Source organism: Klenkia terrae (genome assembly GCF_900491935.1).
Classification (GTDB): domain Bacteria; phylum Actinomycetota; class Actinomycetes; order Mycobacteriales; family Geodermatophilaceae; genus Klenkia; species Klenkia terrae.
This window is the reverse complement of sequence record NZ_UEXK01000004.1, coordinates 1,932,954-1,988,799: the sequence shown is the minus strand read 5'-3', so window position 1 is coordinate 1,988,799 and position 55,846 is coordinate 1,932,954. Positions and strand designations below refer to the sequence as shown.

At 75.1% G+C, this 55,846-nt stretch carries 56 protein-coding genes and 2 riboswitches (2 of these 58 only partly in view); of the genes, 37 read left to right on the top strand and 19 right to left on the bottom strand.

Annotation, left to right across the window (positions count from 1 at the left end):
• Positions 1-886, top strand: partial view of an NAD(P)/FAD-dependent oxidoreductase gene (locus tag LFA75_RS10215; RefSeq protein ID WP_225233532.1) — the 3' portion only. The gene continues 299 nt to the left of window position 1, outside the view; the window shows 886 of its 1,185 coding nt (coding positions 300-1,185); its start codon lies off the left edge, out of view; the stop codon is at positions 884-886.
• Positions 877-2,058, top strand: coding sequence for an amidohydrolase family protein (locus LFA75_RS10210; RefSeq protein WP_225233531.1), 1,182 nt, complete (start codon positions 877-879; stop codon positions 2,056-2,058). Before LFA75_RS10215 ends, LFA75_RS10210 begins: the two co-directional genes overlap by 10 nt.
• A 6-nt stretch (positions 2,059-2,064) precedes the next feature.
• Here LFA75_RS10210 and LFA75_RS10205 read toward each other — a convergent pair whose 3' ends face one another.
• On the bottom strand, positions 2,065-3,075 hold the full coding sequence (locus tag LFA75_RS10205; protein ID WP_225233530.1) for a LacI family DNA-binding transcriptional regulator: 1,011 nt from the start codon (positions 3,073-3,075) through the stop codon (positions 2,065-2,067).
• Positions 3,076-3,130: 55 nt separating this feature from the next.
• Between LFA75_RS10205 and LFA75_RS10200 the strand changes: the two genes are divergently transcribed.
• Positions 3,131-4,321: a GNAT family N-acetyltransferase gene (locus LFA75_RS10200; RefSeq protein WP_225233529.1), complete on the top strand. Its 1,191-nt coding sequence runs from the start codon at positions 3,131-3,133 to the stop codon at positions 4,319-4,321.
• A gap of 58 nt (positions 4,322-4,379) precedes the next feature.
• On the top strand, positions 4,380-5,219 hold the full coding sequence (locus LFA75_RS10195; protein ID WP_225233528.1) for an aldo/keto reductase: 840 nt from the start codon (positions 4,380-4,382) through the stop codon (positions 5,217-5,219).
• Positions 5,220-5,696: 477 nt separating this feature from the next.
• Here the strand turns inward: LFA75_RS10195 and LFA75_RS10190 are convergent, their stop codons facing one another.
• Complete coding sequence (locus LFA75_RS10190; RefSeq protein ID WP_225233527.1) at positions 5,697-6,506, bottom strand: DUF3097 domain-containing protein; 810 nt, start codon at positions 6,504-6,506, stop codon at positions 5,697-5,699.
• 142 nt (positions 6,507-6,648) lie between these two features.
• Between LFA75_RS10190 and LFA75_RS23840 the strand changes: the two genes are divergently transcribed.
• The gene (locus tag LFA75_RS23840) at positions 6,649-6,774 is read left to right on the top strand and encodes a hypothetical protein (RefSeq protein ID WP_263639372.1); all 126 of its coding nucleotides are present in this window, start codon (positions 6,649-6,651) and stop codon (positions 6,772-6,774) included.
• Here LFA75_RS23840 and LFA75_RS10185 read toward each other — a convergent pair.
• Entirely contained in the window at positions 6,771-7,508 is a 738-nt protein-coding gene (locus tag LFA75_RS10185; RefSeq protein WP_225233526.1) for a hypothetical protein, read from the bottom strand. The genes LFA75_RS23840 and LFA75_RS10185 overlap by 4 nt on opposite strands.
• Before the next feature lie 145 nt (positions 7,509-7,653).
• Here LFA75_RS10185 and LFA75_RS10180 point away from each other — a divergent pair, with 145 nt between their 5' ends.
• A complete protein-coding gene (locus tag LFA75_RS10180; protein WP_225233525.1) occupies positions 7,654-8,529 on the top strand; it encodes a DUF2382 domain-containing protein in 876 nt (291 codons plus the stop codon).
• A 130-nt stretch (positions 8,530-8,659) separates the two neighbouring features.
• Positions 8,660-9,856 (top strand): pre-mycofactocin synthase MftD, encoded by a 1,197-nt coding sequence (mftD, locus tag LFA75_RS10175; protein ID WP_225233524.1) that lies wholly within the window; start codon positions 8,660-8,662, stop codon positions 9,854-9,856.
• On the opposite strand, the gene LFA75_RS10170 is transcribed toward mftD, so the two are convergent.
• From LFA75_RS10170 to LFA75_RS10160, 3 genes are read right to left on the bottom strand one after another with little or no spacing between them, the layout of a single operon-like run.
• Entirely contained in the window at positions 9,853-10,392 is a 540-nt protein-coding gene (locus LFA75_RS10170) for a hypothetical protein (protein WP_225233523.1), read from the bottom strand. The two genes, mftD and LFA75_RS10170, sit on opposite strands and share 4 nt — an antisense overlap.
• A 28-nt stretch (positions 10,393-10,420) precedes the next feature.
• Positions 10,421-11,305 (bottom strand): glycoside hydrolase family protein, encoded by an 885-nt coding sequence (locus LFA75_RS10165; RefSeq protein ID WP_225233522.1) that lies wholly within the window; start codon positions 11,303-11,305, stop codon positions 10,421-10,423.
• Positions 11,302-12,288 carry a sulfotransferase family protein gene (locus LFA75_RS10160; RefSeq protein ID WP_225233521.1) on the bottom strand — a complete coding sequence of 329 codons (987 nt, stop codon included), beginning with the start codon at positions 12,286-12,288 and terminating at the stop codon, positions 11,302-11,304. Before LFA75_RS10160 ends, LFA75_RS10165 begins: the two co-directional genes overlap by 4 nt.
• Positions 12,289-12,503: 215 nt before the next feature.
• On the opposite strand from LFA75_RS10160, the gene LFA75_RS10155 reads away from it, so the two are divergent.
• Genes LFA75_RS10155 through LFA75_RS10145 form a run of 3 tightly spaced genes read left to right on the top strand, consistent with a single transcriptional unit; the run spans position 12,504 to position 15,769 of the window.
• Positions 12,504-13,700, top strand: a complete 1,197-nt coding sequence (locus LFA75_RS10155; RefSeq protein ID WP_225233520.1) for an LLM class flavin-dependent oxidoreductase — start codon at positions 12,504-12,506, stop codon at positions 13,698-13,700.
• A gap of 9 nt (positions 13,701-13,709) precedes the next feature.
• A complete protein-coding gene (locus LFA75_RS10150; RefSeq protein ID WP_225233519.1) occupies positions 13,710-15,077 on the top strand; it encodes an NtaA/DmoA family FMN-dependent monooxygenase in 1,368 nt (455 codons plus the stop codon).
• Positions 15,074-15,769, top strand: coding sequence for a GNAT family N-acetyltransferase (locus LFA75_RS10145; protein WP_225233518.1), 696 nt, complete (start codon positions 15,074-15,076; stop codon positions 15,767-15,769). The genes LFA75_RS10150 and LFA75_RS10145 overlap by 4 nt, the downstream gene beginning before the upstream one ends.
• On the opposite strand, the gene LFA75_RS10140 is transcribed toward LFA75_RS10145, so the two are convergent.
• The gene (locus tag LFA75_RS10140; protein WP_225236043.1) at positions 15,752-16,825 is read right to left on the bottom strand and encodes an LLM class flavin-dependent oxidoreductase; all 1,074 of its coding nucleotides are present in this window, start codon (positions 16,823-16,825) and stop codon (positions 15,752-15,754) included. The two genes, LFA75_RS10145 and LFA75_RS10140, sit on opposite strands and share 18 nt — an antisense overlap.
• Positions 16,826-17,188: 363 nt before the next feature.
• Between LFA75_RS10140 and LFA75_RS10135 the strand changes: the two genes are divergently transcribed.
• The 8 genes from LFA75_RS10135 (at position 17,189) to LFA75_RS10100 (ending at position 22,534) form a co-directional block, all read left to right on the top strand.
• Entirely contained in the window at positions 17,189-18,196 is a 1,008-nt protein-coding gene (locus LFA75_RS10135) for a methionine ABC transporter ATP-binding protein (RefSeq protein WP_225233517.1), read from the top strand.
• Positions 18,193-18,852 carry a methionine ABC transporter permease gene (locus LFA75_RS10130; protein WP_225233516.1) on the top strand — a complete coding sequence of 220 codons (660 nt, stop codon included), beginning with the start codon at positions 18,193-18,195 and terminating at the stop codon, positions 18,850-18,852. Before LFA75_RS10135 ends, LFA75_RS10130 begins: the two co-directional genes overlap by 4 nt.
• Positions 18,853-18,887: 35 nt before the next feature.
• Positions 18,888-19,703: a MetQ/NlpA family ABC transporter substrate-binding protein gene (locus LFA75_RS10125; protein WP_225233515.1), complete on the top strand. Its 816-nt coding sequence runs from the start codon at positions 18,888-18,890 to the stop codon at positions 19,701-19,703.
• A gap of 95 nt (positions 19,704-19,798) precedes the next feature.
• A riboswitch (SAM riboswitch) is annotated at positions 19,799-19,911 on the top strand.
• 39 nt (positions 19,912-19,950) lie between these two features.
• On the top strand, positions 19,951-21,318 hold the full coding sequence (locus tag LFA75_RS10120) for an aminotransferase class V-fold PLP-dependent enzyme (RefSeq protein ID WP_225233514.1): 1,368 nt from the start codon (positions 19,951-19,953) through the stop codon (positions 21,316-21,318).
• A 64-nt stretch (positions 21,319-21,382) separates the two neighbouring features.
• Positions 21,383-21,628, top strand: coding sequence for an OsmC family protein (locus LFA75_RS10115; protein WP_225233513.1), 246 nt, complete (start codon positions 21,383-21,385; stop codon positions 21,626-21,628).
• Positions 21,629-21,637: 9 nt separating this feature from the next.
• Positions 21,638-21,853, top strand: coding sequence for an OsmC family protein (locus tag LFA75_RS10110; RefSeq protein ID WP_225233512.1), 216 nt, complete (start codon positions 21,638-21,640; stop codon positions 21,851-21,853).
• A gap of 110 nt (positions 21,854-21,963) precedes the next feature.
• Entirely contained in the window at positions 21,964-22,245 is a 282-nt protein-coding gene (locus LFA75_RS10105; protein ID WP_225233511.1) for a type II toxin-antitoxin system RelE/ParE family toxin, read from the top strand.
• Positions 22,232-22,534 (top strand): HigA family addiction module antitoxin, encoded by a 303-nt coding sequence (locus LFA75_RS10100; RefSeq protein WP_318249975.1) that lies wholly within the window; start codon positions 22,232-22,234, stop codon positions 22,532-22,534. Before LFA75_RS10105 ends, LFA75_RS10100 begins: the two co-directional genes overlap by 14 nt.
• Positions 22,535-22,669: 135 nt before the next feature.
• Here LFA75_RS10100 and LFA75_RS10095 read toward each other — a convergent pair whose 3' ends face one another.
• The 5 genes from LFA75_RS10095 to LFA75_RS10075 all read right to left on the bottom strand — a co-directional run bounded on the left by LFA75_RS10095 (position 22,670) and on the right by LFA75_RS10075 (position 26,991).
• The gene (locus LFA75_RS10095) at positions 22,670-23,635 is read right to left on the bottom strand and encodes an ABC transporter substrate-binding protein (RefSeq protein ID WP_225233510.1); all 966 of its coding nucleotides are present in this window, start codon (positions 23,633-23,635) and stop codon (positions 22,670-22,672) included.
• A gap of 16 nt (positions 23,636-23,651) precedes the next feature.
• On the bottom strand, positions 23,652-24,629 hold the full coding sequence (locus LFA75_RS10090) for an ABC transporter substrate-binding protein (protein ID WP_225233509.1): 978 nt from the start codon (positions 24,627-24,629) through the stop codon (positions 23,652-23,654).
• Between the two features lie 75 nt (positions 24,630-24,704).
• Positions 24,705-25,484 carry an amino acid ABC transporter ATP-binding protein gene (locus tag LFA75_RS10085; RefSeq protein ID WP_318249974.1) on the bottom strand — a complete coding sequence of 260 codons (780 nt, stop codon included), beginning with the start codon at positions 25,482-25,484 and terminating at the stop codon, positions 24,705-24,707.
• On the bottom strand, positions 25,481-26,452 hold the full coding sequence (locus tag LFA75_RS10080; RefSeq protein ID WP_225233508.1) for an amino acid ABC transporter permease: 972 nt from the start codon (positions 26,450-26,452) through the stop codon (positions 25,481-25,483). The genes LFA75_RS10085 and LFA75_RS10080 overlap by 4 nt, the downstream gene beginning before the upstream one ends.
• The gene (locus LFA75_RS10075) at positions 26,449-26,991 is read right to left on the bottom strand and encodes a GNAT family N-acetyltransferase (protein WP_225233507.1); all 543 of its coding nucleotides are present in this window, start codon (positions 26,989-26,991) and stop codon (positions 26,449-26,451) included. The genes LFA75_RS10080 and LFA75_RS10075 overlap by 4 nt, the downstream gene beginning before the upstream one ends.
• A 217-nt stretch (positions 26,992-27,208) precedes the next feature.
• A riboswitch (SAM riboswitch) is annotated at positions 27,209-27,320 on the bottom strand.
• Between the two features lie 96 nt (positions 27,321-27,416).
• On the opposite strand from LFA75_RS10075, the gene LFA75_RS24085 reads away from it, so the two are divergent.
• On the top strand, positions 27,417-27,494 hold the full coding sequence (locus tag LFA75_RS24085) for a putative leader peptide (RefSeq protein WP_380095999.1): 78 nt from the start codon (positions 27,417-27,419) through the stop codon (positions 27,492-27,494).
• 40 nt (positions 27,495-27,534) lie between these two features.
• The gene (locus LFA75_RS10070; RefSeq protein ID WP_225233506.1) at positions 27,535-29,352 is read left to right on the top strand and encodes an FAD/NAD(P)-binding protein; all 1,818 of its coding nucleotides are present in this window, start codon (positions 27,535-27,537) and stop codon (positions 29,350-29,352) included.
• 7 nt (positions 29,353-29,359) lie between these two features.
• Here the strand turns inward: LFA75_RS10070 and LFA75_RS10065 are convergent, their stop codons facing one another.
• Together LFA75_RS10065 and LFA75_RS10060 are read right to left on the bottom strand one after the other, a co-directional pair.
• Positions 29,360-29,650, bottom strand: a complete 291-nt coding sequence (locus tag LFA75_RS10065; RefSeq protein WP_225233505.1) for a YciI family protein — start codon at positions 29,648-29,650, stop codon at positions 29,360-29,362.
• A 48-nt stretch (positions 29,651-29,698) separates the two neighbouring features.
• Positions 29,699-31,123 (bottom strand): GAF domain-containing protein, encoded by a 1,425-nt coding sequence (locus LFA75_RS10060; RefSeq protein ID WP_263639371.1) that lies wholly within the window; start codon positions 31,121-31,123, stop codon positions 29,699-29,701.
• Positions 31,124-31,714: 591 nt separating this feature from the next.
• Here LFA75_RS10060 and LFA75_RS10055 point away from each other — a divergent pair.
• Genes LFA75_RS10055 through LFA75_RS10045 form a run of 3 tightly spaced genes read left to right on the top strand, consistent with a single transcriptional unit; the run spans position 31,715 to position 34,738 of the window.
• Positions 31,715-32,488 carry an AAA family ATPase gene (locus LFA75_RS10055; RefSeq protein WP_225233504.1) on the top strand — a complete coding sequence of 258 codons (774 nt, stop codon included), beginning with the start codon at positions 31,715-31,717 and terminating at the stop codon, positions 32,486-32,488.
• Entirely contained in the window at positions 32,485-33,624 is a 1,140-nt protein-coding gene (locus LFA75_RS10050; RefSeq protein WP_225233503.1) for a vWA domain-containing protein, read from the top strand. Before LFA75_RS10055 ends, LFA75_RS10050 begins: the two co-directional genes overlap by 4 nt.
• On the top strand, positions 33,617-34,738 hold the full coding sequence (locus LFA75_RS10045; protein ID WP_225233502.1) for an XdhC family protein: 1,122 nt from the start codon (positions 33,617-33,619) through the stop codon (positions 34,736-34,738). The genes LFA75_RS10050 and LFA75_RS10045 overlap by 8 nt, the downstream gene beginning before the upstream one ends.
• A 40-nt stretch (positions 34,739-34,778) precedes the next feature.
• On the opposite strand, the gene LFA75_RS10040 is transcribed toward LFA75_RS10045, so the two are convergent.
• The gene (locus tag LFA75_RS10040; protein WP_225233501.1) at positions 34,779-37,292 is read right to left on the bottom strand and encodes a SpoIIE family protein phosphatase; all 2,514 of its coding nucleotides are present in this window, start codon (positions 37,290-37,292) and stop codon (positions 34,779-34,781) included.
• An 85-nt stretch (positions 37,293-37,377) separates the two neighbouring features.
• Here LFA75_RS10040 and LFA75_RS10035 point away from each other — a divergent pair, with 85 nt between their 5' ends.
• Positions 37,378-37,872: an MOSC domain-containing protein gene (locus tag LFA75_RS10035; RefSeq protein ID WP_225233500.1), complete on the top strand. Its 495-nt coding sequence runs from the start codon at positions 37,378-37,380 to the stop codon at positions 37,870-37,872.
• Positions 37,873-37,902: 30 nt separating this feature from the next.
• On the top strand, positions 37,903-39,735 hold the full coding sequence (locus tag LFA75_RS23835; protein WP_263639370.1) for an AAA family ATPase: 1,833 nt from the start codon (positions 37,903-37,905) through the stop codon (positions 39,733-39,735).
• 30 nt (positions 39,736-39,765) lie between these two features.
• On the opposite strand, the gene LFA75_RS10020 is transcribed toward LFA75_RS23835, so the two are convergent.
• Positions 39,766-40,311 (bottom strand): hypothetical protein, encoded by a 546-nt coding sequence (locus tag LFA75_RS10020; protein WP_225233499.1) that lies wholly within the window; start codon positions 40,309-40,311, stop codon positions 39,766-39,768.
• A gap of 142 nt (positions 40,312-40,453) precedes the next feature.
• Here LFA75_RS10020 and LFA75_RS10015 point away from each other — a divergent pair, with 142 nt between their 5' ends.
• Both LFA75_RS10015 and LFA75_RS10010 read left to right on the top strand, forming a co-directional pair.
• The gene (locus LFA75_RS10015) at positions 40,454-41,161 is read left to right on the top strand and encodes a response regulator transcription factor (protein ID WP_225233498.1); all 708 of its coding nucleotides are present in this window, start codon (positions 40,454-40,456) and stop codon (positions 41,159-41,161) included.
• On the top strand, positions 41,161-42,069 hold the full coding sequence (locus LFA75_RS10010; protein WP_225233497.1) for a sensor histidine kinase: 909 nt from the start codon (positions 41,161-41,163) through the stop codon (positions 42,067-42,069). The genes LFA75_RS10015 and LFA75_RS10010 overlap by 1 nt, the downstream gene beginning before the upstream one ends.
• 3 nt (positions 42,070-42,072) lie before the next feature.
• On the opposite strand, the gene LFA75_RS10005 is transcribed toward LFA75_RS10010, so the two are convergent.
• The gene (locus LFA75_RS10005; protein WP_225233496.1) at positions 42,073-42,735 is read right to left on the bottom strand and encodes a DUF4232 domain-containing protein; all 663 of its coding nucleotides are present in this window, start codon (positions 42,733-42,735) and stop codon (positions 42,073-42,075) included.
• Between the two features lie 150 nt (positions 42,736-42,885).
• Positions 42,886-43,146, bottom strand: a complete 261-nt coding sequence (locus LFA75_RS10000) for a GlsB/YeaQ/YmgE family stress response membrane protein (protein ID WP_225233495.1) — start codon at positions 43,144-43,146, stop codon at positions 42,886-42,888.
• A 197-nt stretch (positions 43,147-43,343) separates the two neighbouring features.
• Between LFA75_RS10000 and LFA75_RS09995 the strand changes: the two genes are divergently transcribed.
• From LFA75_RS09995 to LFA75_RS09980, 4 genes are all read left to right on the top strand, one after another.
• Complete coding sequence (locus LFA75_RS09995) at positions 43,344-45,548, top strand: putative bifunctional diguanylate cyclase/phosphodiesterase (RefSeq protein WP_225233494.1); 2,205 nt, start codon at positions 43,344-43,346, stop codon at positions 45,546-45,548.
• Positions 45,549-45,616: 68 nt separating this feature from the next.
• Complete coding sequence (locus tag LFA75_RS09990; protein WP_225233493.1) at positions 45,617-47,434, top strand: SpoIIE family protein phosphatase; 1,818 nt, start codon at positions 45,617-45,619, stop codon at positions 47,432-47,434.
• A complete protein-coding gene (locus LFA75_RS09985; RefSeq protein ID WP_225233492.1) occupies positions 47,431-48,783 on the top strand; it encodes a bifunctional 3-(3-hydroxy-phenyl)propionate/3-hydroxycinnamic acid hydroxylase in 1,353 nt (450 codons plus the stop codon). The genes LFA75_RS09990 and LFA75_RS09985 overlap by 4 nt, the downstream gene beginning before the upstream one ends.
• A gap of 40 nt (positions 48,784-48,823) precedes the next feature.
• A complete protein-coding gene (locus tag LFA75_RS09980; protein ID WP_225233491.1) occupies positions 48,824-50,026 on the top strand; it encodes a cysteine desulfurase-like protein in 1,203 nt (400 codons plus the stop codon).
• A 100-nt stretch (positions 50,027-50,126) separates the two neighbouring features.
• On the opposite strand, the gene mftR is transcribed toward LFA75_RS09980, so the two are convergent.
• The gene (mftR, locus tag LFA75_RS09975) at positions 50,127-50,711 is read right to left on the bottom strand and encodes a mycofactocin system transcriptional regulator (protein WP_225233490.1); all 585 of its coding nucleotides are present in this window, start codon (positions 50,709-50,711) and stop codon (positions 50,127-50,129) included.
• 118 nt (positions 50,712-50,829) lie between these two features.
• Between mftR and mftA the strand changes: the two genes are divergently transcribed.
• The 6 genes from mftA to LFA75_RS09945 form a co-directional block, all read left to right on the top strand.
• The gene (gene mftA / locus LFA75_RS09970) at positions 50,830-50,943 is read left to right on the top strand and encodes a mycofactocin precursor MftA (RefSeq protein ID WP_225233489.1); all 114 of its coding nucleotides are present in this window, start codon (positions 50,830-50,832) and stop codon (positions 50,941-50,943) included.
• A gap of 4 nt (positions 50,944-50,947) precedes the next feature.
• Positions 50,948-51,304 (top strand): mycofactocin biosynthesis chaperone MftB, encoded by a 357-nt coding sequence (gene mftB / locus LFA75_RS09965; protein ID WP_225233488.1) that lies wholly within the window; start codon positions 50,948-50,950, stop codon positions 51,302-51,304.
• Positions 51,301-52,533, top strand: coding sequence for a mycofactocin radical SAM maturase (gene mftC, locus LFA75_RS09960; RefSeq protein ID WP_225233487.1), 1,233 nt, complete (start codon positions 51,301-51,303; stop codon positions 52,531-52,533). Before mftB ends, mftC begins: the two co-directional genes overlap by 4 nt.
• 3 nt (positions 52,534-52,536) lie before the next feature.
• A complete protein-coding gene (locus tag LFA75_RS09955) occupies positions 52,537-54,396 on the top strand; it encodes a mycofactocin system FadH/OYE family oxidoreductase 1 (protein WP_225233486.1) in 1,860 nt (619 codons plus the stop codon).
• A gap of 185 nt (positions 54,397-54,581) precedes the next feature.
• Positions 54,582-55,418, top strand: coding sequence for a mycofactocin-coupled SDR family oxidoreductase (locus tag LFA75_RS09950; protein ID WP_225233485.1), 837 nt, complete (start codon positions 54,582-54,584; stop codon positions 55,416-55,418).
• Positions 55,415-55,846: the 5' portion of a mycofactocin-coupled SDR family oxidoreductase gene (locus LFA75_RS09945; protein ID WP_225233484.1), read on the top strand. Its footprint extends 405 nt past the window's final position; only the first 432 of its 837 coding nucleotides appear in the window; it begins with the start codon at positions 55,415-55,417; the stop codon falls past the right edge of the window. Before LFA75_RS09950 ends, LFA75_RS09945 begins: the two co-directional genes overlap by 4 nt.

The window sequence follows — 55,846 nt, the reverse complement described above, 5'->3', positions numbered from 1 at the left end:
GTTCATGGTGGCCGAGACCGACGAGCAGGTGGCCGACCTGCACCGCAAGCACGGCTGGGAGACAGACGCGGGCGTGGTGACCGAGGTGCTGGACGGCGACACCGCCCGCCGGGCGCTGCCGCTGCTCGGCCCGGGCGTGCGCGCGGCCACCTGGTGCGCCGCCGACGGCTTCGCCGACCCCGCCTTGGTCACCCCGGCGTACCTGGCCGCTGCCACCCGCGCCGGGGCCACCGTCGTGCCGCACCACGCCGTGCAAGGCCTGACCCGGGACGGCGAGACCTGGACGGTGCACGCCGGCGGTTCCACGTGGAACGCACCCCGGGTGCTGAACGCGGCCGGGCCGTGGATGGGCCGGGTGGTCGAGCTCGTCGGGCTGGCGCTGGCCATGACGCCGCTGGCGATCCAGGCGCTCCGGCTCGGCGCCGGGGGTGCCCGGCTCCCCCACCTGGTCCAGCACGTGGGGGAGGGCTTCTCGGTGAAGCAGGACCGGGCCGGGCGGACGATCGTCGGCGGCGGGTGGCCGGCGCTGCCCTGGACGCTGGACGACGAACCGCGCACCGACCCGGCCAGCGTGACCGGCAACCTGGGCCAGCTCGCCCGGGTGCTGCCCGGGCTGGTCGACCGGCCGGTCGAGCACGTCTGGCCGGGTCCGCTGGCCGCCACCCCGGACGAGATGCCGGTGGCGGGGTGGGTGCCCGGTCGCGACGGGCTGCTCGCCGTCGGCGGCACCTACAGCTTCACGTTCGCCCCGCTGTGGGCCGACGTGGTGGGCGCGCTGCTCAGCGGCCACGCCCCGCCGGTCGACCTGACCGGCCTGGACCCCGGGCGCCTGGTGCGCCCCGCCCCTGACACCGAGACCGACCCGCAGGAGGAACCGTGTGGCTGACCGACGCGTCCGTGGTGGACGTGCTGACCGGGCAGGTGGCCCGCGGCCGGGCCGTCGAGCTGGTGGACGGGACGATCGGCGCGATCGCCGACGCCGCCCCGCAGGGGGCGGAGACCCGCTCGCTGGGCGGGCGGTACCTGTCCCCGGGGCTGGTCAGCGTGCACAGCCACCTGTCGGTGGTCTACCCGTTCTCCGCCCTGGACGAGGCCGAGGACCCGGGTGTCACCACGCTGCGGTCCTTCGCCCGGGCCCGGGACGCGCTGCAGGCCGGGGTGACCACGCTCCGGTCGGTGCACGAGGTGAACCGCGCCGACCTGCTGCTGCGCACCGCGTCCCGGGAGGGCTGGGTCGACGTGCCGCGGATCGTCGGCGCCGGCCGGGCGGTCAGCGCGGTCGGCGGGCACGGGGTGGGCGGGGGCTGCGCCTATGCCTCGGGTGAGGACGAGTTCTACGCCGCGGCCCGGGCCGAGCTCGAGGCCGGGGCGGACCACGTCAAGGTCTTCATCACCGGGGGGATCGCGGACCCCGACGAGGGCTTCGGCTCCGAGCAGATGACCCCCGCAGAGATGCGCGCCGTGGTCCGGGCCGCCGCGGAGTTCGAGACCTACGTGGTCGCCCACGCCGGCGCCGGTGCGGCGATCGCGCAGGCCATGGACGCCGGGATGCGGTCCTTCGAGCACGCCTACGAGCTGTCCGCCGAGGTGGCCGCCGAGATGGCCCGCCGCGAGGTGTTCCTGACCCCGACGCTGTGCGTCACCCGCTGCCCGGAGTGGATGGCCGACCACTCCTTCACCCGGGAGCAGATCGACACCGCGATGGAGACCGGGCCGGGCCACCTGGCCAGCATCCGGCGCGCGGTCGAGGCCGGCGTGACGATCGTGGCCGGCACCGACTACCCGCCGGGCGAGCCGATCGAGGACACCGTGGTCGCCGTCCGCGAGATGGAGTTCCTGGTCGAGGCCGGCCTGGACCCGCTGCTGGCCCTCCAGGCGGGGACGTCGACGGCGGCCCGCCTGCTGGGCCTGTCCGGGCAGATCGGCGAGGTGGTGACCGGGGCCGCGGCGGACCTGGTGGTCACCGACGCCGACCCGACCAGCGACGTCTCCGCCCTGCGCGGCATCGCGATGGTGGTCGCCGACGGCCGGGTGGTGCGGGACCAGCTCCCGGCCTGATCCCGGTCAGCGGGGCGGGGGCCCGACCGAGTCCCGGACGACGAGCACCGGCTCGACCAGCCGCTGCGACGGGCCGGGTGCGGCCGTCCCGTCGAGCTGCGCGTGCAGCAGCTCGGCCGCCGTCCGGGCCTGCTCGGCGGCCCGGTTGTCCACCGCGGTGAGGCGGGGCGGCCACCAGCCGAAGAACGGCTCGTCCTCGGTCATCACCACCGACAGCTCGCGGGGCACCACGGTGCCCTGGCCGGTCAGCACCGGCAGCACCCCGCCGGCGGCCTCGTGGTTGGTGACCAGCAGGGCGGTCGGCGGCGTCGGGTGGGCCAGCAGGGCGGTGACCGCCGCGCGCCCGAACTCGGTGGTGAACGGGCCGCGGTGCACCAGGTCGGGCAGCAGCGGGAGGCCCGCGGCGGCCAGCGCGGCGACCACCCCGGCGTGCTGCTCCCGGCCCGACGTGACGGCGTCGGTGGCGGAGACGGTGGCGATCCGGGTGTGCCCGGCGGCCAGCAGGTGCTCGGTGGCCAGCTGGGCGGCGCGCCGGTAGTCCAGCACCACGGACGGGGCACGGGCGCCGGGCACCTCGCGGTTGGTGGTGACCACCGCGGTGCCGGCGTCCAGCAAGGCGTTGACCCGGTCGTGGTTGGCCCCGGACCCGGCCACGACCACGCCGTCGAACCCGTGGTCCAGCGCCGTGTCCAGGAAGGCCGCCTCCCGGTCGGCGTCGCCGCCGGTGGTGCAGACCAGCACCTGCCAGCCGGCCTCCGCGCCCCAGGACTGCAGGGTCTCCGCGACCGTGTTGAAGGTGGCGTTCCAGAGGTTGTTCACCACCAGGCCGACCAGCCCGGACCGGCGGGTGCGCAGCGCGGCCGCCATCCGGTTCGGGCGGTACCGGAGGTTGGCCGCCGCCTCGACGACCCGGGTCCGCGTGGCCGGCTGCACGCTGGGGTGCCCGGTGAGTGCCCGGCTGGCCGTGCTCACCGACACGCCCGCCAGCTGCGCGACCGAGGTGAGCGTCACCGGCATGCGCGAAACCTACCGGCGCGCGCCCCCGGCCCGCGCCTCTGAGAAGGTCGGTGCCGTGCCCCTCACCATCCGCGAGATGACCGCCGACGACCTGGCCGAGGCCTGGACGCTGGGCCGCTGGGCCTTCGGCGGCCCGGCGGAGGCGCCGCCGCGGGCGCTGGCGGTGCTGCCCGAGACGCACCGGTGGGGCGCCTACGACGACGCCACCGGCCGCCTGGTCGGCAAGGTGACCGACCACGAGGAGAACTCCTGGGGGGGCGGCCGGCAGGGGCCCCCGGCCGACATCAGCGGGGTCGCGGTCGCCCCGGAGGTCCGCGGCGGCGGGGTGGCCCGCACCCTGCTCACCGCCGCGCTGACCGCCGCCCGCGATCGCGGCGCCGCCGTCAGCGCGCTGTACCCGACCGTCTCGGCGGCCTACCGGTCGCTGGGCTGGGAGATCACCGGACTGCTCGGCTCCGCGGTGCTTGACACCGCCGCGCTCCCGGTGCTCCGCGCCCCGGAGGGCGTCGTCCTGCGGCCCGGGACGCCGGCCGACCGGGCCGCCGTCGTCGACCTGTACGAGCAGGTCGCCCGCGGGTTCGACGGCCCGCTGAGCCGCCGCGGCGGCCGGTGGGAGCTGCCGGCGAGGGACGAGCAGCCCCTCGGCGACGGCGTGGACCTGCTGACCCTCGCCGAGCAGGACGGCGTGGTCACCGGCGTGCTGGGCTACGAGCGCGGCCGCGGCTACGGCGCCGAGGCCGCCCTGGACGTGAGCGACCTGCTCGCCACCACGCCGGCCGCCGCCCGTGCCCTGGTCGACGTCCTCGCCGGGTGGCGGACCGTCACCCGCACCGTCGACGTCCCGCTGCTGCTCGGGGACGCCGTCTCGGGCGTCCTCCCGCTGGAGCGGGCCACGGCGCGCGGCACCCAGGTCTTCATGCACCGCCTGGTGGACGCCGAGCGGGCCGTCGCCGCGCGGGGGTGGCCGTCGCAGGCGCGGGGCGCGGTGTCCTTCACGGTGGTCGACGAGGTGGCGCCCTGGAACTCCGGCAGCTGGCGGCTGGAGCTCGACGCGGGCGAGGGCCGGCTGACCCGCACGGACGCCGCCGACCGGGTCCTCGGGCCGCGCGGGTTGGCCCTGCTGTGGACCGGCGCCGGCAGCGGGCGCGGGGCCGCGACGGCCGGTCTGGTGACCGGCCCGGGCGACCCGGCGGCGCTGGACCTGCTCGCCTGCGGGCAGGCCCCGCAGCTGCGCGACTACTTCTGAGCGCGCGACCTCGGTCGCACCAGGCATATCCGTTGCGCACGAGGGCATGGCACACGTCATGGCGAACGTCCCGAACATCACCCTGAACAACGGCGTCGAGATCCCCCAGCTGGGCTTCGGCACCTACCAGATCGAGCCCGAGAACACCCGGGAGGCGGTGCGCACCGCCCTCGAGGTCGGCTACCGGCACATCGACACCGCCGAGATGTACGGCAACGAGAAGGAGGTCGGCGAGGGCTTCCGCGACTCCGGCCTGGCCCGCGAGGACGTCTTCATCACCTCCAAGCTGAACAACGGCTTCCACGCCGAGGCCGACGTGGCGAAGGCGATCGACCAGTCCCTGGCCGACCTGCAGGTCGAGCAGCTGGACCTGTTCCTCATCCACTGGCCGCTGCCGGGCATCGACGTCGACTTCGTCGAGACCTGGAAGGGGATGGAGCAGCTGTACCGCGACGGCAAGGCCCGCGCGATCGGCGTCTCCAACTTCCAGACCAATCACCTCAACCGGCTGCGCGACCAGACCGACATCACCCCGGCGGTCAACCAGATCGAGGTGCACCCCTACCTCACCCAGGACGAGCTGCGGGCGTACAACGCCGAGCGCGGCATCCTGACCGAGGCCTGGTCGCCCATCGCCCAGGGCAAGGTCCTCGACGACCCGGCCATCGTGCGCGTGGCCGAGCGCCACGGGAAGTCCCCGGCCCAGGTCACCCTGCGCTGGGCCATCCAGCGCGGCGACATCGTCTTCCCGAAGTCGGTCACCCGCAGCCGGGTGGAGGAGAACTTCGCCCTGTTCGACTTCGAGCTCTCCGAGGACGACATCACCGCGATCAGCACCCTGAACCGCGACGAGCGCACCGGCCCGGACCCGGACACGTTCAACATGATCCCGAGCTGAGCGATCGCATCGCGATCCTCCGGATCGCACCGCGGCCAGGTGCCGTCCCCGGCCTGAGCTGAGCTCCCGCGACGTCGCCGGTCGGGAGGTCTCCGACCGCCGCGACCGGCGACGTCCGGGCTCTGTCGCGTCCCCGGCTGATTCGGCGGTCGTCGGCGGTGGTCGGTGGGCTTCAGACTCACGCCGTCCAGGGGGCTTGTGGCCCTGCAGCGGCACAGGATCCCTGGACGGCGTGAGTCCGTGGGCGATGGTCGCCACGCCCGGGGCATCGGGGCGCGGCGAGGGACAGGCGGTCGGCCGGGAGGGATCCGGTCACCGTGTGCGGTGACCGAACGGCTGCCGGGTGACCGGCTGGTCCTGGGGTGATCGACCGCAGCGCCCGGCGAGCTTGCAGATGGGCAACGGCGGCGCGCCAGGGTGTGGCGAGTGGGCGTTGTCGATCTGCAGGGTCACGGATCCGGCGGACCGCCGGGTGGGTCAGTCGGTCGTGACGAAGTCGATGAGCTCCTCGACGCGGCCGATGAGCTGGGGTTCCAGGTCGGTCCAGGTCTTGACCCGGGCCAGGATGCGCTGGGCCCAGACGTAGCCCGTGTCGTCCTCCCAGCCCAGCCGGCGGCAGACACCGCCCTTCCAGTCCTCACCCTTGGGCACGGTCGGCCAGGCCTTGATGCCCACCACGGAGGGCTTGACCGCCTGCCAGATGTCGATGAACGGGTGCCCGACCACCAGGGCGTGCGAGCCGGTCACCTGGGCGGCGATGCGGGTCTCCTTGGACCCGGTGACCAGGTGGTCGACCAGCACGCCCAGCCGTCGGCCGGACGACGGCCGGAACTCGCGCACGATGCCGGGCAGGTCGTCCACCCCGTGCAGCGGCTCGACGACGACGCCCTCGATGCGCAGGTCGTGGCCCCAGACCTTCTCCACCAGCTCGGCGTCGTGCTTGCCCTCGACGTAGATCCGGCCCTCACGGGCGACCCGCGCCCGGGCGCCGACCACGTACGTCGAGCCCGAGGCGCTGCGCTGCGGGCCGGACAGGGTGTTCTGCTTCGGCCGCACCAGGGTCACCGGCCGGCCCTCGACCCAGAAGCCCGGACCGAGGGGATAGCCGCGGACCCGGCCGAACCGGTCCTCGAGGTGGACGACGTCCTTCTCGCAGCGGACCACCGCCCCGACGAACCCCGAGCTGGGGTCCTCCACGACCAGGTCCTTCTCGGCCTCGACCTGCACCGGGGGCTTCTTGACCGTCCGCGGGTGCACCAGGTTGTCGTACTGCGAGCGAGGAGGCACCGACCGAGTCTGCGCAGCGGGCGGCGCAGCGGCGAGGACCGACACGCGGGAGGCGTACCGTTCCCCCTCCAGCCGCAGGCGCACGCCACCTCGGACCACGCTCCGTGACCGTCCGCCGGCGTGCCGGTGGCCAGGAGTCCTCATGTCCGGCAAGAACAAGGGCGGCCGCGAGGCCAAGAAGCCCAAGGCCGCCAAGGCCAAGAACAACGCCTCGCAGCCCAGCACCAAGGACACCGCCGTCCAGGCGATCAAGCAGAAGGTCCGCTAGAACCGGGCCGCACGCAGGTCGGCGACGCAGGCCGCCCACGGGCTGGCCGGGTCCCTCGGTCGGCGGGTGTGCCCGCGCAGCGCCGTCGGCCGGCCCCAGCGCCCGGGCCGCCCGCGCCACCAGTCGGCGGCCAGCTGGGCCTGCTGCTCCATCCCGTACGCGGCCAGCGGGCGCACCGGCAGGTCGTAGGCGTAGGCGTCCCGGCCCAGTGAGTGCCGCACCTGGGTGACCACGGCGGCGCTGGTGAAGGCCCGCCGGGACGACGCGTGGTGCACCTGGCAGGTGTGCACCAGCTCGTGCAGGAACGTGTGCGGGTCGGCCCGCACCGGGTCCGCGAAGAGCTCCGGCCCGACGTTCACGGTGATCGCGCCGTCCCACCGCGGGAAGACGAACGCCCGCCCGCCCGCACCGAGGGCGTCGGTGAGGACCAGCCGCTCCCGCGGCGGGAGCGCGTCGCCGAGCAGCTCCTCGGCGGCCCACCCGTGCTCGGCGGTGGTCACCGCGCGCTCGCGGGACGTGGCCGCCGCCACCCCGGACGCCGCCAGGGCCAGCAACGAGTTCTCCGGCCCGGCGCCCCAGAGCAGCCCGTCGGCGATCCGGGCGCCCGCCGACGGCGAGCCGGTCGTGAGCACCGAGCCCACCAGGAGACCGGCCGCGGCCACCGCGCCGGCCGGGTGCAGCACCGTCCCCGCCGTCCAGGCCGCGGCGCGGGGCAGTTGCTGGAGGAGGTCCACCGGGCGAGCGTGGCAGGCTCCCGCGCGGATCCATGTTTCCGGATCGAACCGAGCCGGATCCAGGTTTTCAGCTCCCCCATGGGTGGGCAGCAAGACGGTGAGGCACGTCACCTCCCCCCTTCCCGAGCGCAGAGGAGCACCCCACATGATCTCCACCCAGGACATCGACCGGGTCATCGGCAACGACGTCGTCGACAGCGACGGCGACACCATCGGCACCGCGACCGAGGTCTTCCTCGACGACCAGAGCGGCACCCCCGAGTGGGTCACCGTGAAGACCGGGCTCTTCGGCACCAAGTCCACGTTCGTACCGCTGCGCGAGGCCCAGCTGACCGACGGCGGCGTGCGGGTCCCGGTGTCCAAGGCCGCGGTCAAGGACGCCCCGAAGGTGGACGCCGACCAGCACCTGCCCCCGCAGGAGGAGCAGGAGCTCTACCGCCACTACGGGGTCGGTGAGCAGATGGGCACCACCGGCGGGCGCGCCGACGGTCTCGACGACCGCGGCACCCGCACCGACGGTGGCACTCCCCGCCTCGGCGACGACCTCGACGACCGCGGGCAGCACGCGACCCGCTCGACCGAGGACGGCCCCGGCACCACCGCCGGCACCGTCGGCCGCGACACCTCCGGCCCGACCACGGACGACGCCATGACCCGCTCGGAGGAGCGGCTGCAGGTCGGCACCGAGTCCGCCGAGGTCGGCCGGGCCCGGCTGCGCAAGTACGTGGTGACCGAGAACGTCACCCGCACCGTGCCGGTCTCCCACGAGGAGGTCCGGGTCGAGCGCGAGCCGATCACCGAGGCCAACCGCGGTGCCGCCCTCGACGGCCCCGCGCTGTCCGAGGAGGAGCACGAGGTCACGCTGCACGCCGAGCGCCCCGTCGTGGACAAGGAGACCGTGCCGGTCGAGCGCGTCCGGCTGGGCACCGAGACCGTCACCGACCAGCAGACGGTGAACGAGCAGGTCGCGCACGAGGAGATCGAGCAGGTCGAGGACGGCGGTCGCGGCCGCACCCGCTGACGCCCCACCGCACCCACCGACCCGCCCCGGCCTCCGCCGGGGCGGGTCGGCGCCGTCCAGGGGTGGTGGCACTGAGTGCCACTAGGGCATGCTGTGCTCCAGAGCACAGTCCCTTCCGAGGAGGACACGCATGGCCAACCAGTGGTTCGAGACCGTCGCGGAGGCCCAGCGCCGGGCCAAGCGCCGGCTGCCGAAGTCCGTGTACGGCGCGCTGATCGCCGGATCCGAGCGCGGCTGGACGGTGGAGGACAACACCCGCGCCTACGCCGAGCTGGGGTTCGCCCCGCACGTCGCCGGTCTGCAGGGCGAGCGCGACCTGTCCACCACGGTGATGGGCCAGCCGTTGTCGATGCCGGTGATGATCTCCCCGACCGGTGTGCAGGCCGTGCACCCCGACGGCGAGGTCGCCGTCGCCCGCGCTGCCGCCGCCCGCGGCATCACGATGGGACTGAGCTCGTTCGCCTCCAAGAGCGTGGAGGAGGTCGCCGCGGCCAGCCCGCAGACGTTCTTCCAGATGTACTGGGTCGGCTCGCGCGAGGTGCTCGTGCAGCGCATGGAGCGTGCCCGCGCCGCCGGCGCCGTCGGGCTGATCATGACCCTGGACTGGTCGTTCTCCAACGGCCGCGACTGGGGTTCCCCGGCCATCCCGGAGAAGGTCAACCTCAAGGCCGCGCTGCAGTTCGGCCCCGAGGTCGCGCTGCGCCCGCAGTGGCTCTACACCTGGCTGAAGACCGGGGCCATCCCCGACCTCACCACCCCCAACCTCGCCCCGGCCGGCGGCGGCCCCGCGCCGACGTTCTTCGGCGCGTACGGGGAGTGGATGGGCACCCCGCTGCCGACCTGGGAGGACGTCGCCTGGCTGCGCGAGCAGTGGGGCGGGCCGTTCATGCTCAAGGGCGTCATGCGCGTGGACGACGCCCACCGCGCCGTGGACGCCGGGGTCACCGCCATCTCCGTCTCCAACCACGGCGGCAACAACCTGGACGGCACCCCGGCCCCCATCCGGGCGCTGCCGGCGATCGCCAAGGCCGTGGGCCACGAGGTCGAGGTGGTCACCGACGGCGGCATCCGCCGCGGCTCCGACGTCGTCAAGGCCCTCGCCCTGGGCGCCAAGGCCGCGATGATCGGCCGCGCCTACCTGTGGGGCCTGGCCGCCAACGGCCAGGCCGGCGTGGAGAACGTGCTGGACATCCTGCGCAGCGGCATCGACTCCGCCGTCCTGGGCCTGGGCCACCGCGACGTCAAGGACCTGCGACCGGAGGACGTCGTCGTCCCGGCGAACTGGCCCCGCGTGCTCGGCACCCCGGACCAGGAGCACGTGGTCTAGGCGCGCAGGAGGTCGACCCGCCAGTCGGCCTCGGGGTGCCGGCCGGCCAGCCCCCAGGGGCGGACCAGCTCCAGCCGGCTGAGCACCCCGTCGCGGTCGGCCCACAGCAGGGCGAGGTGGTTGCCGGCCGCGGGGGTGCCGTCCAGCGCCAGCTGGGTGGTGGGCGTCTGGGCGTAGAACGCGCGCAGCGCCGCCGTGTCGGCCGGCGGCAGCTCGCCGTCCTCGGAGTACCAGACCCGGACGACGTCGTGGTCGGTGGTGATGATCAGCCCGCTCATCGGCAGCCCGAGGTTCTCGCCCCCGCCGTCGCCGACGTCGAAGGTCAGCTGCTCGCCGATCGACGCCGACCAGGGCCGCAGCTGCTCCACGGCGTGCCGGCGGACCAGCTGGCGGTCCAGGTGCGGGTCGGCGGCGGTCTGCCAGCCGTGCTCCCGGTGGATCCGGCGACTGACCGCCACCCCGGCCTCCAGCGCCTCGCGGACCGCGCGGAGCAGGGGGCGCAGGCGGGCCGTCGTCGCCTCCCGGGATCCGTCCACCCGGTGATCATGCCCGGCGGCACCGACATCAGCCGGGCAGCAGCACCGTGCGCAGCTCGTGCGCGCCGTCCGGGCGGGTGATCTCGAAGAACCAGCGGACGTCGCCGCCGGGCAGCGGGACGGCGTCGGCGTACCGCAGGCCGCCGTCCGGGCCCTGCAGGTGCGGGCCACCGGGCAGCGCCGTCCAGGTGTCGCCGTCGCGGACGGCGATGCCGGTGCGCTCCTCCCAGTTCTCCTCGGCGGTCGCCCGGCCGTCGTAGAGCGCCCAGTCGCCGAGCACCGCGGCGAAGCGGACCCCGCGGGCGTCCCACTCGCCCGGGGTGCCGGTCAGCGCGGTGTCCACCCAGGTCCAGGCCACGCCGTCGGCGCTGACCGCGTGCTCGGTGGTCATCCGGTCGGTGGCGTCGGGGTCGTCGAGCGGGTGGACCGAGGCCCACAGGTGCCAGCGCGACCCGTCGTGCCGGATCACCGGGTCCTTCACCGCGGAACCCGGCACCGGGCCCGAGGTCAGCACGGTGCGGGCGGCGGCGGTGGGCAGTGCCTCGACGGTGTCGGCCTCCAGCAGGTCGACCCGCCAGTGCTTGGTGCCCGGGGTGGCGCAGCTGACGTAGAGCCGCCACCGGCCCTCGGGGGTGTGCACCAGGGCCGGGCGCTCGAGGGAGTCGCAGGCGAAGGACTCCCGCAGCACGGTGGCGACCGGGGTCAGGTGCACGCCGTCGGTCGACCGGGCGACCACGTTGGCGAAGCCGCGGCCCTCGCCGACCGGTCGCCGCAGCCGGTAGGCCACCCACCAGGTGCCCGCGACGAACTGGGCGCTCGGGCCGCCGGCCCACGAACCCGGGCGTGGGTCCTCGGGGGCCAGCACCAGTGCGGCGTCGGCGAGGAAGCGGTCGACGTCCAGGGGCAGGCTCACGCGCCGGAGTCTGCCTCGCGGGCCGCGGCCCGGCTGGCGTAGTCCCCGCGACCGGTGTCCCCGCGCCAGTCCTCGAAGGACTCCCCGGTGACCTCCTCGAGCAGGGCGATGTCGTCGAGCACCCGGGCCAGCACGGCCCGCCGCACCTCGACCGGCAGCGGCGGGCGCTCCGTGGCCCCGGCGTGCAGCGCGGTCAGCAGGGGGCGGCCGGCCTGCCGCCACACCTGCGGGGGCACGTGCGCCCCGGCCGCGGCGCCGGCCCGGGCCAGCCGGGCCAGCCGGCGGGAGCGGGGGGGGTCGGCGACGTAGGGCTTCACGTTCTCCGCCGGCACGGCGCGGGCCACCCCGGTGGCCACGCCGAGGAAGGCGCTCACCCGGTCCAGCGTGCGGGCCTGCTCGGCGACGACCTCGCGGAAGCGCAGCAGCAGCAGCTGCTCCCGGGGGACCAGCGTCAGCAGGTTGCGCAGCTGCTCGCCGTAGCGGCCCATCCGGGTGTAGTGCCAGAACGGTGCCCAGCCGGCCGCGACCCGCTCGTCCTCCAGCGCCACGGCCCGGCCGAAGTCGGCCTCGGGCTCCAGGCCGTCGGCGCGGAGGTGGACCCAGTTGGAGACGGCCCGGTCCACCGGGTCGCGGACGACGGCGATCACCTTGACGTCCGGGACGTCGGCCACCAGCCGGCGCTGGGCCGCCCGGTCGTAGAGGTAGAACGGCGTGCTCTCGCCCCGCACCGCGTCGGCCGGTGCCCGGCGGAACAGGTCCAGGTAGCGGTCCCGCCGCCACACCCACTCCTGCGCGCTGTGCGCGTCGCCGGGTCCGCGCTGGGTCCGGGCCGGCGGCGGTCGGCCGTCGGTGAGGTAGAACTTCGGCTCCTTGACCGGGGACAGGTACAGCCCCGGGTGGGTGGCCAGCGCCGCGTGCAGCGCCGTCGTGCCGGCCTTGGGCGCGCCGGCGATCACGAACTGGGGCAACCGCTCGGCACTCACGGCGGTCTTCCTACCAGCAACCCCACTTTGTCCATCGAACCGGTAGGGATTTGCCGTCGCCCGGTCCGGGGGTGCACCCTGGTGGGGTGATCCGACCTGACCTGGAGCCGTTCTGGCCCGGTCGGCGGTCGGACGCCTTCGACGGGTTCTGACGGCGGGCGCGGCGACCCGATCGCCGTCCCGACCCCTGACCAGCCCGTCCCCGGAGGAAGCACGTGCCCGACCCCTCGTCCCCGCTCCACCTCGTCGCCGCCCTCGACGGCGCCGGCTGGCACCCGGCCGCCTGGCGCGAACCCGCGGCCCGACCGACCGAGCTGCTCACCGCCGGCTACTGGACCGACCTGGCCCAGGAGGCCGAGCGCGGCCTGCTCGACGCCGTCACGATCGAGGACGCGCTGAACCTGCAGTCCGACGACCCGTTCACCCCCGACGACCGCACCGACCGGGTGCGCGGCCGGCTCGACGCCGTCCTCGTCGCCTCCCGGGTGGCTCCGACGACCCGGCACCTGGGCTTCCTGCCGACCGCCGTGGTCACCCACACCGAGCCCTTCCACCTGTCCAAGGCGATCGCCACGCTGGACTACGTGAGCACCGGCCGGGCCGGCGTCCGGGTCCAGGTGGCCGCCCGCCCGGACACGGCGGCGAACTGCGGCCGCCGGGAGTTCCCGCCGCTGGACCGGTCGACCGCCGCCACCGGCCAGCTGGTCACCGAGCTGTTCGACGAGGCCGCCGAGTACGTCGAGGTGCTCCGCCGGCTCTGGGACAGCTGGGAGGACGACGCCGAGATCCGGGACGCCGCCACCGGCCGGTTCGTCGACGTCGACAAGCTGCACTACGTCGACGTCGAGGGGCGGCACTTCTCCGTTCGCGGGCCCTCGATCACCCCGCGCCCGCCGCAGGGCCAGCCGGTCGTGGCCGCGCTCGGGCACGCCGAGGTGCCGTGGCGGCTGATCGGCCGCTCCGCCGACCTGGGCTTCGTCACCCCGACCGACGCCGCCGACGCCGCGCGCCTGGTCGCCGCCGTCCGCGCGGAGCAGTCCGCCGCCGGCCGGGACGCCGCCACCGTGCACGTGTTCGGCGACCTGGTCGTCGTCCTGGACGACGACGAGACCGCGGCGCGGGACCGGCTGCAGCGCCTGGACGAGCGGGCCGGCACGCCGTACCGCAGCGACGCCCACGTGTTCACCGGCACCCCGGCGCAGCTGGCCGACCTGCTGGCCGACTGGCAGGGCGCCGGCCTGACCGGCTTCCGGCTCCGGCCGGCCGTGCTCCCCGACGACCTGGTGCAGATCACCCGCGCCCTGGTGCCCGAGCTGCAGCGCCGCGGGCTGTTCCGCACCGGGTACGAGGCCGACACCCTGCGCGGGCTGCTCGGCCTGACCCGCCCCGCCAACCGCTACGCGCACGCCTGAGGGATCCCGATGACCAAGCAGATCCACCTCGCCGCGCACTTCCCCGGCGTCAACAACACCACCGTCTGGAGCGACCCCGCGTCGGGCAGCCACATCGAGTTCGACTCGTTCCGCGAGTTCGCGCAGATCGCCGAGGCCGGCAAGCTCGACTTCATCTTCCTGGCCGAGGGCCTGCGGCTGCGCGAGCAGAACGACCGCATCTACGACCTGGACGTCGTCGGCCGGCCCGACACCTTCACCGTGCTGGCCGCCCTCGCCGCGGTGACCGAGCGGATCGGGCTGACCGGCACGATCAACTCCACCTTCAACGAGCCCTACGAGGTGGCCCGGCAGTTCGCCAGCCTCGACCACCTCTCCGACGGCCGCGCCGCCTGGAACGTGGTGACCTCCTGGGACGCCTTCACCGGGGAGAACTTCCGCCGCGGCGGCTTCCTGGCCCAGGCCGACCGGTACGACCGGGCGAAGTCGTTCCTGGCCACGGCGATCGAGCTCTTCGAGTCCTGGCGGGGCGACGAGGTCGTCGCGGACAAGGACGGCGGGCGGTTCCTGGCCGACCCGCACCCCGGCGCCTTCGCGCACCGGGACCCCTTCTTCGACATCGCCGGCCAGTTCGACGTCCCCCGCAGCCCGCAGGGTCGGCCGGTGGTCTTCCAGGCCGGGGACTCCGACGAGGGGCGGGACTTCGCGGCCGCCGCGGCCGACGTGATCTTCTCCCGGCACAGCACGCTGGAGGCCGGGCAGGCGTTCTACGCCGACGTCAAGGGGCGGCTGCCCCGGTTCGGCCGCTCCCGCGACGAGCTGCTGATCATGCCGGCGGCGACCTTCGTGCTCGGCGACACCGAGGCCGAGGCCGCCGAGCTCGCCCAGGAGGTCCGGCTGGCCCAGGTCTCCCCGGCGACGGCGATCACGTTCCTCGAGCAGCTGTGGAACCGGGACCTGTCCGACCACGACCCGGACGGCCCGCTGCCCTCGGTCGACCCGGTGGTCGGGGAGAACACCATCGCCCGGGGCCGGGCCAGCGTGCGCATGCACCGCGACCCGGTGGCCACGGCGAACGAGTGGCGGGCGAAGGCCGAGGCGGAGCACCTGACCACCCGGGAGCTGATCGTCGAGGTCACCGGTCGGCAGTCCTTCATCGGCACGCCGGCCACGGTGGCCGCCACCATCGACGAGTTCGTGCAGTCCGACGCCAGCGACGGCTTCGTGCTCGCCCCGCACATCACCCCGGGCGGGCTGGCGCCGTTCGTCGAGCAGGTCGTGCCGCTGCTGCAGGAGCGGGGCGTCTTCCGCACCGACTACGAGGGGACGACGCTGCGCGACCACCTCGGCCTGCCGCTGCGCGACCGCGACCAGGGCGCGCGGACACTGGCCGGGTGACCGAGGCGCATCCCCTGGACCAGGCGGCCTGGTCCTCCCTGATCGGCCCGCATGACCGGTTCGCCGAGCGGGTCGGCCGGGTGGCGCGCTACCCGGCCGACGTCTGCCCGTTCGGCGCGCTCCCCCCGGACCCGAGCGACCAGGACTGGGCGGACGTCGCGGCGCTGGCGGGTCCCGGCGGCGCCGTCGTGCTCACCCTCCCGGCGACCGCGCCGGCCGGGTGGACCGAGCTGTTCGCCATCCCCGGGGTCCAGCTGGTGGACGACGGCATCGCGGCCACCCCCGACGGGGAGGCCGTGGTGCTGGGGGTCGCCGACGTCCCGGAGATGACCGCGCTGGTCGAGCGGACGAAGCCCGGGCCCTTCCTGCCGCGCACCCGCGAGATGGGGACCTACCTGGGCATCCGCCGGGGCGGGGAGCTGGTGGCGATGGCGGGGGAGCGGCTGCACCCACCGGGCTGGACCGAGATCAGCGCCGTGTGCACCGACCCCGGCCACCGCGGGCAGGGGCTGGGTACCCGGCTGGTGCTGGCCGTCGCGCACGGCATCCGCGAGCGCGGGGAGACCCCGTTCCTGCACGCCTCGGCCAGCAACACCGGGGCGATCGCGCTGTACGAGCACCTGGGTTTCCGGCTCCGCCGGACGACGACGTTCGCCGGGTTCCGGGCGCCGGGGTCAGCGCAGGAGGGGTAGCACCTCCTCGCCGACCCGCCAGGCCTCCTCGAGGTGCGGGTAGCCCGACAGCACGAACTCGTCGAACCCGAGCTCGGCGTACTCGCTGATCCGCTCGGCGACCTGCTCGTGGCTGCCGACCAGTGCGGTGGCGGCGCCCTCGCGGACCAGCCCGATCCCGGCCCAGAGGTTGGGCGCCACCTCCAGGGACCGGGCACCGTCCCCGGTGCTGCCGCCGTGCAGCGAGGTCATCCGGGCCTGGCCGACGGAGTCCATCCGGGCGAAGCGCTCCTGGGTGGCCGCGATCGCGCTCGCCGGCATCCCGGCAAGCATCCGGTCGGCCTCCGCCCAGGCCTCCTCCGGGGTGTCCCGGCTGACCACGTGCAGCCGGATGCCGAACCGCAGCTCCCGGCCGACGGCCGCGGCCTTGGCCCGCACCCGGTCCAGCCGCCCGCGCACCATCGCCGGCGGCTCGCCCCAGGTCAGGTAGGTGTCCACGTACCGGGCCGACACGTCCTCGGCCGGCCCGGACGCGCCGCCCAGGTAGATCGGCGGCGCGGTCTCCGGCGGGGTGGTCAGCCCGGCGCCCTCGACCCGCACGTGCTCGCCGGCCAGGTCGAACCGCTCGCCGGCGAAGCTGCGCCGGACGACGTCGAGGAACTCGGCGGTCCGGGCGTACCGGGCGTCGTGGTCGAGGAAGTCGCCGTAGGCCCGCTGCTCCACCGGGTCGCCGCCGGTGACGACGTTGAGCCGCAGCCGCCCGCCGGACAGCCGCTGGAACGTGGCGGCCTGCTGCGCGGCCAGCGTGGGCAGGATGAACCCGGGCCGGAAGGCGACCAGGAACTCCAGCCGCTGCGTGCGGTCCAGCAGCGCCGCACAGGTCACCCAGGCGTCCTCGCACCCGGACCCGGTCGGGGTGAGGACGGCGGTGAAGCCGGCCTGCTCGGCGGCCCCGGCGACGGCGCCCAGGTAGTCCAGGGTCGGCCGGCGCCGCAGCGCCGCGGCGTCGTGGCCCCGGTCGGTGGTGGCCGGGCCGACGTCCCGGCTGTCGCCGCGGGTGGGCAGGAACCAGTGCATCTCCACCGGTGGAGTGCACCACGCCGATCGGGATGGTCGACTCGGCGGGCCGCGGCGGCGGGGCATCCGACCAGCGGATCGACGGCCGAGGGAGGGGCAGACCACCGGCATCGAAGGTCCACGACGGCTGAGGGGTGCCTCACACAAAGTGCACCTGGTTTGTGGGGATTGCACCTGTGAGGGCACCATGGACGGGTGCACCGGCTGCTCCTGACGCGCGACCTCGCCGTCGACCTGGCCGGCACCGCCAGCTGGCTCTGTCGCTGACCCGCCGCACACCCCTCTCTCGCCGCGCCGCCGACCCCGGGCACCTGCCTGCCCGCGTCCGCGCCGACCGCCTCATCCCTGCGAGGAATCCGCTCCGTGATCGAACTGAACGACGTCCGCAAGGTCTTCCCGGCCCGCGGCCGCGGCCCCGAGGTCGTGGCCCTGGACGGCGTAGACCTGACCGTCCGGGCCGGTGACTTCGCCGGCGTGGTCGGGCCCTCGGGCTCGGGCAAGTCCACCCTGATCCGGCTGGTCAACCTGCTCGAGCGGCCCACGTCCGGCACGGTCACCGTCGACGGCCGGGTGCTCACCGACCTGCCGGCCGACGAGGTCCGCCGGGCCCGCAGCTCGATCGGCATGGTCTTCCAGCACTTCGAGCTGATGGACTCCCGCACGGCCGCGGCCAACGTCGAGCACCCGCTGGAGCTGGCCGGCGTCGGCCGCGCCGAGCGCCGCCGTCGGTCGGGCGAGCTGCTGGACCTGGTCGGGCTGGGCGACCGCGCCCAGGCCCGCCCCGCGCAGCTGTCCGGCGGGCAGAAGCAGCGGGTGGCCATCGCCCGCGCGCTCGCCGCCCGGCCCACCGTGCTGCTGTGCGACGAGGCCACCTCCGCCCTGGACCAGGCCAGCACCACCGGCGTGCTGGAGCTGCTGCGCCGGGTCCGCGACGAGCTCGGGCTGACGGTCCTGCTGATCACCCACGAGATGGCCGTGGTCAAGGCCGTCTGCGACACCGCGGTGCTGCTGGAGGCCGGCCGGGTCGTCGACGGCGGCCGGCTGGACCAGGTGCTGGCCCGCGGGGACTCCCCGCTGGCCGCCGCGCTGCTGCCCGCCCCGGTGGCCGACCACCGGGTGGCGGGCACCCTGCTCCGGGTCACCGTCACCGACACCGCGCCCGAGACCCACGTGCTGCAGGTGCTCGTCGGCCGGCTCGGCCTGGACGTCGAGGTCGCCGGCGGCTCGGTGGAGACCGTGGCCGGCGGGCGGCACGGCCGGCTGCTGCTGCGGGTCACCGGCGCCGACCAGAGCGGGCTGGACCGGGCACTGGCCCAGCTGCGCGACGACGGTTCCCGGGTGGAGCGCGTCGCGGCGGAGGTGGCCCGGTGAGCGACTGGTCCCGGATCGCCCCGCAGCTGCTCGACGCCACCGGCGAGACCCTCTACATGGTCGCGGTCGCCACCGTGATCACCGTCCTGCTGGGCATCCCGCTCGGCGTGCTGCTCACCGTCACCGGACCCGGCGCGCTGGCCCCGCGGCCGGTCCTGCACCGGGTGCTCGGCCTGCTGGTCAACCTGGGCCGGTCCCTGCCGTTCATCATCCTGCTGGTCCTGGTCGCCCCGCTGACCCGCGGCCTCGTCGGCACCACGATCGGGTCGACGGCGGCCATCGTGCCGCTCACCGTCGGCGCCGTCCCGTTCCTGGCCCGGCTGGTGGAGACCAGTCTGCGCGAGGTCTCGCACGGCAAGGTCGAGGCCGCGCTGGCCATGGGCGCCCGCCGCCGGGACGTCGTCCGCACGGTGCTGCTGCCCGAGGCGCTGCCCTCCCTCGTCGCCGGGACGACGGTCACCGTCGTCGCGCTGATCAGCTACTCGGCCATGGCCGGCGCCATCGGCGGCGGCGGCCTGGGCGACTTCGCCATCCGGTTCGGCTACCAGCAGTTCCGCACCGACATCACCCTGCTCACCGTCGCCCTGCTGCTCGTCGTCGTCCAGGCGCTGCAGTTCGGCGGCGACACCTGGGCGCGCCGCCTGGCGCGCCGATGACACCCGCCCGTCCCGACCCGTTGGAGAACCGCACCGTGCGTCGCCTCGCCCTGACCCTGTCCGCCCTCACCGCCACCGCGGTCCTCGCCGCCTGCGGGGGCGGCGACGCCGAGATCTCCGCGCCGGACGAGCCGCTGCGCGTCGGCGCCTCGCCGGTGCCGCACGCGGAGATCCTCCGGTTCATCGACGAGAACCTCGCCGAGGACGCCGGCCTGGACCTCGACGTCGTCGAGTTCACCGACTACGTGCAGCCCAACGTGGCCCTCGACGACGGCTCGCTGGACGCGAACTTCTTCCAGACCGTGCCCTACCTGGAGGAGCAGGAGGCCTCCGCCGGCTACGACTTCACCGCCCTGGAGCCGGTGCACGTCGAGCCGCTGGGCATCTACTCGGAGTCGCTGACCGACCTGTCGCAGCTGGAGCAGGGCGCGACCGTGGCGATCCCGAACGACCCCACGAACGCCGCCCGCGCGCTCCGGCTGCTGGAGGCCAACGACCTGGTCGTGCTGGCCGACACCGGTGACGCCGCCCCCACCTCGTTGGACGTGGAGAGCAGCCCGCTGGACCTGGAGATCTCCGAGGTCGAGGCCGCCCAGGTGCCCCGTTCGCTGGCCGACGTCGACATCGCGGTGATCAACGGCAACTACGCCATCGACGCCGACCTGTCCCCGGCCGACGACTCCCTGGCGCTGGAGGAGGCCGAGGGCAACCCGAACGCCAACCTCCTGGTGGTGCGGGCCGGCGACGAGTCCGACGAGCGCATCCAGACGCTGGAGGAGCTGCTGCACTCCGACGAGGTGCGCCAGTTCCTCGAGGACGAGTACGACGGTGCGGTCATCCCCGCGTTCTGATCCCGCTGCCGCCCGGGCCGGTCGGACAACCGGCCGGGCGCGCGCAGACCAATGCGCATCAAGTCGATCGGGATTGACTGGTAGGGTCTACGACAGGTCACGAGTGCCAGCGCGAAGCCCCGGCTCGCTGGTCGGCAACCCTTCCACCGCGATGGGGTGCTCCGGGTGACGACCTGGCGGCTGCGCAGCGCAGCCGCAAGCGCGGGTCCCGTCGCGAGCACGGGCCCCTGACCTCCAGGAGTCCTCGATGTCCGTCCTCCTCGACCGCCGCACCACCCCGGCCCTGCTGCCCACGGCCGACGCGGCCACCAGCGTCCCGCTCGTGACCGGCGGGTCGGTCGGCTACGCCAACCTCGACGTCGCGGCCAGCGCTCCCGCCCTGGCCTCCGTGGCCGCCCGGGTCGCCGAGGCCCTGCCGCTCTACGCCAGCGTGCACCGTGGCGCGGGCTACCTCTCCCAGGTCTCCACCGCGCTCTACGAGTCGGCCCGGGACACCGTGGCCGCGTTCGTCGGGGCCCGGTCCGACGACGTCTGCGTGCTCACCCGGAACACCACCGACAGCCTCGCGCTGCTGGCCGGCTGCCTGCCCGCCGACGGCGCCGTCCTCGTGCTGGACGTCGAGCACCACGCCGACCTGCTGCCGTGGCAGCAGCGCTCCCGCGACCTGTGCGACGTCCTCGAGGCGGCACCGACGGTGGCCGGGACGCTGTCCCGCCTGGCCGACGCGCTGGCCGCCCGGCGCTACGTGCTCGTCGCGGTCACCGGTGCCTCGAACGTGACGGGGGAGTCCCTCCCGCTGCGCCGGGTCACCGAGCTGGCGCACGCCGCCGGTGCCCTGGTGGTCGTCGACGGCGCCCAGCTGGTGCCGCACCGCCGGTTCTCCCTCGTGGAGTCCGGTGCGGACTGGGTCGCGTTCTCCGGCCACAAGCTCTACGCACCCTTCGGCACCGGCGCGCTGGTCGGCCGGCGGGACTGGCTGGACACCGGCCGGCCCTACCTCCCCGGCGGCGGCGCCGTCGCCCAGGTCGACGTGGACGCGACGACGTGGGTGGCGGCCCCGCACCGGCACGAGGGCGGCTCGCCCAACGTGCTCGGCGCGGTCGCGCTGGCCGCCGCCTGCGACGAGCTCGCGGCCCTGGCCCCCGGCGCGCTGGAGGACCACGAGCGGGCGCTGCGCACCCAGCTGGTCGACGGGTTGTCGCAGGTCGACGGGGTGCGGCTGCTGCGCATCTGGTCGGACTCGGTCGACCCCACCGGCGTGGTCAGCTTCACCGTCGAGGGCGCCGACCCGGGCCTCGTCGCTGCCTACCTCTCCGCCGAGCACGGAATCGGCGTCCGGGACGGCCGGTTCTGCGCGCACCCGCTGGTGGCCCGGCTCGGCGTCCCCGGCGGAGCGCTGCGGGCCAGCGTCGGCGTCGGCACGTCCGCGGACGACGTCGCCCGGCTGGTCGAGGCGGTCGCCCGGTTCGTCGCCGAGGGGCCCGCCGTCGCCTACGCCGTCGTCGACGGGCGGCACCAGCCGGTGGCCGACCCGCGTCCGGTGGCCGGGCTGGCCGGCGCCGACCTGTCCGCGGTCGCCCGCGGCGCCGGTTGCGGACCTGCCCCGACCCGCTGAACCGCCCCCCGAACGCCCGCCGAACCCCGGCGGACAGATCCCCGAGCACCGAGGAGAACCACCCGTGGCCACCCGTCCCAAGGCGAGCGTCGTCCCCTTCACCCACCACGCGGAGGGCACCGGCGTCGGCCAGCGCGTGACCGTCGGCGGCGACGCCGGGCACGAGTTCGACGTCGACACCTACCCGGCGTTCGGCGGCGCGGACGCCTCGCCCAGCCCGCTGTCCTACGCGCTGGCGGCGCTGAGCTCGTGCAACCAGATCACCGCCTCCATCGTGGCCAAGGAGCTCGGCGTCGCGCTGGGCGCCTAGACCTTCGACGTGCAGGGCGACCTGGACACCGCGGTCATGGTCGCCGGCGAGGAGGGCAACGCGAACTTCGACGCCGTCACCGTGCGGGCCACCGTGGCCACCGACGCCGACGAGGAGACGTTCGCGAAGCTCCAGGCCGAGACCGAGCGGCGCTGCCCGGTCACCCAGCTCTTCCAGCGGTCGGGGCTCGAGTACACGAGCGACTGGACCCGCACCGCCCTCTGACCGCGACGGGCCAGCCTGCCGACCACGGCGGGCTGGCCCAACGCGATCCCGGTCAGCGCGGGCTCGGCATGACGCGCGCCGTCATTGACGCACCGCGTTATGCTGGACCCGTGATCCGATCGTTCGGGGACAAGCCCACGGAGCGGCTCTGGAGACGTGAGCCCGTGCGGTCGATGGATTTGGCCATCCGGCGGGTCGCGCTGCGCAAGCTGGCGGTCGTCGATGCGGCGGTGACCCTGGACGAACTCCGGGTGCCACCGGGCAATCGGCTCGAGGCGTTGAAGGGCGACCGGGCGGGGCAGCACAGCATCCGGATCAACCAGCAGTGGCGCATCTGCTTCCGCTGGACCGACGCGGGACCCGAGGAGGTCGAGATCGTTGACCACCACTGAGAAGTTGGCCCCGATCCATCCGGGGGAGGTGCTGATGGAGGACTTCATCGGGCCGCTGGGTCTGACGCAGCACAGCCTGGCCATCGCGATCGCCGTACCGCCGCGACGGATCAACGAGATCGTGCACGGGAAGCGGCGCATCACCGCGGACACCGCTCTGCGCCTCGGGCGGTACTTCGGTACATCCGCCCAGTTCTGGCTGAATCTGCAGAGTCGCCATGACCTCGAGGTCGAGGCGGACTCCCTGGGGGACACGCTGGACGTGATCCGCCCGCTCCAGTCCGCCTGAGGGAGAGGGCCGAACCTCCCGACCCGCAGCGATGATCAGGGGGTGCCTCGGAGTCCGTCCTCCTGCACCAGATCTGGCGCAGGAGGACGGAGTTCCCGGCACCCCCTGATCGACGCTGCGGGGTGGGGGTGGCTGCTAGGAGGCGACCGTGGGGTTGATCTCGGGGGCGTCGACCGCCTCGTCCTGCAGACCCCAGCGCTCCAGGGTCTGCTCGTAGGTGCCGTCGTCGAAGGCGTGCTGCAGCGAGGCCTGGATCGCGGTGACCAGGCCGTTGCCCTTCAGCGTGGTGGCCGCGACGTAGGTGGTGTTCGGCCAGCCGGCGTTCACCGTGCCGACGACCTCCACGTCGCCCACCGAGGCCTGGTAGACCGCGTTCGAGTTCGGCCCCAGGTAGGTGTCCAGCCGGCCTGACTGGATCGCCAGCAGGGCGTCCCCCGCGCTGACGTAGTACTCCAGCTGGGCCGGCTCCTGCCCCTCGGACTCCAGCTGCGCGTTCCAGTCGAGCAGGATGCGCTCCTGGTTGGTGCCCGAGCCCACCCCGATCCGCAGCCCGGAGATGTCCTCCGCGCCGGCGATGGACAGGTCGGTGTCCGGGGCCGCGACGAAGGCCATGATCCCCTGCCGGTAGGTGGCGAAGTCGAACAGCTGCAGCCGGTCGGCGTTGACCCCGACGTTGGAGAACACCGCCTCCAGGTCGCCGGACTGCACGCCCAGCGGCCAGCCCTCCCACGTCGTGTTGACCACCTCGAGCTCCAGGCCCAGGCCGTCGGCGACGAGCTGGGCGATGTCGACCTCACTGCCCACGACGGTGCTGTTGTCGTCGGCCAGGAAGCCCAGCGGCGGGTCGCCGGCGCCGGGGATGCCCACCCGGAGGACGCCGTCCTCGGCGATGTCGGCGGGCACGAGCTCGGCGGCGTCCGGGTCCTCGTCGGTGCGGACGCGGTCGGCCTGCTCCGGCGAGGTGTCGACGACCAGGACGGTCTCCGACGAGCCGGTGCTGTCGGCCCGGGCCTCCGCCTCGATGTCGGCGGAGCTGGTGCAGGCCGTCAGCAGCAGGACGGCGGCGACGGGCAGGGCAGCGGCGATGCGCAGGGGTTTCACGTGGATCCTCATTCGGTCAGGCGCCCAGGCCGGGCGGGTTGAGCTGGGAGCTGTCGACGGCCTCGTCCTGCAGGCCCCAGCGGGCCAGGACCTCGGCGTACGTGCCGTCGGCGATGACGTGGTCGACCGCCGCCTGGAAGGCCGCGGCGTAGCCGTTGCCCCGGACGGTGGTGACCGCGATGTCGGCGGTGGCCGGCCAGCCGCCGCTGGTGGTGCCGGCGATGGCGAAGTCCTGCGGTGCGGTGGCCGCGCTGTAGGCCGCCGTCGGGTTGGGCCCGACGTAGGCGTCCAGCCGGCCCGACTGCAGCGCCAGGATCGCGTCGTCGTACTTCGGGTAGTAGTCGATGGTCACCGGCGCCAGGCCGGCAGCCACGTTCTCCGCGTCCCAGGCCAGCAGGATCTGCTCCTGGTTGGTGCCCGAGGCGACTCCGACGGTGAGGCCGGCGATGTCGGGTGCCGAGGAGATCTGCAGGCCGGAGTCCGCGCCGACCAGCCAGCCGAGCACGTCGGACCGGTAGGTGGCGAAGTCGTAGAGCTGCTTGCGCTCCTCGGTGACCGTCACGTTGGAGATGACCGCGTCGACGTCGCCGGACTGGACCGACAGCGGCCAGTTCGACCAGTCGTTGACCACGAACTCGACCTGCAGGCCGAGGGCGTCGCCGAACAGCGTGGCCAGGTCGGTCTCGCTGCCGATCACGGTGGAGTTGTCGTCGGCGTAGAACGCCAGCGGTACGGCGCCCTGGGTCACCGAGACCCGGAGGACGCCGTCGTCGAACGCGCCCGGGGGGAGCAGGGCCACCGCGGCGGGGTCGACGGTGGAGTGGATGCGGTCCTGCTCGGGACTCGTGTTCACCGAGATGGCGGCGCCGTCGGCGGCGTCCCCGGTCCGGGCCTCCTCCTCGATCTCGGCGCTGCTGCTGCACGCCCCGAGGGCCAGGAGCGCGGCGGTGGCCAGGGACAGTGCGACGGTGCTGCGTCGCAGGTGTGCAGTCACGGTGGTTCTTCCTCTTCTGGGCGTGCTTCGACTACCGGCGACGCGGGTGCGCCGTCGGGGGGTAGGGGGCGGGAGCTAGAGGACCTTGGCCAGGAAGGCCCGGGTCCGCTCGTGCTGCGGGTCGTCGAGGACCTGGGCGGGGGTGCCCTGCTCGACGACGCGGCCGTCGTCCATGAAGACGATCTGGTCGGCGGCCTGCCGGGCGAAGCCGATCTCGTGGGTGACCACGATCATCGTGGTGCCGGTGCGGGCCAGGTCGGCGATGACGGCCAGCACCTCGCCGACCAGCTCGGGGTCCAGCGCCGAGGTGGGCTCGTCGAACAGCAGGACGGCGGGCTTCATCGCCAGCGCCCGGGCGATCGCCACCCGCTGCTGCTGCCCGCCGGACAGCTGCCGGGGGTGTGCGTCGGCCTTGTCGGCCAGCCCGACCCGGGACAGCAGCTCGCGGGCCTCGGCCTCGACCTCGCGGCGTGGCCGGCCCTGCGCGGAGACCGGTGCCTCGACGACGTTCTCCAGGGCGGTCAGGTGCGGGAAGAGGTTGAAGGACTGGAAGACGAAGCCGAACCGGGTGCGCTGGCGCAGCAGCTCCTTCTCCTTGAGCTCGTGCAGCTTGTCGCCCTTGCGGCGGTAGCCGACCAGCTCGCCGTCCAGCGCCACGAACCCGCGGTCCACGGTCTCCAGGTGGTTGATCGACCGCAGCAGCGTCGACTTGCCCGACCCGGACGGCCCCAGGACGACGGTCACACTGCCCGGCTCGACGACCAGGTCGACCCCGTGCAGCACCTCGTGGGTGCCGAAGGACTTGTGCACCCCGTGCACCTCGACGCGGCCCGGGCGGGCCTGCACCGCGGTCACCGGGTCACCGGGTCGCGGTCGGAGGTGGACCGGACGCGGGACAGCCCGGCGGTCAGGTTGCCGCGCAGCCGTTGCAGCGGTGTCGGCGGCAGCGTGCGGACCGCGCCCTTGGCGTAGTACCGCTCGACGTAGTACTGGATCACCGTCACCACGGTGGTCAGCACGACGTACCAGATCGCGGCCACCACCAGCATCGGTAGCACCCGCTGGGTCCGGCCGTAGATCACGCTGACGGTGTAGAACAGCTCGCCGAGGGCCAGCACGTAGACGATCGAGGTGCCCTTGAACAGGCCGATGATCTCGTTGACCGCGGTGGGCACGATGGTCCGCATCGCCTGCGGCAGCACGATCTTCGTGGACTGCCGGCGCCGCGGGATGCCCAGGCTCGCCGCCGCCTCGTGCTGGCCCTGGTCCACCGAGAGGATCCCGGCCCGGACGATCTCCGCCGAGTACGCGGCCTGGTGCAGCCCCAGGCCGAGGATCGCGGCGCCGAACTTGTCGATCAGCGACAGCGTCTCGACCGACGCGAACGACGGGCCGAACGGGATGCCGATGTCCAGCGACTGGTACAGGTAGGCGAGGTTGTACCAGAGCAGCAGCTGCAGGATCAACGGCACCGAGCGGAACACCCAGGTGTAGCCCCAGCTCACCGCCCGCAGCAGCGGGGACCGGCTCAGCCGCATCAGCGCGAGCACCGTGCCCAGGGCGAACCCGAGGACGGCGGTGATCAGCGTCAGCTTGATCGTCATCCAGACGCCCTCGACGATCGAGACCTCGCCCAGGTAGGCCCAGACGACGCCCCACTCCCAGCGGGGGTTGGTGATCAGCGAGTTCGCCACCATGGCCAGCAGGACGGCGACCACCGCGGTGGCCACCCACCGCCCGGGGTTCTTGGCCTTGACCACGGTGAGGCGGTCGTAGGGCGTGCCGGCCGGCGGGGCGTCGGCGCGGTTCTCCAGCAGGGTCATGTGAGGTCCTTCTCGAAGGCGTAGATGCGCTCGGCGACCGGGAGCGACCGGAGGGTCGCGAGGTCCGTGGGCCGGGGGACGGCGGGGTCGAACAGCGGGGTGTAGCCGGCGGCCAGGTAGAGCGACCGGGCCTCGGGTTGCCGGGGTCCGGTGGTCAGGAAGACGCGGGCGGCGCCCCGGTCCCGGGCCACCGCCTCCAGCTCCGCGAGCACCCGGCGGGCCAGCCCGCGCCGGCGGTGGGCGGCGGCGGTCCACATCCGCTTCACCTCGACGGTGCCGTCGTCCGGGTGCGGCTTGAAGGCGCCACCGGCCACGGCGACCCCGTGCTCGAGCAGCAGCACGAAGGCACCCAGCGGCGCGGTGAACTGCTCCACCGGGTAGCGGGTGAGCTCCTGCTCGGCGCCGCCGAACAGGTCGCCGTAGCGGCGGTCGTACTCCACGGCGAGCTCGGCGAACAGGGGTCGGGCCAGGGGGTCGTCGGGGTGGACGACGACCACGTCGACGTCGGCGCCGACGCCGAGCAGGCGTGCTGAGGACATGCGGGGACTCCTGGGACGGTGCCGGGACCCCGCCCGGGGAGGGAGATGTCCGGGCGTGGGTGGGGGAGCGCGGGAACAGGTCAGCGACAGAGCGCGCTGTCGGTACGGACCAGGTCGATGACCCGCCGCCCGACCAGGAGGAGGACAGGCAGCAGCACGGACCGCGGGGCGGTCTCGGTGATCTCCACGTCGTCTCCTCGTCCCCCGCCGACCGGCGGGGCTGCACTTGCGACAGTCGTGCACCGTCGCCAGGTCGTCACCCGGGGCACCCCACCGCAGCGGAGGGTTGCCGGCCAGCGAGCCGGGGCTTGTCGCTGGCGCTCAGAACCTGTGCAGGAACGTAGGACAACCCGGGCCGATGCGTCAAATCCGATCGACTTGGTGGAGAATGAGGTCGTCCACCCGCTCCGGAGAGGAGGTCCGCGATGCCCGACCAGCCGCTCGTCCGCCGTCGCCACGTGGACCTGTGCCGCACCGGCAGCGCGCTGGGCCGCTGTCGGTAGGCCCTCGCCCACCGTCCGCCGCCAGCCCCGGAGTCCCCTCGTGACCAGCCCGAACACCCTCACCGTCGCCCTCGTCGGTGCCGGCCCCACCGCCGTCGGCGTCCTCGAGCGCCTCGCCTCCCGGGCGGGTGGCGACGACCTCGTCGTGCACCTGGTAGACCCGTTCCCGCCCGGCGGCGGACGGGTCTGGCGGACCGCGCAGTCTGACCTGCTGTGGGCCAACTCATTGGCCCGGGACGTCACCGTGCTGCCCGACGACTCCGTCACGGTGCCCGGCCGGGTCGTCCCCGGCGCCACCGTGGCGCAGTGGGCCGCCGACGTCGGCGCGCAGCTGCCCGGCGAGGACGGCGCGCAGGCCCGCCGGACCACCCCCGGCACCTTCCCGTCCCGCCGGCTGGTCAGCGGCTACCTCGGGTGGGTGCTCGACCGCCTCGCCGCGCTGCCCGGGGTGACGGTGCACCGGCACCGGACCCGGGCGGTCGACTTGGTCGAGCACGGCACCGCCGTCGAGGTGCAGCTCGCCGACGGCGGCCGGCTGGACGTCGACACCGTCGTGCTCGCCCAGGGGCACCTCGACCGCACCCGCACCGACGGCGAGGTCGAGCTGGCCGACGCCGCCGCGGCCGCCGGGCTGACCCACGTGCCCACCGCCTACACCGCCGACCTGGACCTCTCCGTGCTCCGCCCGGGTGAGGACGTGCTGGTCCGCGGGGCCGGGCTGGCCTTCGTCGACCTGGTCACCCTGCTGACCGGCGGTCGCGGGGGACGGTTCCGGACCGACCCGGACGGCCGGCTGGTCTACCTGCCCTCGGGGCAGGAGCCGGTGCTGCACGTGGGCTCCCGCCGCGGCACCCCCTACAAGGCCAAGCTCGACTACGACTGGGCCGGCCCGCCGGTCCCGCTGCGCTTCTTCACCCCCGACGAGCTGACCGCCCGGTTCGGCGACCGCCCGCTGGACCTGCGGGCGGACCTGGCCCCGGTGATCGCCCGCGAGCTGGGCTGGGCGCACGCCACCGAGCTGTTCCGGGCGCACCCGGAGCGGGTGGCGATGCCGTGGGAGGAGTTCGCCGCGCGGTACGCCGCCGGCGAGGACCCGTGGGCCGCGGCGGTCCTCGACCCGGCCGACCGGTTCGACCTCGCCGCCCTGGACCGCCCGCTGGCCGGAGCCCGGTTCGCGACCGGCGAGCAGCTGCAGGAGTGGGTCCGCGGCTACGTCCGGGCCGACCTGGCCCGCGCCGCCGACCCGGCGCACAGCGCCGACCAGGCCGTCTTCACCGCCTTGCTGTTCTGCCACGGCACGATCGCCGGGCTGGTGCGGGCCGGCCGGCTGACCGAGCGGTCGGCGCGCGAGGACGTCAGCGGCTGGTGGATGAACCTGTTCAGCCACCTCGCCAGCGGACCGCCGTCCCCGCGGCTGGCGGAACTGCTGGCGCTGTGCGAGGCCGGCGTCGTCCGGTTCACCGGTGCGGACACCGTGGTGACGCTGGAGGGCGACCGCTGGGTCGCCCGCTCGGCCAGCACCGACGAGGTGACCACCGCGACTGCGCTGGTCGAGGCCCGGGTGCCCGCCGTCGACGTCGCACGGACCACCGACCCGCTGCTGCGCGCCCTGCAGGCCCGCGGGACCGCCGCCGAGCAGCCCGGCACCGGGCGGCTGCACGTCGACGCCGGCTACCGGCTGGTGGACCGCCACGGCCGGTCGGCCGCCCGGGTGCACGCGGTGGGCTTCTGGACGTCGGGCGCCCAGGTGGCCGCGTTCGCCCGGCCGCGGACGAACGCCCCCTTCTTCCACCAGGACGACGCCCTGGCGGCCGCCCTGTGGGCGCTGGTCCCGGCCCAGGCGGCGCACGCCGCCTGAGGACCGGTCAGAGGGCGCCGGTCAGCGAGCCGAGCACCGGGTCCCACTCGGCCAGGGTGGAGCTGGCCACGACCCCGCGGACGGCGAACGGGTCGGCGTCCAGCCAGCCCTGCACCTGTGCCTCGTCCTCGGCGCGGAACAGCAGCAGGGCCCCGGCCGGTGCCCCGGCCCCGAACGGTCCGCTGAGCAGCAGGGAGCCGGCGTCGGCCAGCCCGCGCAGGTAGTCGCGGTGCTCGGCGCGGACCTCGTCCCGCAGGGCGACGTCCTCGGTGTAGCGGTAGGTCACGGCGACGATCACGGGGACTCCTCGGTGCAGGGGTGGGGCCCCGATCCTGCCTGCCCGGGATCAGTCGAGGATCGCCCGGGTGACCGCGACCTGCTCGGTCAGCACCCCGCCGATGACCGCCTGGGTCTCGTTGATCGTCTCGATCACGCCGCCGATCGAGGCCAGCGAGCTGACGACGGCGTCCACCTGCTCTTGGATGGCGGTGATCTTGGCGGTGACGTCGGTGGTGGCCACCGCGGTCTCCCGGGCCAGCTCCTTGACCTCGTTGGCCACGACCGCGAAGCCGCGGCCGGCCTCGCCGGCGCGGGCGGCCTCGATGGTGGCGTTCAGGGCGAGCAGGTTGGTCTGCGCCGCGATGGCGCCGATGGTGTGCGCGACCTGGCCCACCTGCTGGCTGGACTCACCGAGCGCGGCGACCACCCGGTTGGCCTCCTCGGCCAGGGTGCGGCCCTCGCTGGCCACGTTCGTCGCCGAGAGCACGTTGCGCTCGACCTCCTCGATGGAGACGACCAGCTCCTTGCCCGCGGTGGCCAGCCGCTCGGTGGCGGCGATCCGGTCCAGGGCCTGGCCCAGCAGGTAGGCGGTGTTGCGCAGGGCCGCCTCGCGCCCGGGCGACAGCACCATGGTCCAGGTGGCGAAGAAGTCCATCGTGCCGATGATCGCGCCGCCGGCGACCACCGGGAGGCAGACCCCGGAGCGCACGCCGGCCTGCTGCGCCACCGGTGCCCGCACGCAGTCGGTCATCTGGCCCAGGTCGGGGACGAAGAACAGGTCGCGGTTGCGCCAGGTGCGGCCGGACAGGCCCACGCCGGGGGCGAAGGTGGCCGACAGGGTGACCGCGCGGAACTCCGGGCCGGCGTCGCCGGACTCGCGGTCGAAGCGCAGCACGCCCGCCGAGGCGTCGACCCGCCAGAACGAGCCGTAGATCCAGCCGAAGCCCTCCCGGATGGTGTCCAGGGCGATCCGCAGCGCCGTCCCGGCGTCGGTGGCGGTGGTCAGCTCCTGCAGCACGGTCGTCACGGCGGCGACGTCCTGCGCGGTCTTCGCCTCGGCCTCGGCGGCGGCGAAGCGGGCGATGGCCTGGGAGACCAGCGTCCCGACCAGGCGCAGCGTGCGCAGCCGGCCGGGGGACGGCGTGAGCTCCTTCATGCAGAAGAAGTCCATGGTGCCGGTGACCTGCCCGTCGGCGAAGAGCGGGAAGCAGATGCCCGACCGGATGCCGACCCGCTGGGCGACCGGTGCGCGCACGCAGTCCACGACCTCGCCGAGGTCGCTGGTGACCACCAGGTCACGGCCGGACCAGGCGCGGCCGGACAGCCCCACCCCGCGGGCGAAGGTCGCCGTGGCGGTGACCCGGGCGAACTCGTCGCTGACCGAGCCGGACTCCGAGGAGAACCGCAGCACGCCCGCCGCCGGGTCGACGGCCCAGTGGGAGCCGTAGGCGTACCCGAACGCCTCGCGCACCGCCGTCAGGGCGGCGACCACCGCACCCCCGGGTGTCGGTGGCCGCGGCGAGGGCCGTGATCACCGCGCTGACCGCCTCGATGTCGAGCTCGGCCTCGCTCGGGCCCACCGCCTGGGTGCGGGCGGCGGTGCGGGATGCGAACACGGGGCACTCTCCTCGGTCGAGCGGCGCGCGGTTCCTTCCACGCGTCGTGGGCTTCTCGGCGACCGCCGGGGGTCCGTCCACCCGAAAGCCCAGGTGGAACCAGAAAGGCCGCAAGGGCGGGTGGTCGGCGGGCGCTGCAACGGGGCTGCAACGTGCGCCGGGCCGGCACGTGGGAAAGTGGGCCGGTGAGCCAGCCCACACAGGTCCCGCCCCGCCCGGCCCNGCGCGCGCAGGCTGGGCTAGACGAGAGCGGGGGCGCGTCCGTGCCAGCCCTGGCGGTGCCCCCGTGGGCGAGACGGCGGTGAGAGGGCGGGCCGGGGGAGGCCGCCGCCGCAGCGGCACCGTGGGGGAGGCGGCAGGGGGCCCGCAGCGCCGCCGCCAGCCCCGAGGCGCTGGCGGAGGCGCTGCGGGCCACGGGCTACCTGCCCGACGAGGGCCTGACGACGGCGGCCTACCTCGCGCTGGCCATGCACCGCCCGCTGTTCCTCGAGGGCGAGGCCGGGGTCGGCAAGACCGCGCTGGCGCACGCGCTGGCCGAGGTCACCGGCCGGCCGATGTACCGGCTGCAGTGCTACGAGGGGCTGGAGGCCAGCCAGGCGCTCTACGACTGGGACTTCGGCCGGCAGCTGCTGCACCTGCGTGCCGCCGAGGCCGCCGGGTCCGGCGGCGACACCGCGGAGCTGGAGGCCGGGCTCTACGACCGCCGGTTCCTGCTCGCCCGACCGCTGCTGCAGGCCCTGGAGGACGCCCCGAGCGTGCTGCTGGTCGACGAGATCGACCGCGCCGACGACGAGTTCGAGGCCTTCCTGCTCGAGCTGCTCAGCGACTTCACCATCTCCATCCCCGAGCTCGGCACCGTCCGGGCCGCCGTCCCGCCGCTGGTGGTGCTCACCTCCAACCGCACCCGCGAGGTGCACGACGCCCTCAAGCGGCGCTGCCTCTACCACTGGCTGGAGCACCCCGACTTCGAGCGCGAGGTCGCCATCCTGCGCAGCCGGCTGCCGCAGGTGACCGAGGAGCTGGCCCGCCAGGTGGCCCGGGCGACGGCTAAGCTGCGCAGCCTGGACCTGCTCAAGCCCCCGGGCATCGCCGAGGCGATGGACTGGGCGACCGCGCTGCACACCCTCGGCGCCCGCGAGCTCGACCCCGACACCGCCGCCCGCACCCTGGGTGCGGTGCTGAAGTACCGCGAGGACACCGACCGGGTGCACGCCCTCACCCGGGGAGCCCTGTTCGGGTGACCGAACTGGCCTTCGGGCTGGCCGACCGGCCCCAGCGGGACGTCGTCGAGGTGGTGCTCGGGTTCGCCCGCACGCTGCGGCACGCCGGGGTGGCCGCCTCGCCCGACCGGGTCGAGGCGATGCTGGCCGCGGTCGGCCACCTCGACGTGCTCGACCCGACCGACGTCTACTGGTCCGGTCGGCTCACGCTGTGCGGCAGCCCGGACGACCTGGACCGCTACGACGCGGCCTTCGCCGCCTATTTCGCCGGCGAGGCGCCCCGGAAGAGCCGGACGTCGGCCCGGCAGGAGCAGCGGCTGGCCGAGTCGGCGCCGCTGAGCGCCTCGGCGGGCTCGGGCGAGGAGAACGAGGAGGCCCCCGACCTGCAGGCGGCGGCCAGCGAGGCCGAGGTGCTCCGGACCCGGGACGTCTCCGAGCTCACCGTCGCCGAGCGGGACCAGCTGCGCCGGCTGTTCGCCCTGCTGGTGCCGGCCGCGCCGATGCGGCCCTCGCGGCGCCGCCGGCCCGACCGGCACGGCTCGGTGGACATGGCCCGCACCATCCGGCACGCGCTGCACGACGGCGGCGAGATCACCGCGCTGCGCCGCCGACGGCCACGACCGCGCCCCCGCCGGGTGGTCCTGCTGGTCGACGTCTCGGGGTCGATGAGCCCCTACGCCGACGCGCTGCTGCGCGTCGCGCACGCCGCCGCGCGGGCCCGGCCGGCCTCGACCGAGGTGTTCACCATCGGCACCCGGTTGACCCGGGTCACCCGCGAGATGCGGCTGCGCGACCCGGACAAGGCGCTGGCCGCCAGCGGGCACGCCATCCCCGACTGGTCCGGGGGCACCCGGATCGGCGAGGTGCTCAAGGCCTTCCTGGACCGGTGGGGCCAGCGCGGCACGGCCCGCGGCGCCGTCGTCGTGGTGTGCAGCGACGGCTGGGAGCGCGGGGGCACCGAGCTGCTGGGCGAGCAGATGGCCCGGCTGCACCGGCTGGCGCACAGCGTGGTCTGGGTCAACCCGCACAAGGGCCGGGCCGGGTACGAGCCGTTGACCGGCGGGATGCAGGCGGCCTTGCCCGCTGTTGACCACTTCGTCGCGGGCCACAGCCTGGCGGCCTTCGAGGAACTGGCAGGAGTGATCGAGAATGCGTGATGTCTTGGACGACCTCGTGGGCTGGTGGCAGGCGGGGGAGACCGTCGGCATGGGCACGGTGGTCGCGACGTGGCGGTCGGCCCCGCGCCCGGCGGGTGCCTCGATGCTGGTCGGCCCGGACGGCACCGCGGTGGGCAGCGTCTCCGGTGGCTGCGTCGAGGGCGCGGTCTACGAGGAGGCCAAGGACGTCGTCGCCTCGGGGGCGCCGACCCTGGAGCGCTACGGCGTCAGCGACGACGACGCCTTCGCCGTGGGCCTGACCTGCGGCGGGATCCTCGACGTCTACGTCGAGTCGATCTCCCGCGAGTCCTTCCCCGAGCTCGGCGACGTGGCCGAGAGCGTCGGCCGGCACGAGCCGGTCGCCGTGGTCACCGTGGTCAAGGGCGCCGACGACCGGCTGGGCAACCGGCTCGTGGTCTGGAACGACCGCACCTCGGGCACGCTGGGCTCGCAGCGGCTGGACGACGCCGTCGCCGCCGACACCCGCGGCATGCTCGCCGCCGGCCGCACCGCCACCCTGAACTTCGGGCACGACGGCGAGCGCCGCGGCGACGACCTGACGCTCTTCGTCTCCTCCTTCGCCCCGCCGGCCCGGATGGTCGTCTTCGGCGCCATCGACTTCGCCGCCGCCGTCGCCCGGGTCGGGGCGTTCCTGGGCTACCGGGTCACCGTCTGCGACGCCCGGCCGGTGTTCGCCACCGCCCGGCGCTTCCCCGACGCGCACGAGGTCGTCGTGGAGTGGCCGCACAGCTACCTGCAGACCGAGGTCGACGCCGGGCGCATCGACGAGCGCACGGTGCTCTGCGTGCTCACCCACGACCCGAAGTTCGACGTCCCGTTGCTGGAGGTCGCCCTGGACCTGGACGTCGCCTACGTGGGCGCGATGGGCTCCCGGCGCACCCACGACGAGCGGCTGGACCGGCTGCGCGAGGCCGGGCTGACCGACGTCCAGCTGGCCAAGCTGTCCTCGCCGATCGGGCTGGACCTGGGCGCCCGGACGCCGGAGGAGACGGCGATCTCGATCGCCGCGGAGATCATCGCCGGCCGCTGGGGCGGTTCCGGCGAGCGGCTGACCGGCGCCGACGGCCCGATCCACGCCAGCGCGGAGCGCTGACGCCGCCCCCGCCCGGCCACCGCGGCCCGGGCGGGGCCCGTCAGGTCGTGGGCGGGGTGTCCTGCGGGTGCAGCCGGACGGCGACCAGCGCGATGTCGTCGTCGTTGCGGCCGTCCACCAGCCGGCCGACCAGCCCGTCGCAGAGCTCGTCGAGGGTCGCGCCGGCGAGGTCGGCGACCGCGTCCTGCAGCCGGACCAGGTCGTCGTCCAGGTTGCTCGCGCGGCGCTCGACCAGCCCGTCGGTGAACAGCAGGATGGTCGACCCGCGGCCCAGGACGACGGAGCGCTCGGTCCGCGTGGTGCTCGGGTCGACGCCGAGCAGCAGGTTGCTGCGGCGGTCGGAGAGCACGGCGATCCGGCCGTCCTCGTGGACCACGACCGGGGGCAGATGGCCGGCGTTGGACCACACCATCCGGGTCAGCCCGTCCCGGCGCTCCTCGGGGGTCTGCTCGAACCGGGCGACCGAGGCGGTGGCCAGGGTGGACACCTGCAGCACGTCCATCGCGCGGTCCAGCCCGCGGAGCACCTCGGCCGGGCCGGCGTCGCTGTAGGCGGCGATGCCGCGCAGCAGGCCGCGCAGCTGGCCCATGGCCGCAGCCGCCTCGATGTCGTGGCCGACGACGTCGCCGATGACCAGCATCGTCATGCCGCTGGGCTGCAGGAACGCGTCGTACCAGTCGCCGCCGACCTTGGCCGACTGCGTGGCCGGCACGTAGCGCACGACGATCTGGGTGTGCTCGGGCGCCGGGGGGTCGGTCAGCAGGCTGCGCTGCAGGCCCTCGGCGACCTGGGACTGCCGGGCCAGCAGGTCGGCGTTGTCCAGCGCCAGGCCGACCCGGTCGGCGATCTCGCGGGCGGTCGACTCGTCGTCGGGGTCGTGCGGCCGGCCGGGGGCCCGGTAGAGGGTGAGGGCGCCGCGCACCCGGTCCCGGCCCAGCACGGGCAGCACCAGGCAGGTCCCGGCCTCCAGCTGGTCGTGCAGGTCGCGGGCCTCGCCCTCGGCGAGCGCGTCCCGGACCTCCGCCGCCGAGGCGCGGACCACGTCGCCGCTGGTCAGCGCGCGGGCCAGCGGGGACACCATCGACTGCGCGGCGATCCGGGTGCGGGCGTAGCGCTGCAGCAGGGACCGCTGCGGCGGGTCGGTGTGCCAGGAGCCGACGTCGCGGGGGCGGCCGTCGTCGGACAGCAGGGTCACGATGCAGCCGTCGGCGAGCACCGGGACCAGCAGGCGGGGCAGCTCGGCGACGGTGCCCGGGACGTCGGGGGCGTCCAGCAGCGAGCGGGCGACGGCGGCCAGCATCGCGAGCCGGGCGGCGGCCGCCTCGGCCCGCCGGGTGGTGAGCGTCCGCTCGGTGGTGTCGGTGAAGAACAGCGACAGCCCGTCCGGGGAGGGCCAGCACAGCACCTCGTACCAGGCGTCCAGCGGGGCCGGGTAGTACGCCTCGACCAGCTGCGGCTGACCGCTGTCGACCGCGGTCTGGTAGGCCCGCTCGAAGGGGCCGCCCGTGGTCCCGGGGAACACGTCGAAGACGCTGCGGCCCAGCAGCTCGTCGCGGTGCAGCCCGACGAGCCGCTCGGCCGCGTTGTTGACGACGATGAACCGCCATGCGTGGTCCATCGAGAGGTAGCCGGTGGGCATGGCCTCCAGCACCCGGGAGGTGCGGGTCTCGCCGTCGTGCACGGCCGTGGTGTCGTAGGCGACGCCGATCAGCCGCGCCGCGGTCCCGGTCGCGTCGGCCAGCGCCTGCCCGCGGGCCTGCACCCAGCGGGTGCCGCCGTCGGGGAGCACGATCCGGTACTCGGCCTCGTAGATGCCCAGGGTGTCGATGGCCCGGGCGATGGCCTGGCCGACCCGCTCGGCGTCCTCGGGCAGCACCGCCCGGTTGAACGCCGCGATGTTCCCGTCGAAGGTCTCCTCGGTCAGCCCGAAGATGTCGATCAGGCGCTGGTCCCAGGTCAGCTCGTCGGTCGCGAGGTGCCAGTCGAAGCTGCCCACCTGGCCCGCGTCCATGGCCAGCGACCAGCGCGCGCGGTCGGCCTCGTGCCCGCGCCGCACGGTCTCGGCGCGCTGCTGGGCCGCGCGCAGCTGCAGCTCGGAGCTGCAGGCCTCGGCCAGGCCCCGCAGCACGTCGAGGTCGCGCTCGGTCCAGTCGTGCGGCTGGTCGTCGATGGCGCACAACGAGCCGACGACGGTGCCGTCCTCGGCCACCAGCGGCATGCCGGCGTAGGCGACGACCCCCAGGTCGGGGATCGCCAGGTTGTGCCTGACCAGGGGGTGCTCGCGGGCGTCGCTGATCACCAGGGGCTCGGCCGAGGTCACCACGTGCTGGCAGAAGGAGTGGCTCAGCGGGGTGCTGCGGGCGGTCTGCCACGGCTCGGGCAGGCCCTCGGCGCCGGGGAAGACCTGCTCGTCGACCGACACCAGGCTGACCAGCGCGACCGGCACACCCAGCGTCGCGCGGACCAGCCGGGCGAACCGGTCGAACGCCGGGTCGGGTGCCGCCGGCAGCGGGGTGGTCGCGGGCAGGGCGTTCGGCGGCAGGGCGTCGCCCATCGCTGCCTCCGTCCCCGTCGTCGTCCCGACGGCGGACGCGAGTCAGGGCCCGGGGAGCCTACGCGCCGGTGCCAGGATCAGGGGTGTGGCCGACGTGGAGATCGTGGGGCTGATGGCGTCCGGGCAGCACCGGTACGACAGGCGGCCGGGGACCGAGGTGCCCCCGCAGGACGACGACCGGCGCGACGCGCTCGTCGTCCGGGCCGGGTTCGGGGCCGTGGGCGACCGGTACGCCGGCAAGCCCGCCCACCGCGACGCATCGGTCACCGTGCTCGCGGTGGAATCGCTGGATGCGCTGGCCGCCGAGCTCGGGGTCCCGCCGTTCGACCCGCTGCTGGCCCGGCGCAACGTCGTCCTCCGCGGGGCCGACGTCGACGCCCTGCGCGGGCGCACCTTCACCCTGGGCGGGGTGACCCTGCTCGGCGGCCGGGCGGCGAACCCGTGCCGCTGGATGGACGTCGTCCTCGCCCCCGGCGCGCACCGCGGCCTGCGGGGCCGCGGCGGCGTCCGCTGCCGGCCGCTCACCGACGGCGTGCTGCGGCTGGGGCCGGCGGAGCTGGTGGTGGACCCCGCCGTGTGACCGCCACCACCGCCGAGGCAGTATCCGGGCATGGACGTCATCGGGCTGCGCCGGGAGCGCGAGGTGCTCACCGTCGCGCTGCAGACCGACCGGCACGTGGTGCTCGAGGGCCCGCCCGGTACCGGCAAGTCGACCCTGCTGCGCTCGATCGCCGCCGACGTCGGCACCGAGGTGGTCTTCGTCGAGGGCAACGCCGAGCTGACCCCGGCCCGGCTGGTCGGCCAGTACGACCCGGCCGCGGTGATGACCGACGGCTACGTGCCGACCAGCTTCACCGACGGCCCGCTGCTGACGGCCATGCGCGGGTCCGGGCTGCTGTACCTCGAGGAGCTCAACCGGATCCCCGAGGAGACGCTCAACGTCCTCATCACCGTGCTCACCGAGGGCGAGATCGCCGTCCCGCGGCTCGGGCGGGTGCGGGCCGCAGCCGGCTTCCGGCTGATCGCGGCGATGAACCCCTTCGACGCCATCGGCACCGCCCGGGTCGGCCAGGCCATCGCCGACCGCATGTGCCGCGTGGTGCTCGGCTACCAGGACGCCGACGCCGAGCGAGCGATCGTCAGCCAGGTGACCGGGGCCGACCCCCGGCTCGTCGTCCTGGCCGTCGCCCTCGTCCGCGCCACCCGCGAGCACCGCGACCTGCGCACCGGGTCCTCCGTCCGCGGCGCCAACGACCTCGTGCTGCTGCTCGACGGCCTGCTGCGCATGCGCGGCGAGGAGCTCGTCGACGGCCGGGAGACGGTGCGCGACGCCGTGCACGCCGCGCTGTCGGGCCGGATCAAGGTCGTGGACGGCGTCGACCGCACCCCGGAGTCGGTGCTCGACCAGATCCTGGACGACCTCTGGCCCGCCGACGCGCCACCGCCCGAGGAACCCGACGACGACGAGGACCGCGACCCGGGAAAAGCTGAGGGCCCGCAGGCGCAGCAGCCTGCGGGCCCGGACTCGCCCAGCTCCTCCTCGCGCGACCGGAAGAACGCCCAGCGGTCCCGGTCGACCCCGCGGCAGGAGCTGCAGCGCCAGCACGAGCAGTTCGACCAGGTCAGCCCCGAGGTGGGCGAGCTCGACGAGGGCGCCTTCTCCGCCCTGCTCGCCGAGCGCCCGGACGACGCCGCTGCCCTGCTCGCCGACCTCGGCCGGGCCACCGCCCGCGAGCTGCGGGCTGCCGCCCACCGGCTCGCCCGCCGGGTCTTCGTGCAGGTCGCCCGGGTCGGGACGACGCGCTCCCGCGGCACCCGCCGGCTGGTGCCCAACCGGCGGGCCGACGGCGACCTCGACCTGGACCGCACGCTGGACCGCTGGACGGGGGAGTGGCCGCCGGCGACCGAGGACCTGGTCACCCGGACCTGGACCGGGCACCGCCGCGCCGTCTGCCTGGTTGTCGACGCCTCGGGCTCGATGCAGGGCCTGGGCGTGGCCATCGCCGCGGTGGCCGCCGCCGGGGTGGTGCTGGCCGGCGACGAGAAGCTGACCACCAGCGTGCTCAGCTTCGCCGGCGACGTGACCGAGCTGCAGCCGCTGGGCCGGCGGGTGGCCGCGGAGGAGCTGGTCGGCCGGCTGGTCTCGCTGCGCGGGCACGGGATGACCGACCTGGCCGGCGCGCTGCGGGCGGCCCGGCGGCAGCTGGCACCGGCGGTGGTGGACGAGCGGGTCGTCGTCCTGCTGTCGGACTGCCTGCACACCGCCGGTGACCCCCCGGAGTCCGCGCTGGCCGGCATCGACACCCTGCACGTGCTGTGCCCGCTGCCCACCGAGGAGGCCGAGGCGGCGTCCCGGGCGCTGGCCGCCCGTGGTGCGGGCCGGGCCGAGATGGTCCGCTCGGTGACCGACACCGGCCCGGCCCTCACCCGCCTGCTGGGCTGACGGGCCAGCCGGCGCCGGTCACCCGGGGGGTCAGGCGCGGGCGCCGGCGGTCCGGCCAGCCAGCACCTCGGAGGGGCGCTGCTGCTCCCCGGCGTAGCTGCTCACCGCGACCAGCGCACCGGTCAGGGCGGGGACGACCCACTGCAGCTTGTCCAGCTGCAGCTGGGCGGCGGCCGCGTCGGCCTTGGTCTTCTTGCTGGGCTTGGTGCCCGAGCGGCCGGGTGCACCGGCGGCGGACACGCGCTGGCCGAGCAGCCGGCTGTAGCCGGTGACGCCGAGGGCGGCGACGGTCAGCAGCGTCTTGGCCGTGGACATCGTGCCGACGCCCGGCTGACCGGCGACCCGGCCGGCGTTCGCGCGCAGCTGGCCCACGCTGCCCAGCAGGTGGGCGCCGATCGCGACGGCGTTGACCGGCGTCCACCGGTCCCAGCCGGTGTTGGCCACGTCGCCGGTGGCCTGGTCGCCGTCGGCCTCCGAGGCGGCGGCGTTGAGCGCGACGGCGTTGGCGAGCGTGCCGCCGAACCAGGCGGCGAGGCCGACGTCGTGCAGCGAGCGGGAGAGGGTGTTGCGGGCCATGGGGTGCTCCAGGGGTGTCGAGGTCCGGGGGATGCCTGCCCGACCCGGCTACCCGGGCCGGCCGGGGCGGCATGCCCGGATCCGGGCGGCCGCGGGGACGGCCCGCGCGGGACCCCGCGACGGGGGGTGAGAATCGGCCACCGTGCCCTCCATCCTGCTGGTCGACGACGAGACGGCGATCACCGACAACCTGGCCCCGTTCCTGGTCAGGGCCGGGTTCGAGGTCGTGGTGGCCGGTGACGGGGACGCCGCGCTGGCCCGGATCGCCGACTCCGCGCCGAGCCTGGTCGTGCTCGACGTCCTCATGCCCGGGCGGGACGGCCGCTCGGTCCTGCGCGAGGTGCGGCAGGGCGGCGGCACCGTCCCGATCATCCTGCTGACCCAGATCGGTGAGTCCGGCGAGCGGGCCATGGCCCTGGAGGAGGGCGCCGACGACTACCTCAACAAGCCCTTCGACCCGCACGAGCTGGTCGCCCGCATCCGTGCGGTGCTCCGCCGCGGCACCCCGCCGGCCGGCCGGTCGCTGACCGCGGCCCAGCGGCTGCGCAGCGGGTCCCTGGTGCTGGACCGCACCTCCCAGCGGGTCTTCCGGGACGACGCCGAGGTGGTGCTGACCCCCCGCGCGACCACGCTGCTGGCCTTCCTGATGTCCCACCCCGGCGAGACGGTGTCCCGCGAGCGCCTGCTCGAGGAGGTGTGGGGGTGGTCCTTCCACACCAGCACCCGCACGGTGGACACCCGGGTCGCCGAGCTGCGCCGGGTGGTCGAGGTCGACTCGGCCGACCCGCAGCTGGTGGTCACCGTGCCGGGCGAGGGCTACCGCTTCGTCGGCACCGTCGAGGCCGGCTGATGGCCCGGACCGTGGGCTGGGTGGTCGCGGTGCTCCCGCTGGTCGCCGGGGCGGTGCTGGCCTGGCTGGGGCAGACCGGCCGGCTGCCGGGCGAGCGGTACGACGTGGGCGCGCTGCCGGGGGACTGGGCGCTGGCGGCCGGCGGTGCGGTCACGGCGGTCGCCGTCCTCGTGCTGCTGGTGGCCACGGTGCGGGACCGCCGCTGGGGACGGCGGCTGCGGGACCGCACGGCCGAGGCTGCGCAGGACCGCCGGCTGCTGCTGTCCCGGCTGGACCACGAGCTGAAGAACCCGCTCACCGCGATGCGGGCGGCCACCGCCAACGTGGCCGCCGGGTCGGACCCGGCACAGGCCGCCGCGGTGCGCACCATCGAGGAGCAGGTGCTGCGGCTGAGCCGGCTGACCACCGACCTGCGCAAGATCGCCGACATCGAGAGCGCCCGGCTGGACCGCCGCCCGGTGGACCTCGCCGACCTCATCGAGGAGATGGTCGACGTGGCCCGGGACCTGCCCGGTGCCGCCGAGCGCGAGCTCGCGCTGGACCTGCCCCGGGCGCCCTGGCCGCTGCCGCCGGTGCCCGGGGACGCCGACCTGCTCTCCCTCGCCGTGGCGAACCTGCTGGACAATGCGCTCAAGTACACGCCGCCCGGCGGCCGGGTCGAGGTCCGCGCCCGGGAGGCGGCCGGGTCGGTGGTGGTCGAGGTCGCGGACACCGGGCAGGGCATCGCGCCCGACGAGCTGCCGCAGGTGTGGGAGGAGATGTACCGCTCGCCCTCGGCCCGCGCCGTCCCCGGCAGCGGCCTGGGCCTGCCTCTGGTCCGCGCCGTCGTCGAGCGGCACGGCGGCCACGTCACCGCCGACAGCCGGGTCGGCGAGGGGACAGTGGTCCGCCTCAGCCTCCCCGTCTGAGGGTCAGGCGGCGACGTACGCCGACTGCTCGATCTGGCCGGCGCTGCAGACCGGGCCGTAGGACCAGGTGACCGACAGGGAGTCGGTCTCGTCCGGCGGGATCACCGTCAGGCGGCCGGGGGTGGGCTCGCAGTCGCCGGTGGTCGGCTCGGAGCCGGTGGCGACGACGGTCCAGTGCAGCGTGGAGGCCACGGCCTGGCCCGGCTGCAGGGTGACGGTGCGCGGGGCGGGGTCGACCCGGACCTGCTGGGTGGGTGCCGCGCTGCCGTCCTGCGCGACCAGGCCGATGCCGCCGTAGCCGTAGACGGTGCACACCTCGCCGCCGGTGTTGGTCAGCGTGAGGGTGGCGTACCGGTTGCCGGCCGCGGCGTCGCCCTGGGCCAGCGACCCGGTGAGCTCGCTGGTGTGGCAGCGGTCGGGGCCCCCGGCCGTCGTCGGGTCCGCGCCGCTGGGCTCGGGCGCGGCGGTTACGGCCGGCGCCGACCCGGTGGACGACGGGGCCGCCGCGGTCGTCGCCGCGGGCGTGGTGGGGCTGCTGGCCGCCGTCGTGGTGGGCGAGGAGCTCGCCTCGCCGTCCTCGGTGCCGCCGGAGAAGGAGCACGCGCTCAGCGCCAGGCCGCCGGCGAGCAGCACGGGCAGGGCCAGTCGGGTCGTCCGGTTCGTCATGACCAACATGTTGCCCCCGCCAACCACCGCTCTCACCTGCGGGTACGTCACCGTCCGGTGGGACCGGTCACCGATCGGTGACACCCGACCCCGGACGTGCGAGGACCCCGGATGCCAGCACGCATCCGGGGTCCTCGGGTAGAGGGTGCGTCAGCGGCGGACGGACCGCTTGCCGGTGACGCTCTCGGCCACGCCGATCAGCAGGACGGCGGCCACGATGGCCACGATCGCGCCGATGACGTTCAGCTCGGTGAACTTGCCGGTGCCCAGCAGCGTGGCGACGACGCCACCGATGAGCGAGCCCACGATGCCCAGGCCGAGCGTGGCCAGGATCGAGAGGTTCTGCTTGCCGGGCTTGATCAGGCGGGCGACGGCGCCCACGACCAGCCCGAAGACGAGGAAGCCGATCATGCCCATGGTGGTGCTCCTGACGTGAGGTGGTCGCCGACGGACGTCTGCGACGGGTAGGACGCCTCTACCCATGGCCCGGATCGGCTAACCCACCCAGGTCACCCGCACGGGTCACCCCGTCCGCCGCGGGTCAAGGACGGACCCGCTCGTGCCGAATCCGTCCTCGAGGCGCCGCCCGGGTGCCGCACGGAGGAACCATGACCCCGCACGAGGCAGCAGGTACGAAGCCGAAGGGCTCGCCCTGGCGCATCCTGGTCACGGTGCTGGGCACGCTCGCCGTGATCGGCGTCGAGTTCGTGCTGCTGTACGGCGTGTACTCGCGGGCGACCCCGGTCGCCGCGCAGCGGGCGGTCGTCGCCGAGGCCGTCGGCCAGCTCTCGGTCGCGATGCCCGTGGACGCCGCCGCACTGGCTGCCTCGCTCGACCAGGCCTCGGCCCGACTGGCCGACCTCGGCGCCCCCGCCGACCAGGTGGCCGTGGTCGCAGCTGCCGGTGCTGCCGTGCAGGGTCCGCCCGGAGTGCTCAACGAGGCCCGGCTCGCGGTCACCGACCTCGACGCCGAGCTCGCCGACCACGCCGCCTCGCTCGACGTCCAGGCCATCGTCGCCTACGTCAGCATGCTGGTCATCGCCTCGGTCGGGTGGATGGTCTGGTTCCGCCGGCTGGTGGGCCGGCATCGCCGCCTGCAGGCTGAGGTCACCGAGCAGGCCGCCCTGGTCGCCAGCGAGGGCCGGCTGGCCAGCCTGGTCCGGCGCAGCGCCGACGTCATCGTCGTGCTGGGCACCGACGGCCGGGTCGGCTACGCCACGGACTCCGCGGCCGGCCTGTTCGACGTGCCGGTGGCCGAGCTGCTGGGCACACCGATCCACGACCGGGTGCTCCGCGCCGACGCCGAGCCGCTCGTCGCCCTGCTCGACGCCCGCCCCGAGGCCGACGCCGAGGTCGGGTTCCGCCTGGTCCGCGCCGACGGCCGCACCGTGCACGTCGAGGGCGTGTTCACCAACCTCCTGGACGACCCCGGTGTCGGCGGGCTGGTGCTGACCCTGCGCGACGTCACCACCCGCGTGGAGCTGGAGACCCAGCTGACCCACCAGGCCCTGCACGACCCGCTCACCGGGCTGTCCAACCGCCGGCTGTTCGGCGACCGCCTGGACCACGCCCTGCGCCGCCGCGGCACGCGCGAGCTCACCGTGGTGCTCTGCGACCTCGACGACTTCAAGGACGTCAACGACCGCCTCGGCCACGCCGCGGGCGACCAGCTGCTGGTCGAGGTGGCCGCCCGGCTGCGCACGGTGGCCCGCGAGGGCGACACCGTGGCCCGGCTCGGCGGCGACGAGTTCGCCCTCCTGCTGGAGGACACCGGGATCGAGGGCGCCCGCGAGGTCGCCGACCGCATCCACGACTGGCTGTCCCGCCCGGTCACCCTGGAGGGCGAGACCCTGCTGATCAGCGCCAGCGTCGGGCTGGCCGACGTCCTCGCCGAGGGCGTCACCGGCGAGGAGCTGCTGCAGCACGCCGACGTCGCGATGTACCTGGCCAAGGACGGCGGCAAGCACAGCACCGCGGTCTACGAGGCCTCGCTGCACTCCGCCGCCCTGGAGCGGCTGCAGCTGCGCGCGGACCTGCAGCGTGCCCTGGACGTCGGCGAGCTGGTCCTGCACTTCCAGCCCACCATCACCCTCGGGCCGGGCGAGGACACCGCCCCGACCGTGCACGGCTTCGAGGCGCTGGTCCGCTGGCAGCACCCCGAGCGCGGGCTGCTGGCCCCGTACCACTTCATCCCGCTGGCCGAGGACTCCGGGCTGATCGTCCCGCTGGGGACCTGGGTGCTGCAGGAGGCCTGCCGCGCCGCGGTCGCCCTGCAGCAGCCGGGCCGCCCGCACGTGGCCATGTCGGTCAACGTCGCGGTCGCCCAGCTCGCCGCCCCCGGCTTCGTGGAGCTGGTCCAGGCCGCGCTGGCCGACAGCGGCCTGGCCCCCCAGCAGCTGGTCCTGGAGATCACCGAGACCGCGGTCCTGGCCGGCGCCGACGTGGTCGCCCCGCTGCTGGCCCAGCTGCGCGCCATGGGCATCCGGATCGCCATCGACGACTTCGGCACCGGCTACAGCTCGCTGTCCTACCTGCGCGACCTCCCGGTCGACATCCTCAAGGTGGACAAGTCCTTCGTCGACCACGTCGTCGGCGACGAGCAGGGGGCCTCGCTGGCCGAGGCGATCATCGCCATGGGCCAGTCGCTGCACCTGACCACGGTCGCCGAGGGCGTGGAGGACCGGGACCAGGCCGACTGGCTCACCTCCGCCGGTGCGACCTACGGCCAGGGCTACCTGTGGTCCCGCCCGGTGCCGCTGGTGCAGGCCGCCGCCCTGCTGTCCGCGCGCGCCGAGGCGGTCCGCACCTCCTGACCCGGGGGACCGGACCGCACCGGCGCCGCGCGGCCGCCCACCCGCGGCCCCGGGGTGGGGCATGATCGGTGCAGCTCACCGTGCCCGGGGGCGGGACGGGGGAGCAGGTGCCGGACCAGACGCAGACGCTGTTCACCCACGGCACCGACGCCGCGATCCGCGACCTGGTGCTGGCCACCGACTGGTCGACCACGCCGCTGGGCCCGGTCGGCAGCTGGTCGGAGTCCCTCCGGGCCGCCGTGGGCATCTGCCTGAACAACCCCTTCCCCATGCTCGTCATGTGGGGGCCCGAGCTGGTCATGGTCTACAACGCCGGCTACGCCCCGATCCTGGGCGACAAGCACCCGGCAGCGATGGGCCGGCCGTGCGCCGACGTCTGGGCCGAGCTGTGGCCGCTCCTCCGGGACCGCCTGGTCGGCGTGCTGGACGGCACCGCCACCTACGACGTGGACCTGCCGCTGCTCATGCACCGGCACGGCTTCGACGAGGCGACCTGGTTCACCTTCTCCTACTCCCCGATCACCGCCCCCGGCGGCGAGGTGGTGGGCGTGCTCAACACGACCACCGACACCACGGCGCGGGTGCTCGGCGCGCGGCGGCTGACCGCGCTGCAGGGCTTCGCCGGGATCGCCTCGGGCCGGCACGGCGACAGCGACCTGGCCGCGCAGGCGGCCATGTCCGTGCTCGCCCGCGCCGCCGAGGACGTGCCGTTCGGGCTGGTCTACCTGCTGGACCCCGACGGGCGGTCGGCGCACCTGGCCGCCACCACCCGGGGACCGGTGCCCGGGCCCGTCGCCCTGGTCGAGCGGTTGCCCTCGGGGTCGGTCGCCGACTGGGCCTGGACGGCGCTGACCAGCGGCAGGCGGACCGTGGAGACCGGCATGGCCGGCCGGCTCACCGGCCTGGCCCCGCCCGGTCCGCTGGACGACGAGGACGTCGACGTGGCCGTCGCGCTGCCGCTGGTGGTGGCCGGGCAGTCCGCGCCGGTCGGCGTGCTGGTCGCCGGGGTCGCCCCCCACCTGCGCCTGGACGACGACTACCTGGCCTTCCTGGAGCTCGTGGCCGGGCAGGTCGCCGCCGTGGTCACCGACGCGCAGGCCTACCAGGCCGAGCGGCGCCGCGCGGCCGAGCGGGCCGAGGCCGAGCGCGAGGTCGCCCGGGCCGCCACCGAGGTGTCGGTGACCCTGCAGCGGTCCATCCTCGGCCGGGTCGAGCTGCCCGAGGGCTTCGCCGTGCGCTACGAGCCGGCGGCCAGCGCGCTGGAGGTCGGCGGCGACTGGTACGACGTGGTCGAGCTGGCCGACGACGTCTTCGGCGTGGTGGTCGGCGACGTCGTCGGGCGCGGCCTGCCGGCCGCCGCGGTGATGGGCCAGCTCCGCAGCGCCGGCCGCGCCCTGCTGCTGGAGGCCAACGGCCCGGCCCAGGTGCTCGCCGCGCTGGACCGGTTCGCCGCCCTGGTCCCCGGGGCGGCGTGCAGCACGGTGTTCTGCGCCGTCGTCGACCGGGCTGCCGGGGTGCTGCGGTACAGCAGCGCCGGGCACCTGCCCGCCGTCCTGGCCGACGCCGACGGCGGCGCGGTGATGCTCGACGGCGCGCAGTCCCTCCCGCTGGCGGTGCTGCCCGGCCGGCTGCGGCCCGAGGCGCAGGTGCCGCTGACCCCGGGCGACAGCCTGCTGCTCTACACCGACGGGCTGGTGGAGCGGCGGGCCGAGGCGCTGGACGAGGGCATCGCCCGGGCGGTGCAGGCCGTGGTGGCCGGTCGCGAGCTCTCCCCGGGCGTGCTCGCCGCGGTCCTGGTCGACCAGCTGATCGGCGACGACCAGGACGACGACGTCGCGCTCCTGCTGTACCGGCACCCGGCGGAGGTGGCGTCGTCGGCGCGGTGATCGTCGTCGGCGCGGGCCCGGTCGGGCTGACCGCAGCGCTGCTGCTGGGCCGCCGCGGCCACGAGGTACGGGTGCTGGAGCGCCGTCCGGAGCCCCCGGGGGTGCCCCGCGCCGTGCACCTGGACGGCGAGGCGGTGCGGGTGCTCGCCGACGCCGGGGTGGCCACGGGCTTCGCCGCGGTGAGCGCGCCCGGCGCCGGCCTGCGCCTGCTGGACGCCGACCACCGGGTGCTGGCCGAGTTCCCCCGCGGGCCGGGCGCGGCGTCGATGTTCCACCAGCCCGACCTGGAGGAGCTGCTCCGGACCGCGGTCGGGCGGACGCCGGGCGTGGTGCTCGAGACCGGCGTCGAGGTGACCGCCGTCCACCGCACCCGGCGGGGCGCGCGGGTGGTGACGGACCGGTCCGAGCTCACCGCCGACGTCGTCCTGGGGTGCGACGGTGCGCGCAGCACCGTCGCCGGGGCGGTCGGCGGCGGGCAGCGCCGGCTGGCCCGGCCCGACCGGTGGTACGTCGTGGACCTGCTGGCCGACGAGCCGTTGCCGGTCTGGCCCGGCGTCCACCAGGTCTGCGACCCCGACCGGGCCGCCACCTTCATGCCGGTGACCGGGCTGCGCTACCGGGCCGAGTTCCGGCTGACCGACCGGCCGCTGGACCTCACCGCCGAGCTGGCCCGGTTCGGCGCGCAGGACTGCGAGGTCGTGCGGGCCACCGAGTACACCTACGGCGCCCGGGTGGCCCGGCGCTGGCGGTCGGGCCGGGTGCTGCTGTGCGGGGACGCCGCCCCCCTCCCCCCGCCGTTCATCGGCCAGGGCCTGGGGCTGGGCCTGCGCGACGCCCACCAGCTGGCCTGGAAGGTCGACGCCGTCCTGGCCGGGGCGCCGGAGTCGCTGTTGGACACCCACCGGACCGAGCGGGCCGCGCACGCCGTCGCGCTGATCCGGCTGGCCGCGCTCACCGGCTGGCTGATGACCGCCGGCGGTCCCCGCGCCGCCCGGCTGCGCCGGCCGGTGGCCCGCGCACTGCCGCGCACGCTGCTGGCCGCCGGGACCCCGGCGCTGCGCCGCGGACCCTGGGTGGACCGCCCGCGGATCGGGCCCTCCCGCGGGGTGGGGCGGTTGCTGCCGACCGCGGTGCTGCGCGGCGGGCGCCGGCTGGACGACGTCCTCGGGCCGGGCTGGGCGCTGCTGGTGTGCACCACCGAGGTGCCCGACCTGCCCGCGCTGCCCGGTGGGGCCCGGCCCCGGGTGCTGCACCGGGGGGCGTTGCCCGACCTCGGACCCGCGCTGCGCGACCGGTGGGTGCTGGTCCGCCCGGACCGCGTCGTCGCCGCCGTGGGACCCCGCGCCTGACCCCTCCGCCCGACCCGGCGCGTACGGCAGGATCGCCGGCATGAGCCTCGACGTCGTCGCCCTCCGCGCGCAGTTCCCGGCCCTGCTGGGCGGCGCCGCGCACTTCGACGGACCGGGCGGCACGCAGGTGCCCACGCCGGTCGCGGACGCCGTCCACGCCGCCCTGGTCCAGCCCACCGCCAACCGCGGGGCGACCACGCAGGCCGAGCGGAACGCCGACGACGTCGTGCTGGGCGCCCGCCGGGCGATCGCCGACCTGGTCGGCGGCGACCCGCGCGGCGTGGTGTTCGGCCGCAGCGCCACCGTGCTGACCTACGACCTGGCCCGCACGCTGGCCGCCGGGTGGGGGCCCGGCGACGAGGTCGTGGTCACCCGGCTCGACCACGACGCGAACGTCCGGCCGTGGGTGCAGGCCGCCGAGCGGGCCGGGGCCACCGTCCGCTGGGTGGACTTCGACCCGGCGACGTCCGAGCTCACCGTCGCCGACGTGGCCGCGGTGGTCAGTGACCGCACCCGGCTGGTGGCGGTCACCGGCGCGTCGAACCTGATCGGCACCCGGCCGCCCTTGCCGGCCATCGCCGGCGTGGTGCACGCCGCCGGTGCGCTGCTGCACGTGGACGGCGTCCACCTCACCGCGCACGTGCCGGTGGACCTCTCCGAGCTGGGCTGCGACACCTTCGTCTGCTCGCCGTACAAGTTCCTGGGCCCGCACTGCGGCGCGCTGGTGGCCGCCCCGGCGTTCCTGGAGACGCTGCACCCGGACAAGCTGCTGCCCTCGACCGACGCGGTCCCCGAGCGCTTCGAGCTGGGGACGCTGCCCTACGAGCTGCTGGCCGGGACCACCGCGGCGGTCGACTTCCTGGCCTCGCTGGCCGGGACGTCGGGCGGGCGCCGGGAGCGGCTGCTGGCGGCGTTCCACGCCGTCGAGGAGCACGAGGACGCGCTGCGGGTCGGCCTGGAGGACGCGCTGCGCGAGCTGCCCGGGGTCACCCTGTGGTCGCGGGCCGCCCACCGGACGCCGACGCTGCTGGTGACCTTCGAGGGCCGGGACGCCGCCGACGCCTACCGCTACCTCGCCGCCCGCCGGGTCAACGCCCCGGCCGGGTCGTTCTACGCGCTGGAGTGCTCCCGCCACCTGGGCCTGGGCGACACCGGCGGACTGCGGATCGGCCTGGCGCCCTACACCGACCAGGACGACGTCGACCGCCTGCTGGACGGCCTCCGCGGCTTCCTCGCCGGCTGACGTCCTGGTCCCGCCCGCCGCGGGTCACCCCACCGTCATCGGGTCGCGTCACGGGCCGACCCGATGACTGCCAGGTGACCCCCTGCGCCGACCCGGGCGGCTACCGGAGCGTGGGGAAGCCGCCGGCCAGCTGGTCGAAGGCGGCGTGCAGGTCGTCGGCCAGCGAGCCGTCGCCGGCCAGCCAGGTCTCGAACGCGGTGGTCGCGGCGGCGCGCGTGGACAGCGCGACCAGCCGGGGGACCAGGCCGTCGGCCCGGGTGCCCGTGCGCCGCGCGACGTGCTCGGCGACCACCCGGTCGACGTCGGCGTAGCGCACCTGGGAGTGCGCCTGCAGGGCCGGCTCGGTGAGGATCAGCCGCATCCGCTCGCGCAGCAGCGGCAGGTCGGCGTCGGCGTAGTCGTTGACCTCGACGTAGGCCGCGCAGATCGACGCCAGCACCGGCTGGTCGTCGGAGGTGGCCGCCAGCATCCCCTCCAGCCGCAGGACGTGGGCATGGAAGTCCCCCCACACGGTGTCGGCCTTGGTGGCGAAGTGCCGGAAGAAGGTGCGCCGGCTGATCCCGGCCGCGTCGGCGACCTCGTCGGCGGTCACCGTCTCGAAGTCGTGCCGGGTGAACAGGTCCAGCGCCGCCGCCTCGATCCGGGCGCGGGTGGCCTCGCGGGCGTCGGGGGCGGGACCGGTCACGGTCCCGATCATCCCCCTCGGCACCTCCGGGGACCGGGAGGTGCCGTCCCTCTTGTCGGTGGCACTCGGTGCCACTACGGTCGGAGGGGTCAGTGACCCAGCTCACCAGGAGGCACCCGTGCCGGAGCAGACGCAGGCCGCCGAGACCACCGCCCCCGCCACCGAGGAGGTCCTCGTCGAGGACTCGTTGGTGGAGGAGGTCTCCATCGACGGCATGTGCGGCGTGTACTGAGCCGTTGGCCGACACCGCACTCGTCACCGACCCCGCGGCCGGCACCACGCCGGCCGCGGGGGAGGTCACGATCCCCGCCGACGAACTCCCCTTCGACCCCTCCCTGCCGTGGCAGAAGTCCGCGTCCGTGGCGCTGCGCCCGGAGCCCTTCGGCGCGCTGGTCTACCACTTCGGCAACCGCAAGCTGTCGTTCCTGAAGTCCCAGCCCCTGGTGGCGGTGGTGAAGGCCCTCGGTGACCACCCCGACGTCCCCAGCACGCTGCGCGCCTGCGACGTCCCCGAGGCCCAGCACCCGGCCTACGTCACCGCGCTCGCGACGCTCTCGCGTTCCCAGATGATCGAGAAGAGGAGCACCCCGTGACGGCAGTCCTGCCTCCGCGCGCCCCGGCCCAGCGGCCGACCGGCGGCAAGCTGATCGACCAGTTCGAGTACGGCCTGGACGCCCCGATCTGCCTGACCTGGGAGCTCACCTACGCCTGCAACCTGGCGTGCGCGCACTGCCTGTCCTCCTCGGGACGGCGTGACCCCCGCGAGCTGTCCACCGCCGAGGCCGAGGGCGTCATCGACGAGCTGCAGCGCATGCAGGTCTTCTACGTCAACGTCGGCGGCGGCGAGCCCACCGTCCGCCCGGACTTCTGGCACCTGCTGGACTACGCCATCGGCCACGACGTCGGGGTCAAGTTCTCCACCAACGGCGTGAAGCTGAACAAGCAGCGCGCCGCGCAGCTGGCCCGCACCGACTACGTCGACGTGCAGATCTCCCTGGACGGCGCCACCGCCGCCGTCAACGACCGGGTCCGCGGCACCGGCTCCTACGCCACCGCGATCACCGCCCTGGAGAACCTGGCCGAGGCCGGGATGAACGACTTCAAGGTCTCCGTCGTCGTCACCCGGGAGAACGCCGGCCAGCTCGACGCCTTCAAGGAGCTCACCGACTCCTTCGGCGCGCAGCTGCGGATCACCCGCCTGCGACCCTCCGGTCGCGGGGCCGACGTGTGGGACGAGCTGCACCCCACGATGGCCCAGCAGAAGGACCTCTACCAGTGGCTGCTGGCCAACGGCGACGGCGTCCTCACCGGTGACTCGTTCTTCCACCTGTCCGCGTTCGGTGAGGCCCTGCCCGGGCTGAACCTGTGCGGCGCCGGCCGCGTGGTGTGCCTGATCGACCCGGTCGGGGACGTCTACGCCTGCCCGTTCGCCATCCACGAGAACTTCCTGGCCGGCAACGTGCGCAGCCCGGGCGGCTTCCAGACCGTGTGGCAGCAGTCCGAGCTGTTCGCCGACCTGCGCAACCCGCAGACCGGCGGCGCGTGCACCAAGTGCCAGCACTTCGACTCCTGCCGGGGTGGCTGCATGGCCGCCAAGTTCTTCACCGGCCTGCCCCTGGACGGCCCGGACCCCGAGTGCGTGCAGGGCTACGGCGAGACCGCCCTGGCCGCCCGCGACCTGGAGCTCATCACCCCCAAGTCGCACATCGACCACTCCCACAAGGGCCCGGTCCGCGGCCAGCCCACGCTGCTGGGCATGCCCTCGATCCCGCCGGCCAAGATCTGCGACGAGTCGCCGCTGGCCGGGATGGACCTGCGGTAGCCCGTGCCTCTGACCGACCCCTGGGTCCTCGCGGGTCGGACGGCGCCCTCCCGGGTGCTGTTCGGCCCGCACGAGACCAACCTCGGCTCCGGCCGGGCGCTCTCGCCGCGGCACGTCGCGTACTACGCGCGGCGGGCCGCGGGCGGGGCAGGGGTCGTCGTGGTCGAGGCCGCGTCGGTGCACCCCTCGGACCACCCGTACGAGCGGGCACCGCTGGCCGCCGACTGCGCCCCGGGCTGGGCCGCGGTCGGTGACGCCTGCCGGCCGCAAGGAACCGTGGTGCTGGCCGGGCTGACCCACACCGGCGGCCAGGGCTCCTCGGCGTGGACGCAGGCGCCGCTGTGGGGTCCCTCCCGCGAGCCCGACGTCGTCAGCCGGCAGGTGCCGGTGCCCATGGGGTCGGCGGAGTGCGCCGCGCTGGTCGCCGGGTTCGCCGGGGCCGCGGCCACCGCGGTGGCCGCCGGGCTGGACGGCGTCGAGGTGGACGCCGGACCGCGGTCCCTGCTGCGCCAGTTCCTCTCCGCGCTGACCAACCACCGGGACGACGTGCACGGCACCGACCGGTCCCGACTGCTGCGCGAGGTGCTGGCCGCCGTCCGGGCCGCGCAGGGACCCGACCGGGTGCTGGCGCTGCGGCTGTCGGTGGACGAGTCGGCACCCTGGGCCGGGCTGACGCCCGAGGGGTGCCGCCCGCTCGTGGCCGAACTGGCCCCGCTGGTCGACCTGCTCACCCTGGTCCGCGGCAGCGCGCTGGACCAGGCCGCCTACCGGCCCACGGCGTCGCGCACGCCGAGGTTCCACGTGGAACTGCTCGCCGCAGCCGGCCGCACGCCGGTGGTCGCCCAGGGGTCGGTGGTCGACCCCACCTCCGCCGACCAGCTGCTGGCGGCCGGCTTCGCCGCGGTGGAGATGACCCGGGCGCTGGTCGCCGACGCGGAGCTGGTCACGACCGTGCGGGCCGGGCGCGATCCCCGGCCGTGCCTGCTGTGCAACCAGGCGTGCCAGGTGCTCGACACCCGGAACCCGCCGGTCAGCTGCGTGGTCGACCCCCTCAGCGGCCACGAGCTGACCGAGCCCGACGTCGATCTCGGGGCCCCGGGCGACGGCCGCAGGGTGGTGGTCGCCGGGGCCGGGCCGGCCGGGCTGGAGGCGGCCCGGGTGCTGGCGCTGCGCGGGTTCGCCGTCGAGGTGGTCGCCCCGGCGGTCGGCGGGTTGCTGCCGGTGGTCGCGGCCGCGCCGGGCCGGGAGCGGTTCGGCGTGTTCGCCGACTGGTCGGTCGCGGAGTGCGCGCGGCTCGGGGTGCGGTTCCGCCCCGGGACGGCGGAGGACGCCGACGTGGTCGCCACGGGCGGCCTCCCCGGCACCCCCGTGGTGGCCGGCGCCGTCCCGGCCGCGGACGTGCTGGCCGGCGCGGACCTGCCGCCCGGCCCGGTCCTGGTGCACGACCCGGTCGGCGGCCCGGTCGGCGTGGGGGTGGCCGAGCTGCTGGCCGCCGGCGGCCGCGAGGTCGTGATCGCCACCCCGGACGACGTCGTGGGCACCCGGCTGGGCCCGACCGGCGACCTGGTGGACGCCAACCGCCGGCTGGCCCGCGCCGGCGTCCGCCGGGAGACCGGGGTGCTGCTGCGCGGCTGGGCCGACGGGGTCGCGGAGCTGGCGCACCGCTGGACCGGTGCGGTGACCGCAGTCCCCTGCGCGGTGGTGGTCGACGCCGGTCACCGGCTGCCCGGCACCGTGCTGCCCGACGGGGGCCGGGCACGGTTCGCCGGCGACGTGGTCGCCCCGCGGACGGTGCTCGACGCCGTGCTGGAGGGCCGTCGGGCCGCCCTCGCGGTGGCCGACCGGGTGCCGGTGCAGGCGTGAGCGTGACCCCGGCGCTGGACTCGTTGCTGGTCAGCAAGCCCTGGTACCTGCGGGGCCCGGCGGCGTGGAAGCCACGAACCGGGCGGCCGAGGGCCGCGGCCCCGCAGGGGCCCTGACGGTCCGACCTCCGCTGGGTCGGACCGCGTACAGCCACGCAGCGGGGGACCCGACGAGAGGAACAACTGATGGGCAAGCTCGAGGGCAAGGTCGCCTTCATCACCGGTGCGGCACGCGGCCAGGGCCGCAGCCACGCGATCCGGTTGGCGCAGGAGGGCGCGGACATCATCGCGGTCGACCTGTGCGCGCAGATGGGGTCGGTCGGCTACCCGATGGCCACCGAGGAGGACCTGGCGGAGACGGTCCGCCAGGTCGAGGCGCTGGACCGGCGGATCGTGGCCAGCGTCGCCGACGTCCGGGACTCGGCGGCGCTCAAGGGCGCCGTCGACGACGGCGTCGCGCAGCTCGGCCGGCTGGACATCGTGCTGGCCAACGCCGGCATCGCGACGTTCGCGCCGGTCGAGGAGCTGACCGACGACATGTGGGACGAGATGATCGCGGTCAACCTGACCGGTGTCTTCAAGACCGTCCGGGCGGCGGTGCCGCACATCAAGGCCGGCGGGCGGGGCGGCGCGATCGTGCTGACGTCGTCCACGGCCGGCATCAAGGGCCTGGCCAACCTGGCGCACTACGTGGCGGCCAAGCACGGCGTCGTCGGGCTGGTGAAGACGATGGCCAACGAGTTCGCGCCGGACAGCATCCGGGTCAACTCGGTGCACCCGACCTCGGTGAACACCGACATGATCCACAACGAGGAGACCTACGGGCTCTTCCGGCCGGACAAGCCGAAGTCCGAGGTCACCCGGGAGGAGGCCGCGGAGTCCTTCAAGGTCATGAACGCGCTGCCGATCGAGTGGGTCGAGCCGGTCGACATCTCCAACGCGATCCTCTTCCTGGTCAGCGACGACGCCCGGTACGTCACCGGCGTCCAGCTGCCCGTCGACGCCGGCGCGGTGCAGAAGTGACGGGGAGGGTCGAGGGCAAGGTCGCGTTCATCACCGGCGCGGCCCGGTCCCAGGGCCGCAGCCACGCGCTGCGGCTGGCCCAGGAGGGCGCCGACATCATCGCCGTCGACGTCTGCGGGCCGATCGAGAGCATCGGCATGTACCCGCCGGCCACCGACGAGGACCTGGCGGAGACCGTCCGCCAGGTCGAGGCGCTGGACCGGCGGATCGTGGCCACCAAGGCCGACGTCCGGGACACCGCGGCCATGAAGGCGGCGGTGGACGACGGCGTCGCCCAGCTGGGCCGGCTGGACATCGTGCTGGGCAACGCCGGGGTGTTCGAGATCCAGCCCGCGCTGGAGCTCTCCGACGAGGCCTGGCGGGAGATGATCGACATCAACCTGACCGGCGTCTGGAACACCTGCAAGGTGGCCCTGCCGCACCTCATC

Excerpts from the sequence above, each read along its gene's own strand:
- LFA75_RS10205 (WP_225233530.1), bottom strand. The coding sequence starts at position 3,075 with ATGCCGGTGACGCTCACCTCGGTCGCGCAGCTGGCGGGCGTGTCGGTG.
- LFA75_RS10195 (WP_225233528.1), top strand. The coding sequence starts at position 4,380 with ATGGCGAACGTCCCGAACATCACCCTGAACAACGGCGTCGAGATCCCC.
- LFA75_RS23840 (WP_263639372.1), top strand. The coding sequence starts at position 6,649 with ATGTCCGGCAAGAACAAGGGCGGCCGCGAGGCCAAGAAGCCCAAGGCC.
- LFA75_RS10180 (WP_225233525.1), top strand. The coding sequence starts at position 7,654 with ATGATCTCCACCCAGGACATCGACCGGGTCATCGGCAACGACGTCGTC.
- mftD (WP_225233524.1), top strand. The coding sequence starts at position 8,660 with ATGGCCAACCAGTGGTTCGAGACCGTCGCGGAGGCCCAGCGCCGGGCC.
- LFA75_RS10150 (WP_225233519.1), top strand. The coding sequence starts at position 13,710 with ATGACCAAGCAGATCCACCTCGCCGCGCACTTCCCCGGCGTCAACAAC.
- LFA75_RS10140 (WP_225236043.1), bottom strand. The coding sequence starts at position 16,825 with ATGCACTGGTTCCTGCCCACCCGCGGCGACAGCCGGGACGTCGGCCCG.
- LFA75_RS10120 (WP_225233514.1), top strand. The coding sequence starts at position 19,951 with ATGTCCGTCCTCCTCGACCGCCGCACCACCCCGGCCCTGCTGCCCACG.
- LFA75_RS10080 (WP_225233508.1), bottom strand. The coding sequence starts at position 26,452 with ATGACCCTGCTGGAGAACCGCGCCGACGCCCCGCCGGCCGGCACGCCC.
- LFA75_RS10075 (WP_225233507.1), bottom strand. The coding sequence starts at position 26,991 with ATGTCCTCAGCACGCCTGCTCGGCGTCGGCGCCGACGTCGACGTGGTC.
- LFA75_RS24085 (WP_380095999.1), top strand. The coding sequence starts at position 27,417 with ATGCCCGACCAGCCGCTCGTCCGCCGTCGCCACGTGGACCTGTGCCGC.
- LFA75_RS10055 (WP_225233504.1), top strand. The coding sequence starts at position 31,715 with ATGCACCGCCCGCTGTTCCTCGAGGGCGAGGCCGGGGTCGGCAAGACC.
- LFA75_RS10045 (WP_225233502.1), top strand. The coding sequence starts at position 33,617 with ATGCGTGATGTCTTGGACGACCTCGTGGGCTGGTGGCAGGCGGGGGAG.
- LFA75_RS10040 (WP_225233501.1), bottom strand. The coding sequence starts at position 37,292 with ATGGGCGACGCCCTGCCGCCGAACGCCCTGCCCGCGACCACCCCGCTG.
- LFA75_RS23835 (WP_263639370.1), top strand. The coding sequence starts at position 37,903 with ATGGACGTCATCGGGCTGCGCCGGGAGCGCGAGGTGCTCACCGTCGCG.
- LFA75_RS10020 (WP_225233499.1), bottom strand. The coding sequence starts at position 40,311 with ATGGCCCGCAACACCCTCTCCCGCTCGCTGCACGACGTCGGCCTCGCC.
- LFA75_RS10010 (WP_225233497.1), top strand. The coding sequence starts at position 41,161 with ATGGCCCGGACCGTGGGCTGGGTGGTCGCGGTGCTCCCGCTGGTCGCC.
- LFA75_RS10005 (WP_225233496.1), bottom strand. The coding sequence starts at position 42,735 with ATGACGAACCGGACGACCCGACTGGCCCTGCCCGTGCTGCTCGCCGGC.
- LFA75_RS10000 (WP_225233495.1), bottom strand. The coding sequence starts at position 43,146 with ATGATCGGCTTCCTCGTCTTCGGGCTGGTCGTGGGCGCCGTCGCCCGC.
- LFA75_RS09995 (WP_225233494.1), top strand. The coding sequence starts at position 43,344 with ATGACCCCGCACGAGGCAGCAGGTACGAAGCCGAAGGGCTCGCCCTGG.
- LFA75_RS09980 (WP_225233491.1), top strand. The coding sequence starts at position 48,824 with ATGAGCCTCGACGTCGTCGCCCTCCGCGCGCAGTTCCCGGCCCTGCTG.
- LFA75_RS09950 (WP_225233485.1), top strand. The coding sequence starts at position 54,582 with ATGGGCAAGCTCGAGGGCAAGGTCGCCTTCATCACCGGTGCGGCACGC.